We start from the raw sequence: 52,674 nt of genomic DNA, 5'->3' as shown, positions 1-52,674 counted from the left end.
TTCCCGCTGGCACCGGCGAGGAGGACGAACGGGTCGTCGAGTGTCATACTCGACAGGAGGTGCGAGACGGGGATGGCGCTTGCGCACTCACGACTCTCGGAGGGACGCCGCGACCGCCTCCACCGCGTCGACCGGCACGTCGTGTTCGGTCGCGATCTCCTCCGCTCGCGCGGCCGAGAGTCGCCGGTCGGCACCACCCGTTCGCTCGCCGTGACCGTGACGGTGGACCGGGTCGAACGTCGCGTCGTTCACCTCCAGATTCACCGCGTCCCAGCGGGTGTAGTGGCCCATCGCGTCGAAGTACGCCTTCGTCGCGCGTCGCTCGTCGCGGTCGAACTCGGCGGTCAACAGCGCCTCCTCGTTCAGGACCGGGCCGGCCTTCACGACGCCCGCCGGGTTGACGAGCATGCTCCCGCCCGCCGCGAGGTCGTAGCCCAACTCCCCCGGTTCGAACCCCTCCGGTTCGAGGTCACCGAGGTACATCGAGCAGGAGGCGACGAACGACTGCGTCTCGAAGGCGTACTCCCGGACCGCGGGGTAGATGTCGCAGGTGTCGCTCGCCTCGCTCGAGTCGGCACGCGACTTGTCGCCGGGGTGGCCGTTCTGTGTCCAGAACCCCGGCCACGTCGCCGCGTGGACCTCCTCGCCCATCGCACAGAGTGCGGCCTTCGACAGCGTCATGTGGTTCTCGTAGCAGACGAGTCCGCCGAGTGTCCCGATGTCGGTGTCGTGGACCGCGAGACTCGACGGGTCACCGCGCCCCCAGATGGTCCGCTCGCCGTGGGTCGGCATCAGCTTCCGGTGCCGTCGGACAAGTTCGCCCGACCGGTCGAAGAAGAACAGGGCGTTGTAGAGCGTCTCGCTCCCGCGACGGTCGCTCAGTTCGTTGGCCCCGAGGACGACGTGACAGTCCGCCTCCGCGATGGCGTCACCCAGCACCGACACGGCCTCGTCGTCGGCGTGCAGGCTGTTCTTCTGGAGGTCGACCATCAACTCGGTCCACCGTGGAATCGAGACCGACCCGCGCCAGTAGGGGTAGCCGGGGAAGTACGTCTCGGGGAACACGACGAGGTCGGCGTCCGCGTCACCGGCGCGTTCTATCCACGCACACGTCCTGTCGAGCGTCGCCTCCTTGTCGTGGTAGACCGGTTCGACCTGTGCCGCTGCGAGCGTGAACGACTCCTTCGGCGTCGCGTCGTCCCGCGGGTCGGGGGTAGCCATGGCTGTGGTGTGTGGGCACGTCGCAAAAGCGTTCGTCCGGCGTCGTCCGCTGAACGGACGGTGCTCCGTTCGTCGCGCTCCGTCCGTGGCGTCCCGTTGTCCGGTCGATACGATTTGATTTTCTTTCGCCGAAACTCCGCTGATTCAGCAGTTAGACCCGTGCCGCGAGTGTAACAGCCGTTTTAAATGACAAGTGGGGAAATATACACCGACTGAGACACTTCGTTTCATCATGGTCCCCTCACGTTCACGGCGTCAGTTCCTCGCACTCTGCGCGACAGGGAGTGTTGCCTCCCTCGCTGGCTGTCCAGCGACTGATTCGTCGAACGACACACGGAGTACAGCGACACCAGAACTGATTCAGTCTGCGAGCGGACTCGTGTGGCGAAAACACGTAAACGTCGAACTCACCCGAACGGAGGCTCCCGTCTGGACCGATATTCTCAAACTGCAATTCGACCCTGAGGACAGCGAGGTGTTCGGAGCGTTCGACCCAGCGTACCTCAGTGGGGCCGTTGATGGCGCGTCGGTTACCATCTCGTCGGAAATGCACGATGCCCTGACGACCGAGTTTGGTGGGGTGAATTACGAAGTTACGCTCGGACCGATAAACGAAGCTGGAGACCATCTCCACGCACAGGCTCACCGTAATGCGTTCAACAACCTCCCACTCGCTGGAGACGCATCTGTCGAGAACTTCTGGGTGCAGGTGGACGATGACCTCCGAGTCGGCTATATTCGGCCAACGGAAGCCGCATCACCGACGCAGCCGCCAACAACCACTGATATCGGACAATTCGACCTCGGCACAAGCTTCGAGGGGTACTGAGCGGCCATTCGTGATGTAACCAAGACGTTAGACCCACGCTCTCTGCCTGTCGACACCGGCGAACGTCACACTCAGGCGTCCCTGAGGTCGTCGAGGACTCGCAGGCGAATCGCGCTGGCGGCCACCTCGTCCGCTCGACGGACGACCTCCGCCTCCAGCGTGGCCGGGTCGACGCTCGTCCGCGAGGTGTGTGAGAGGACGACGTGCTGGAGTTCGACGGGGAGTCCAGCGGCGGCGACGACGTGGACCCCGAAGTGCGGGTGACCGAGCAGGTCGCCGACGGCCGTCTCCTCGTCGCCGTGGTACTCGTAGAGTTTGGAGACGTCGTGGACCAGCGCTCCCGCGACGACGAGGTCGAGCGAGAGGTCGGGGGAGCGTCGCTCCGTGAGCGTCTCGGCGAGCGCGATGGCTCCCGCGGTCACGTCGCGGACGTGGTCGACCAGGTACTCGTCGTCGATACCCAGTTCGCGCTGGACCGGTGGGAACCAGGGCACAGTGGCGAGGTCCACGACGTCGTTGTCGGCCATCGCAGTCGCCCACGCCCGGACGACGCCGGCACGCAGGTCGTCGTCCGCGATACGGTCGAGTTCGGGGAACGCGTCGCGGACGGAGCGTTCGTGGTCGTCGTCGGTGTCGCTCATGGGTACGACTCGACGGGTGAGAGTATGAAACGTCCCGGTCGGCGCGCACCCCGTGACCGAGGAGTGACTGGTTCATCTCCTCGCGGCGCGTAGAGACGCTATCGTGGCAACTTCGACTCCCACTCCCCCGGCCGGCGGCGTCCGAACGCGGCTCGATTCGGGGACCCTCGTCCGTCGCGGCCTCGTCGCGGCGCTCCTCGCGCTGGTACTGACCGTCGTCGCCCGGTTCGTCGCCGTCGCGCTCGACTCCACACTCGCCGGCGTCGAACAGTTCGGCTGGGTGCCCATCGTCGCCGTCACGCTCGTCGCCAGCGTCGGGGCGACGCTGGTCTACGCCACGCTCGACCGACTCACCGAGCGACCCGCGCGGTGGTTCCTCGTCGCCGCGGCGCTCGTGTTCCTGTTCATGCTCGCTCCGCTGACGCTCGGCGCAGGGGACCTCGGCCTGCCGACGAACGCGCAACTCGGCCTCGGAGCACTCCACCTGACGGCCGCCGTCGGCATCGTCGTCGGTCTGCTCGGTGTCGGGTCGGCCGACTGAACGCTCGGTTCGTCGGTCCTCGCGCTACTCGCCGCCCCACTGCCGGGTGACTTTCGGGCGCTCGTCGACGGGCAACACGTCGAGCGGGTCGCCCGTCGCCGCCAGCGCCGCCAGCGTCGCGTGGGCGCTCGCTTCGGTCGACACGTAGGGAACCTCTTCCTCGACGGCCAGCGTCAGCGCGTCCCGGTCGTCGGTGACCAGCAGGTCGACGTCCCCCCGACGAATCGCCTCGGCCATCGCCTCGTCGTCCGCGAACGACGCGAGGTCGTAGTAGTCCGCGAACGCGTCCTGCACCGACTCGTCGAACCCGACGACGGCCGTCCCGCCCTCGGGAATCGGCGCGCCCGTCGAGTCCTGCGCCTTGTCGTACGCCTTCCCGAACGACCGGGCCGTGCCCATCACCTCGCCCGTCGACTTCATCTCCGGGCCGAGACGCGGGTCCGAACCGGGCAGACGGTCGAACGGCAACACGACTTCCTTGACGCTGACGTGTTCGGGAACCTGCTCGTCGACGTCGAGGTCCGCGAGCGAGCGCCCCGCCATCGCCTTCGCCGCGAGTTTGGCGATGGGGACGCCCGTCGCCTTCGAGACGAACGGGACCGTCCGCGAGGAGCGTGGGTTGGCCTCCAGAACGTAGACCTCGCTCGCGGTTTCACCGCTCGCATCCGAGGCGCTCCACGCCTCGCTTTCCCCGTCTCTGACTGCCAACTGTACGTTCAGCAGGCCGACCGTCGAGAGCGCCTCGGCGATGTCCTCCGTGACCGCACGGACCCGTCCGAGCGTCTCCGCGTCGAGCGAGCGCGGTGGAATCGAACACGCCGAGTCACCCGAGTGGACGCCCGCCGTCTCGACGTGCTCCATGATGCCCCCGACGAGGACGTCCTCGCCGTCGCTGACGGCGTCGACGTCGAGTTCGACCGCGCCGTCGAGGAACTGGTCGACGAGGATGGGCTTGTCCGGCGACACGCGCACGGCCTCCTCGATGTAGCGCTCCAGTTCCGTGTCGGAGTGGACGACGCGCATCGCCCGCCCACCGAGGACGTACGACGGCCGGACGAGCACCGGGTAGCCCAGGTCGTGTGCCAGGTCCAGCGCCTCGTCCCGACTCGTCGCCGAACCGCCTTCCGGCTGGGCGATACCCAGGTCGTCCATCAGCGCGTTGAACCGGTCTCTGTCCTCCGCGAGGTCCATCGCGTCGACGCTCGTCCCGAGAATCTCACAGTCCAGTCCACGGCGGGCGAGTTCCGCTTCGAGCGGTGCGCCGACGTTGACGGAGGTCTGCCCGCCGAACTGGACCATCACGCCGTCCGCACCGGTCGCCTCGACGACGTCCGCCACCTCCTCGGCCGTGATGGGTTCGAAGAACAGGCCGTCGGAGGTGTCGTAGTCCGTCGACACCGTCTCGGGGTTGTTGTTGACGACGTGGGCGTCGATGCCGAGTTCGCGCAGCGCCCGGACCGCGTGGACCGAGCAGTAGTCGAACTCGACGCCCTGCCCGATGCGGATGGGGCCGCCGCCGACCACGACGACGCTCTCGACGTCCGTGTCGACCTGCACCTCGTCGCGCCCGAACCCGCTGACCGGGTCGCGGGCGGAGTAGTAGTACGGCGTCGACGCCTCGAACTCGCCCGCGCAGGTGTCGACCTGCTTGAACCGGCGGTCCGTGGTCGCCGCGGCCACCTCGTCGAGCGACGACGGGGTGAACGCGTCGCCGCCAGCGGCCACCTCCGCGGTGGACGCACCGTCGGCCAGTGCGGCGACCTGGCGGTCGGTGAACCCGACGCCGGCGACCAGTTCGAACTCGCCGGCGGGAGCGTCCTTCGCTGCCTCGGCGATACGGGCGTACCGCTCGACGTACCACGACTCGATACCCGTCAGGTCCGCGACCCGTTCGACGTCGTACCCCCGGTCGAACGCCTCGAAGATGGCGAACGAACGGTCGGGCGACGGGCGTTCGAGGTACTGTTCGTCGAGTTCGTCGTCGTCGACCTCGGTCCAGTCGACGGCCGGTTCGTACTCCGCCGAGCGCAGCGCCTTCAGGAGGGACTCCTCGAACGTCCGCCCGATGGACATCGCCTCCCCCGTGGACTTCATCGCCGTCCCGAGCGTGAAGTCGACGTCCTCGAACTTGTCCTGCGGCCAGCGTGGCACCTTCGTCACGACGTAGTCGATGGCCGGTTCGAACGCGGCGGTGGTCTGACCCGTAATCTCGTTTTCTATCTCGTGGAGGCGCTTGCCGAGTGCCACCTTCGCCGTGACGCGGGCGATGGGGTAGCCCGTCGCCTTCGAGGCGAGCGCCGACGACCGGGAGACACGCGGGTTGACCTCGACCACTCTGTATTCGCCACCCGGCGTCCCGTCGTCGCGCCACGCGAACTGGATGTTACAGCCACCCTGGATGCCGAGTTCGCGGATGACGTCGAGTGCCGCGGTGCGCATCTCCTGGTGGCCGTCGTCGGGGATGACCTGCGAGGGCGTGACGACGGTGGACTCGCCCGTGTGGATGCCCATCGGGTCGAGGTTCTCCATGTTGCAGATGATGATACAGGAGTCGTCGGCGTCGCGCATCACCTCGTACTCCAGTTCGACCCACCCCGAGATGGACTCGGTAACGAGCACCTCGGAGTTCCGCGAGAGACGCAGGCCCTTCCGCACGCGCTCGTACAGTTCGTCGATGTCGTCGACGACGCCCGACCCCGACCCGCCGAGCGTGTACGTCGTCCGGGAGATGACCGGCAGGCCACCCACCTCCTCGACGGCGGCGTCCACGCGGTCACGGAGCGCCTCGGCCGTCATCTCGGCGACCGTCTCGCCCTCGTCGAGCGTGATGGTCGTGGAGGCGGGCACCGGTTGGCCGATGTTCTCCATACGCTGGCGGAACAGGTCGCGGTCCTCCGTCGCGTAGATGGTGGAAAGCGGCGTCCCCATGACGTCGACGTCGTACGCCTCCAAGACGCCCTCCTCGGCGAGTTCGGCGGTGACGTTCAGCCCCGTCTGCCCACCGAGACCGGCGATGACGCCGTCCGGACGCTCGCGGTCGATGACCTCGGTGATGGCCTCGACGGTGATGGGTTCGATGTACACCGCGTCGGCCATCTCCGGGTCGGTCATGATGGTCGCGGGGTTGGAGTTGACGAGGACGACTCGTGCTCCCTCCTCCTGCAGCGCTCGGCACGCCTGCGCACCGGAGTAGTCGAACTCGGCGGCCTGCCCGATCTGAATCGGGCCGCTGCCGATGAGCAGAATCGTCGAGTCGGTCGAGACCTCTGACTGAGGCTCCTCGTCGCTCATTACCCACACCGAACCAGCACATCGTAATAAGCCCGACGAAAATCTGCGAAACCCGAAGTCGAACTGCGAATATCGAAACGGCGTCGGAACGGTCGGGACTCGTCGACCGGAACGACGGCGGGAATCCGTCGTCGTCCCCCGCTCGACGCTCGGAGACGCGAGCGAGGCGAGCGGCTCCCTACTCCTCACGGGTCGCGACGCTCGCCGTTCGGAACTTCGAGGTCTCCCTTCGGTCGACCTCCCTACTCCTCTAACTTCGCCTCCCGAACCTCCTCGGGGAAGAACGGCTCCGGGCGGTCGAGCGAGAACTCGACGCGGCCGTCCTCACGGAGTCGCCGGACGCTCACGCCGAGCGAGTCGCCGTCGAGGCCGTAGTAGAGCTTCTTCCCGTGACCGAAGTCGTAGTAGCCGGGGACGAACACCGCACGCCTTCGTTCCTCGTCACGCATGACGAGCAGGAAGAACACCATCGACACCTCCGCACGGAAGACGTCGTAGTCGTCCACGTCGCCCCCGTCGACGAACTCGACGAGCGCCTCGTACTCGCTGTCGGGGAGCAACACGTCGAACGCGCCGGTGTCGAACTGCGGCCAGACCTGTCCGGGGTGGAGTTCCAGCGTCTCCCAGTCCCGCTCGCGGTACTCCTCGGCCGTGGTCTCCATGTCGGCGACGATGTCGTCCCAGTAGTCGGCGACCCCACCGAGTCCCTTCACGGGCGTCGGTTCGTCCATCGGCGGCACGTCCTCGGCAGCGTCGTCCGGCGAGTCCTCGTTCATGATAGACGAGTGCTCCGCCGTCGTTGAATAGCTGTCGTGACGACGGGCGCACGCCGGGAGTCACCGGCTACCGTTATCTCCGACGGTGTCGTCCCGTGTCCATGGACCCGCGTCTCAGTCTCGTCACGCTCGGCGTCACCGACCTCGACCGCTCGATTCGGTTCTACAGGGACGGACTGGCGCTCCCGATGCGCGAGCGTGACCCCGATTCGGACGTCGCCTTCTTCGAACTCGCGGGGGCGTGGCTCTCGCTGTACCCCCGTACCCTGCTCGCCGAGGACGCGACGGTTCCGGAGGACGGCTCCGGGTTCGAGGGCGTCACGCTCGCGCACAACGTCGCCTCCCCGGAGACGGTGGACGACGTGCTGGCCGAGGCAGAGGCCGCCGGCGGTGACGTCGTGAAACCCGGCCAAGAGGTGTTCTGGGGTGGCTACTCGGGGTACTTCGCCGACCCCGACGGTCACCTCTGGGAGGTGGCGTGGAACCCGGCGTTCGACCTCGACTGAACGCGACGAACCGTCGCGTTCAGTCGGCCTCGCTCGTCGACTCCGGCGCGTGCTCGGAGGTGTCCTCCCCCGTCGCGTTCTGTGCGATGGGGTCGCTCTCCCAGTAGGCGTGGTCGTCGTCGAGTCGGAAACACGCCGCCTCGTGTCCCTCGCTCACGTCGTAGGCCGGCGGTTCCGCACGGCAGGCCTCGCGTGCGTGCGGACAGCGCGTGTGGAAGTGACAGCCCTGCGGTGGGTTCCGCGGCGAGGGGACGTCGCCGGCGAGCGCGTCGACCCGACGGCCGTGTTCGGAGGTCGCCGCTCGTGGAACGCTGTCGAGCAACGCCTGCGTGTAGGGGTGTTGTGGGTCGTCGAAGATGTCGTCGGTCGTCCCGATTTCGACGATCTCCCCGAGATACATGACGGCGACGCGGTCACAGATGTGCCGGACGACCGAGAGGTCGTGGGCGATGAACAGGTAGGTCAACCCGAACTCCTCCTGGAGGTCCTCCAGCAGGTTGAGCACCTGCGCCTGGACGCTCACGTCGAGTGCGGAGACGGGTTCGTCAAGCACGACGAACTCCGGTTCGAGCGCCAGTGCGCGGGCGATGCCGACGCGCTGGCGCTGGCCCCCCGAGAACTCGTGTGGGTACCGGTCGACCTGTCCGGCCGAGAGGCCGACACGCTCTAAGAGTTCCTTCGCGCGTTCACGTCGTCCCGCGCTGTCCGACTGGCCGTGGATGAGGAGCGGTTCGCCGATGATGTCGCCGACGGTGAGTCGCGGGTCGAGACTGGAGAAGGGGTCCTGGAAGACGACCTGTGCGCGACGACGGAAGCTCTTCAGCTCCGCACGGCCCATCCCGAAGACGTCCGTCCCGTCGAACCCGACGCTCCCACCGGTCGCCTCCCGGAGGGCGAGCAGCGTCTCGCCGGTCGTCGACTTCCCACAGCCGGACTCGCCGACCAGTCCGAGCGTCTCGCCGCGGTGGATGTCGAAACTGACGCCGTCGACGGCCTTCACGCTCTGTTGCTCGCGGCCGAGCATCCGGTCGACGAGGGTGTCCTGCTCGAAGTAGTACTTCCGGAGGTCCTCGACGCGGACGAGCGGGTCAGTCATCCTGGCTCACCTCGCTCGTCGCACCGTCTTCGGCCTGTTGGTCCGTGCTCGTCACGCCCGTCTCGGCGGGACTGCCACCCCCGAAGAAGTCCTCGGGGAGCGCCTCGCTCGGGTCGTAGTCGTGGTCGGCCAGCACACAGCGTGCACGGTGTTCCTCGCTTCCCGCCGCGTCGAACTCCGGGGGGTGAGTCAGACACTCTGACATCGCCTTCGGACACCGGTCGGCGAAGTAACACCGGTCGCCCATCTCCGAGTCGAGCAGCGAGGGGACGTTCCCCTCGATAGGCTGAAGGCGTGGTGCGGGGTCGTCGAGGTCCGGAATCGACCCCAACAGCCCCTCGGTGTAGGGGTGGACCGGTCGGTCGAACACGTCGGCGAGCGTCCCGCGTTCGACCACCTCGCCCGCGTACATCACGCAGACCCGGTCGCACATCCGGGCGATGACACCCAGGTCGTGGGTGATCATCACGATGCTCATGTTGCGCTCGTCCTGGAGGTCCCGCAGCAGGTTGAGGATCTGTGCCTGGATGGTCACGTCGAGTGCCGTCGTCGGTTCGTCGGCGATGAGTACGTCCGGTTCACCCGCGAGCGCCTGCGCGATCATCGCCCGCTGGAGCATCCCGCCGGAGAACTGGTGGGGGTACTCGTCGGCGCGTTGCTCGGGGTCGGGGATGCCGACCTGTTCGAGCAACTCCACCGCCCGCCGACTGCTCTCGGGGTCCGTGTAGTCACGGTTCGGCACGACTCCGTCGAGGATGAACCGCCCGAGACCGTACCCCTGCGTCCGCGAGCGTGTCGAGCGCGGGTTCGCGTTCGCCCGGCGCTGGACCTCGACCGCTTCGGCGATCTGCTCGCCGACGGTGATGGAGGGGTTGAAACTGCTCATCGGGTCCTGAAAGATCATGCTGAACGACGGCCCGCGGAGCGTCCGTCGGACCCGCGTCGGCAACTCCCGCAGGTCGACGAACTCCCCGTCGGCGGCGTCGGGGAACTCCTCGGCGAGGTCCGGGTTACGGTACCAGACCTGCCCGCTCGTGACCCGACCCGGCGACTCCACGAGGTCGATGAGCGAGAGCGCGGTCACGGACTTCCCGGACCCGCTCTCGCCGACGATGCCGAGTATCTCGCCGTCGCGCACGTCGAACGACACCGACTCGACGGCGTTGACCTGTCCCTCTTCGGTGAAAAAGCGCGTCGAGAGGTCCCGGACGCGCAGCAGGTCCGACCGGGAGTCGGTCCGACCGTCGGTGGTGGCACTGGCGCTGTCGGCCGTCTCCTCGACCGAGTTCCGTTCGCTCATGCGCCGGACCCCCCTTCGCCGCCCAGTCCTGGATCGAGTGCGTCTCTGAGCCAGTCCCCGACGAGGTTGATACCGATGACGGTCAGCACGATGGCGAGGCCGGGGATGGTGGCGACCCACCACGCCGTCGCCAGGTCGTCACGCCCCTGTGCGATGTCGAAGCCCCACGACAGCGTCGTCCCCGAGAATCCGAGGAACGACAGCGCGCTCTCCAGCAGGATGATGGCCGCGATCTGGATGGTCCCGAGTACGAGGATGGGCGTGAGGCTGTTCGGCAGGACGTGCTTCCAGACGACGAACCGGTCGCTCGCGCCGAGACTGCGAGCGGCCTTGACGTACTCCTCTTCGCGGACCGACAGCGCCTCCCCACGCGCGACGCGGGCGAACCACACCCACGTCACCAGTGCGACGACGGCGATGACCGTCCCGGGGATGACGACGCTTCCGGGCATCCCCGGCGCGAGTCCGAGCGCGACGAACGGGTCCGGTATCCTGAACGTCGCCCGCCCCCACAGACCGACGAGGGCGACGGCGAGCACGAGCGACGGGAACGCCAGCATCACGTCCGCAAAGCGCATCAGCGCGTCGTCGACCCGGCCACGGGAGTAGCCCGCGACGAGACCGATGGGCACGCCGATGAGCATGGCGAACAGGGTGCCGAAGAACCCGACCAGCAGCGAGGTCCGAGCCCCGTAGATGACCCGCGAGAGCATGTCCTGTCCGAGCTGGTTCGTCCCGAGCGGGTGGTCCCACGTCGCGTTGATGGTCACTTCCTCGGAGACGACCTGTGCCTCACCGTCGACGAACTCCGAACTCGTCTGGTTCTCGGTCTTGCTGAACCCCATCGGCGGCAGTCGGTTGTCGTCGAGGCTCTGTGACCGGGGGTTGTACGGCGCGATGAACGGTGCGAACACCGCGACCAGCACCATGGCGACGACGAGGACGACACCGACCTTCGCCAGCCAGTTGTCGCGCCACTCGCGTTTGAGGTTCCGGACGGTGCGTGGCGAGACCATCAGTCGACCACCCGTGGGTCGAGATACGCGTACAGCGCGTCCACGACGATGTTCACCAGCACGAACCCGATGCCGATGACGATGAGACTCCCCTGGAGGATGGGCCAGTCACGGGCGTTGACCGCGCCGATGACCTCCAGTCCCAGCCCCGGCCAGTTGAACACCTGCTCGGTGATGACCGCCCCGCCGATGAGCGTCCCCAACTGGAGTCCCACGACGGTGATGACCGGGATGAGCGTGTTCCTGAGCGCGTGGCGGTACCGCACCAGCGTCTCCGGGATACCCTTCGCGCGTGCCGCACGCACGTAGGACTTCCCGAGTTCGTCGAGCATCCCGCTTCGCGTCAGCCGTGTGATGAGCGCCGTGAAGTACGTCCCCAGCGTGATGGCCGGGAGCGCGATGTGTGAGAGCCACAGCTGCATCCCGGAGACGTTCCCCTGGAGCAGCAGCGTGAACGCGTCCACGAACGGGATGCCCCGTCGCCCGACCGGGAAGACGTCGAACTGCACCGAGAGCACCAACAGCAGCATGATGCCCAGCCAGAAGTTGGGCGTGCTGATGCCGAGCAGCGAGAACGTCGTCGCGCCGTAGTCCGCCGGCTGGTGGCGACGTGTCGCGCTGATGACGCCCAGCGGGATGGAGAGGACGACGGCGACGATAGTCGCCGCGACCGCGAGTTCGACCGTCGCCGGGAGGCGGTTGAACACGATGACGCTCGCCTCCTGCCCGGAGAGATACGAGTAGCCCATGTCGCCCTGGAGCAGGCCGAACAGGTACTCGAAGTACTGGATGTACAGGGGCTGATCGAGTCCCAGTTCCGCCGCTATCTGCTGGCGTAGCTCCTGACTCGCGTCGAGCGGCGCGACGAAGTCCACCGGGTTCCCCGGCGTGATGAACCGGAGCAGGAACACGGCCGTGATGACACCCCAGACGACGAGTACACCCTGCAGTACACGCTTCAGCAGGAAGCGCCCGAACGACATTCAGCGGTCCCCCGTTCGTGCCATCACTCGCTGGAGTTACCCGAACTGTTAGAGTCGCCGCCACTGCCACCGTCGCTCCCGCCCATCGACTGCGCGCTCTCGATGAGTCCGTCGACCTCCTCGTTGCTGTAGGAGGTGAGCGCCCCGTCGGTCGTCAACAGCGGGATGATGGTCTGACTGGCGTCGAACGTCGCGTTGCCCCACCCGATGAGGTAGAACGACGGGCCGGTCGAGATGTCGCCGTCGAGCAGTTCCTCGGCCAACTGCCCGAACTCACGCTGTTCGACCGACGCCGAGACGTTCTCCAGTTCGTCGATCTGACCGGCGACCGCCTGTGCGATTTCGAGGTCGCGCAGGTACCGGCCGACCGGCGTGTGGAGCGTAATCTCCGCCCCCGAGTAGCCGCTCTCCTCGACGAGCTGCTGGGCCTGCTCGACGTTCTGCTCGTACGGGCCGACGTCGGAGTTGTAGCCGACGAACCCCTCCAGGGTGGGCTGACCGGTCGGGTCGGCGAACCCCGAGAGGATGTTCTCGATGATGCTCGGCAGGTCGATGGCGTAGTTCATCGCCTGGCGGAACTGCACCGAGTCGAACGGTTCGGCGTTGTACACCATCGCGTTGTAGATGACGCGGGTGCTCGGCACCGCACTCAGCGAGGTGTCGCCGCTGTTCTGGACCCGGCCGGCGTCCTGTGGCGGGACGTTGACGATGATGTCCGTCTCGCCGCCGAGCAGCTGGTTGACTCGCGTGCTGGATTCGGCCGCGTTGGTGATTTCGAGCGTCTCGGCGGGGGCCGGCTCGCGCCAGTAGTCCTCGTAGCGCGTGTAGCTGACGCTCACGCCCTGGTCGTAGCTGTCGAGCTGGAACGGGCCGGTCCCGTTCATGTCGGAGTTGATGGTCGCCGAGTCGTTGTCCTCGATCCACTGTTGCTGGACGATGTCACAGTAGGTGGCGAACAGCGAGAACACGATGGGGTTGATACCGCCCTCGGAGACGACGTCCACGGCCCGCTCGCCGTCGACGACCTCCGCGCTCGTGACGCCCGCGAGCTGGTCGCTCTGCGGGCTGACCAGCCCACCGATGTTCTCCTGGACGATGCGGTTGACGGAGAACGCGACGTCCGCCGGCGTCAGCTCCTCGCCGCTGTGGAACGTGACCCCTTCGCGGATCATGAACCGCACGCGGCCGTCCTCGACTCGCTCGTAGCCGTTCGACAGCGCCTCGGTGACGTTCCCCTCGGCGTCACGGCTCAGCAGGCCCTCGTAGGACTGGAGAACGATGTTGTCCGTCGGCGTCTCGCGGTGGTCGTGTGGGTCCAGCCCCGAGTCCAACTGGCTCTGGGTGATGCGGACGTCCGACCCCTCCGTCGGGGTGATCTCGTAGGCGTCGATGCGCTCGTCGCGCCGCGCCTCCCACTCGATGCGGTTGGACTTCCCGTAGACGCTGTACTGCCGGTTGAGGAATATCCACGGCGCTTCGTCGTGGAGTACCTGGTTCGCCCGCTGGAGGTACTCCTCGCGGGTCTCCGGTTCCGCCTGTTCGGTCTGGGTCTCGGTCTCGTCGCCGCCCTCGGTCATCGTCGAACCGCCGCCGCCGTCGGTGCCGGTTCCGGTCCCGTCGTCGGTCCCCTCACCGCCACCGTCGCCGGCACAACCTGCCAAGGACGCCGTCGCCGCTGCGCCGCCCGCCAACTTCAGAAACGACCGTCTGTCGACGTTATCGCCTGTCATGGACTGATATCACCTACCATAGCTATAAAACTGATGCACCGAATCCGACTCTGGCGGGTGGTTCTCGTCAGTCAGCGAGCGAGTACCGGAGTGGTTCAGACCGGCCGGTCGTGTTCGGTCTCGAACTCCCGCCGGGCGCGGTACTGGTCGACGAACTCGCTCACGTCGAACTCCAGCATCTGTCGCTCGAAGTCGGTCATCGCGTCGTCGTCGGAGGCGTGGCTGACCGCGTGTTCCATCAGTTCGACGAGCAACTCGACGACCACCTCGTGGAGTCGCCGCGAGTCGAAGTCCGTCATCCAGAGGATGGCGTAGCCGACGCTCCCGTCCTCGCTGGTGTCGGCGCTGACGACCTGCTCGGGGAACTCCTCGAGGACGATACCCATCGTGTGCGTCGTGCCGAACGGTTCGCCCGTCGTCGTGTCGATGGCCTCGTCGAGCACCGCGACGAGGTCCTCGGGGACGAAGCGACTCAGCGGGTGCATATCCATCACGACGGCGTGCGTGCCGCCGCAGGCACACTCGTACTCGCGCATCCCCATGTCGAGGTCGTGTACGTCGACGGTCTCACCGCAGGGGAGCGAGACGGTGCGCGTCCGCCCACCGGGTACGCGCGGTTCGGTCATACCACGAGTAGGAACGTCGAGCGGTTAAGAACGGCGCTATTCTTCCTCGTCGGCGTCGACGTCCTCGGGGTGCTCGCTCTGTGCCCCCGGTCCGGCGGCCTCGGCGGGTTCGGCGGCCGCCTCCGCGTCGTCTTCGGGCGGTTCATCGGTCATCGACCCGGTCGAGGCGGCGGCGTCGGTCGCCGCGGCCGCCGACTCCTCGGCCGCGTCGTCCCCACCGTCGGCCGCGTCGCCCTCCACTTCGATTTCGACGTCGACCGCTATCTCCAACCCGTCCATCTCCAGTTCGGCCTCGGCCTCGCGGGTCTCACCGACCTCGATTTCGAGTTCGTTGCTGTCGACCGCTACCTCGACTTCCACCTCGACGTTGGTCTCTGGCATCACTCGTCAGTACACGCGAGGACGGAAAAACGGTTGCTGAGGAAGTCGCCCTTACCGCCACTCCTCGTCGATGTCGCCGTAGCGGTCGGCGTTCACCGAATCGAGAGCGAACTGCGCGTCCGGACGCTTCATCCCGAGGAGCTGACGGTACGCCCCCGCCGTCGCCGCACTCGAGAACATCCCGACGAACGCGCCCAGCAGGATGGAGACGACCGACCCGGCGATGGGACCGGCGATGAGGATGAAGACGAAGTTCGCCGCGGTGACCAGCAGCGAGACGACGACGAGGACGACGGCGAACCCGAACAGCGACCAGCGGTGGCCCTTGGCGAGCGACCAACTGTCGGCGAGGGCGTCGACCGGCCCCTTGTCGAACACCGCGATCTCCTGTCGGAAGAAGAACAGGCCCAGACCGATGTAGATGCCGGGGACGACGAGCAGTATCGTCCCGATGAACACCGCGACGGCGGCGATGATGCCCGCGACGATGCCGAACAGCGTCGCCATGACGATGTTCCGCGACGGTTCGTACAGCTGCTCCGTCGCCTCGCTGACGAACGTTCGGTCGGCGACGATACGGAGTGCCTCGCCCGCGACGGCCCCGACGAGCGTCAACGCGAGCCCGAGACCGAGCGCAGCACCGGCGTCGAGCGGCAGCGCCAGCGGCGTCTCCTCGGCCCCCATCAGCCCAGGGATGCCGGTCATGCCGCCAGTCCCACCGGTCGGTTGTGTACCGAACCCGGCCGAACCGACGGTCAGCGTCTGGGAGGCGACCGTTCCGAGCAGTCCGACGACGACGAACACGCCGACCAGGAGGAGCCCGTTTCGCTCGAACAGCCTGTCGAACCCGTACCGCACCGCGGAGCCGATGTTCAGGGACATACCACAGACTGTGTAGAAAGCTGATAAAACAGTTTGGATGCGAGCTACGGCCAGTCGTCGCGCTCCTCGCCGCTCGCCGTCGTCGCGGGGTCGTTCTCGCCGAGTTCCCACTCGGCGGCCTCGGCGGCGGCCTCGACGTGGAGGAACTCCCACTCCACCTCACCGGCGAGCGCCTCGTCGTCCTCGTCGACGCCGACGAAGACGTGTCGGTCGGTCTCGAACTGCCGCTTGACGTTCTCCAGGCTCTCGCGTTTCCCGCGTGGCCCGGAGAAGAAGTCCTGCCGGATGCGGTTCTTGCGCGTGAAGTTCGTCACGACGTACGTGGGTTTCTCGCTGACGACGCCGAGGTACTTCGTCCACGTCCGGGCGTCGTCGAACACCACGTCCGGGTGTCGTAACTGCTTGAGCGCCTCCAACTCGAAAGCTAGCGTCATGTCGCTGGACCCGCTGCCGTTCATACCCGTCCCTGACGCTCCTCGCACAAAACTGCTCCACCTTCCGTCTGCGGACGTGGAGCCGACGTCCGGACGACGGGGTGCTCAGGCGACGTGGACGGTACGCGGACGAGCGGACACACGACGACCGGGTGACGCTCCGGAGACGCCGACTCCGGTCGGACCCTCCGGAACACTATTGATTCGGGTCGTCGACGGTCGAAGTATGGCAACGCCCTCCACACGCTCCGGCATCGGCGTGCCGGACGTCGCGTTCGGTCTCCTGTGTGTCGTCTCGGTCGCTGCGACACTGCTCGGACAGTTCGTCTCGCTGGTGGTGTTCGACTCCACCGGTCTCGACCAGTACGTCCCCAGCGTGGTCATCTACTCGCTGGCACCCGCGCTCCTGATGACCGTCCTCCCGGCGGCCGTGGCCGCACGCCGGTACGACCGACGGCGGGCACTGGCGGCCACGGTCGGCGTGTTCGTCGCCGCCCTCGCCGTGTCGTTCGTCACGATGGGCTTCTTCCTCATCGGCTGACGACGGGAGCGTGGCCGTCGCTCCTACGCCAGTGCGAACGCGTAGACGTAGCTCAGTCCCATCACGACGAGGACGATGAGCGCCACCACCTTCAGGTGGTAGACGAACAGGTCGTCGATCTCCTCGTCTTCGGTCTCCTCGAACGTCGCCCGCTCCTCGGGCGTCAGACGGTCGGCGTGGCGTTCTCCGAGGTGGAGCGCCCGGAGTCGGTCGGTCGGGAACGGCCGCTCGCAGTACGGACACGCCTCCACCGTCGCCCCGTCGGGGACGCTGGTCGGCGGCCGGTCGGAGGCGGTGTCGTCGGAGACGGTCGGCGTCGGTTCGACGGTAGGTGTCGGTTCGGTGGTCATGGTCAGAGGAACGGCGGTGCGGTGTAGGGCTGCATCAACAGCCACATGCTGGTCATCGTGTACGCCGCCATCACGACGACGTAGGGGTACTGACTCCGGAGCGGCTGGAGGCGGCCGGTGAACGTCTCGAACGCGACGGAGTGGGCGACCCACACCCCGAGCAGGTGGCCGAGGACGACGAACGAGAGCTGAATCGCCCCGAACCAGTCCGGGAGGACGACGAGCAGCGGGTTCGCAGGCGGCGAGAGCGGCGCGGCGAGGACGGCCGCCAGCGCGGGCGAGAACGTGAGGAAGTAGCCGGCGAAGTGCGCGAGGTGGTAGCCGGCGGCGATAGGGAGCAGGGCGACGGCGAACCGCCGTTCCAGTTCGACGCTCGTGACGTAGCTCCCCGCCGACCGCCGGGCGAGAGCGGACGCCAGTCGGTAGCCACCGAAGAACAGCCCGAAACCACCGACGAGCGCCGCGAGATACACCGCCAGCGGCGGAGCCCCCCACTCGACGGCGGGACCGGCGAGGTCGGCCCACACCTGCGTCGAGACGAAGCCGTCGAACGTCGTGGTCCAGAGCAGGGCGACGACGAACGCCACGTCGTCGCCACCGCTCACCAGCGAGCGGCCACGGTGTGCGGCGGTGCTCGCCACGCCGCCGTCGGCCCGGACCGGCCCGTCCGGGGAACGTCGACGGCCGACGACACCCTCCGTACCCCCGTGGGTGAGGAGGCCCGCACCGGGGAGACCGACGACGAACCCCTCTCGAACCCGCTGGACGGGGGCGAGTGCGCCGTAGAACCTGAACACCCGTGAGACGGGGTCGACCCGCTCGAACCACGTCCGCGAGCCGAACACGACCGCACCCGCCAGCGTCAGCAGGGTGTACCCCACCGCCACGCCGGCGAGCAGGCGTGGCGCGTCGGCCAGCGGGCTGACGACCTCCAGCCAGACGAGTGCGAGCAGGCCGACGACGCTCGGCCACGTGGCGAGGCGGGCCGGGAGCGGTCGGTCGAGCGTGGGGAGGCTCCCGGCGAGCGTCCGGAACGGGTTCAGCGCCGGCCAGGTGTTACCGACGAGGTAGACCGTGGTGGTGTAGCCCGCCCACCACGCGACCCAGACGAGCAACACGGCGAGGTTGGCGACGGGGGGTGCGGGGACGAACAGGCCAACGACGACGACGGCGAGCAACCCGACCACGCCGACGGCGGCGAGGAGTCGTCGCCCGAGAGCGAGCGCCCGCGGTGCCTGAACCGTCGGGCCACGCTCGTTGACCGCCCGAATGAGGTCGCGGTCGGTGAGGAGGCTGGTGAACAGGAACGAGGCGACGACCACCGCGCCGCCGGTCAGCGCGAACAGCCACGACGGGACGGACACCGGCGTGACGCTCCCGAGCGACCCGGCGTGGGCCGAGGCGACGCCGACGAGCAGCGTCGTCCCGAGGGCGGCGACGAGTCCGCGTCGCGTCAACGCCGGGAGGAGCGACCGGTCGGGGGCGGTCATCCTCGACCACCCGGTCGCCGGGGGAGACCGGGCGACCAGTAGAGGACCGCCAGCGCGAGGACGAACGCGGCCGTCGAGAGGTCGAACGCGAACGAGGAGGCGGCGAGGGCGGCCGAGGAGGGGCCGAGCGCCCCCGCGGCGAACGAGGCGACGACCGGGAACGCACACGAGAGACACGCCCCGAGACCGACGACACCCGAGAGCACGCTGGCGCTGGCGTCGAGCGTCCGCGCGAACACGAGGTACGCGAGGGCGACGTAGCCGACGACCCGGTACGGGACGAAGTAGACGTGGCCGGCCCCCGTGACGTACCCGATTCGTGGCCCCCACCCCGGAGCCGAGAGCGTGACCTGCCAGCCGCCGAGGGTAGCGTGCGTGTGGGTCACGGCGGCCGTCTCGACGTAGAGGAGGCCGGAGAGCCACGCGAGGACGACGAAGTAGCCGACGGCGACGGCCCCCGCGAGCAGTCGGAGTCGCCGCGAAGCGGGGCGTGGCCGCGTCCCGACGACGGCGACGAGGCCGAGGTTGATCCAGACGAACGGGTAGACGACGTATCGGAGCGCGGTCGGTCGCGCGCCGGTGATACCGAAGTAGCCGACGACGAGCAGCGTCTCGGCGAAGACGACGGGGACGAGCCACCAGAGTTCGGTCGGGAGCGTGAGTCGTCGCTCGACGTGTTCTACTCCCATCGGTCGGTCCTCCGACGGTGTCGACTCATCCGGTCACGCGAGCAGGAGGTTCAGGGTGATGGCCACCAGCAGGAGCGACCCGAGGGTCCACGCGGCGACGGCGGCCGCGCCCGCGCTGGTCCGGCCCCGGAACCGCACCGTCCGGTACGTCCCGAGACCTACGAAGGCGACGAGCACGACGGCGGCGACGCCGACGACGGTCATCCCCGCCGTCGCGCTCATCGGCCCACCCTCCAGGAACAGGACGATGGCACCACCGACGACGAACGTCAGTCCCAGAAACCCGAGGACCCAGACGACCTGACTGCGCATCCCGCGACCGACCGAGCGGTAGAGGCTCGACCCCAGCGACCCCGGTCGGTCGTCGGTGAGGACCTCGTCGTGTCGCCAGTCACGGAACACGAGCACCGCGGCGACGACGCCGACCAGTAACACACCCATCAGCCCCGCGGAGACGAGTTGCGTGCTCACCTGCATGGTATCTGCTACCACATATCTGTCAGGGGTAATAAATTCGCCCGATAGTCGCGTTCGCGGTAAGTCAGTCGAACCGGAACGACGGTGAGTGAGGCGACGTCCCGGCGGTGTGGTGGCTCAGTCGGCGTCCGACGTGTCGTCGCTCCGGGACACCGCGGAGGGGACATCGTCCGACGAGTCGGCAGCGGCCCCCCCTCTCTCGCCCGGCGACGGCGAGGGGGCGTCGCTCCCGAGAGCGACCGGCGAGCCACGGATCAGGTCCGGGACCAGGTCCTGGGACACGCGCAGGGTGACGACGAGGACGAGCGGACCGAGGAACAGGCCGTACCACCCGAAGACGAGCGTCCCGCCGACGTAGGCGAATATCATCAGCCCGCTGTGGAGCGTCCGACCCGCCATCACCGGCAGGAGGAACGTCAGCGGGATGAAATCGAGGAACAGGAACGCACAGACGGTGAACGCGATGGGGTAGACCAGCAGGTCGTTGGGGTTCTGGAGCGCTGCCCCGAACAGGTAGACCGCGATGGGGACGTAGACGAGTTTCCCGACGACCAGCGGGACGATGCTGGCGACGCCGGTCAGCACCCCGAGGACGATGGGGAGCGGAATCCGCATCGACGCGGGAGCGACGAGGTTGAACACCGAGTAGCCGAGCGCCGAGAGGACGGCGATGGAACTCATGAAGAGGATGTTCGAGAAGTAGACGCTGGAGATGTCCCGGTCGACGTGCTGACCGAGGACGTGGGCCGGGGAGCCATCTCCGACCGCGTCCCGGTACCAGGCCGCGAGTCGCCTGTCGTCGCGCAGGAGGTAGAACACCACCGCGGTCATCAGGAAGACGTGGACGACGGCGTTGGCCAGCAGGCCGACCGCGCCGAATATCCAGTCGATGACGCCCTGTAACCCCGACTGCCGGAGCCTGTCGAGCAGTTCCTCCGGGTCGCTGGCGATGTCCGAGAGGCTCCGAATCTCGCCGACGTCGACGTAGGGCGCGACGAGGTTGCGGACGCTCTGGTTGAGCAGTGCGTCGAGACTCTGGACGCCGAGAAACGCGACGTAGCCGACGAGCGCGAGCAACGGCAGGACGACGAGAACCAGGGTGACGATGGCCGCCCAGCCGTCGCTCCCGATGACCGACCGAATCCGGCGATTGGCGGGGCGAACCGCGTAGTAGAGGAACAGTCCCGTGACGAGCGTGCCGACGAACAGGTAGACCGCACCGGCGAGGACGGCGAGCGCGACCAGTGCCAGTAGCCAGTAGCCGAGCCGTGCCTTGCTCTGTGGGAGCAGCGAGCTAGTCGACGCCATCGTGCCCTCGTGTGCCCCCCGGCGTTCGGTCACGGGACTCCGTCGACGGCGTCACGAGCGTGCGACCCGGTAGTACGTCCGCGCGTCCCCACCGACGACCACGTCGGCTCGTTCGACGGTTCCCTCCGCGACCAGCGAGGTGAGCGCGTCGTCGACGTCACCGAGGACCAGCGTCGTCGCGGTCAGGTCGCCCGCGAGGTCCACCACCTCGTTGGCGGCGTCGCCCAGCGCCTCCCCGTAGCCCGTCTCGTACGACTCGCGGACGGTCGAGGGGTCGTCGGACTCGTCGAAGTCGACGCCGAGCAGCACCTCCCGTTCGGTGAACGCCGCCTCCGGGTTCTCGTCCAGGAACGCGAGGACGAGGTTGCGCTCCGAGTCGTACTCGCCGACGGGCGTCGTGTCCGGCACGTCGACCGTCGTCTCCACCTGGCCGGACTCGAACTCCTCGCCAGTGATTGGCATACCCCTCGTTCGCCGTCCCCGGACTTAAACGGCCACCCAGCCCGAGGGCCCGACCAGTCCATTGACGTGCCTCCACGACGCGGTACGACCAGACGCGATGATGGACCACCAGTTGGAGACGACGTGCGAGCGCTGTGGGACGCGCCACCGCGTCCTCGAATCGATGCCGAACCGACCGTTCGCCCCCGAGGACGTCGAGCGACTCGACCGCTCGTGTGCGTTCGTCGGTGCGGTCGGAGCGACGCGGCCGGCCGACGTGACCGCGTCCGAAGAGGCGGCGACGACGACGAACACGCTCGTCGTCTCGACGACGCGGGCGACTCGCCTCCTGCGACGGGCGGAGGACTTCGGCTGGGTGGTCGACAGAGAGCGAGAACACGACGACGGCGAGCAGCCAGCGACGGTCGGACTGCACGTGTTCGTCGAAGCGACTCCGGAGAGTCGGCTCACGTCGGCCACCGCCCGGACGGTTCTGGGTCTGGGGGGCCAGTAGGGAGCGCTGCCGGCGGGCGAGTGAGAAGAAGGGACCGGCGGTCCGGTCGGCCGGTCTCAGTCGGTGGTCGCGCCGGTGTGCCCCGACGAACGATTCGACTCTTTGAGCTTCCCGATGCGCCAGCGCAGGACGGCCACGACGACGAGGCCGACGACGAGAGCGGCGTTGATGACGTACAGCGCACTCGTGTAGTTGCCGGTCGTATCGAGGACGAACGACGCGAGTTGCGGACCGGCGATACCGGCGGCACTCCACGCGGTCAGCGCGTAGCCGTGGATGGCGCTGACCTCCTTCGTCCCGAAGAGGTCACTGAGGTACGCCGGCAGGCAGGCGAACCCGCCCCCGTAACAGGTGATGACGAGGAAGAGCAGACCGGCGAGCATCCAGACGCCCGCGACTTCCGGCATCACGGCGAACGCCAGTATCTGGATGACCATGAACGCGCCGTAGGTCGTCGTCCGGCCGATGTAGTCGGAGACGGTCGACCAGAAGATACGCCCGCCGCCGTTGAAGATGCCGATGTAGCCGACGATGAACGCGGCCGTCGTCGCGTCGGCACCGGCGATTCGCTGGAGCATCGGCGAGGCGAACGCGAGCAGCATGATGCCCGCCGAGACGTTGATGAAGATGATGAGCCAGACGAGGTAGAACCGCGGCGAGGTCCGTGCCTGTGCCGCGGTCATGACGTCGAGTCCCGACAGCGCACCGCTGGCCTTCTCCTGGGCGTTCTCCTCGTCCTGCATCCCCTCGGGGAGCCAGTCTTTCCCCGGCTTCTGGAGGTAGCTGGCACCGAGCGTCATCAGGACGAAGTAGAGCGCCCCGAGCGCGTAGAACGTCGTCGCGACGCCGTACCCCTGGATGAGATAGTTCCCGAGCGGCCCGGTGAGGAGCGCTCCCGCACCGAAGCCCATCACCGCCAGTCCCGTCGCCATCCCCCGACGGTCGGGGAACCACTCGACGAGCGTCCCGATGGGCGAGATGTAGCCCAGGCCGATGCCCATCCCGCCGACGACGCCGAACGTGGCGAGGAACATCGGGAGACTGCCGAGTTGGACGCTCAGACCGGAGCCGACCATCCCGAGGCCGTACAGTACGGCGGCGGCGAGCCCCGCCTTCCGGGGGCCGTACTCCTCGACGTACTTCCCGAGGAACGCGGCGGTGATGCCGAGGACGAACACCGCGATGGAGAACCCGAGCGTCACCGTCGAGGTGCTCCAGCCGACGCTCTCGTTCAGCGGGTTCTGGTAGATGCTGTACGCGTAGATACTCCCGATGGAGAGGTGGATCGCGACGGCACCCAGTGCGATGAGCCACCGGTTCTTACTCGAGTCTCGATGTGACATTGAGTGTCAGCCACAACCCGTGCCAGCGGTTAGCGGCTTTTGGTATCAGCAACCTGTGGTGGAATCAGTACAGTGCTGCCCCAATCACAACGTACAAACCGAGCCGCGAGTCGACCGTCGAACGGGGTGGACGATTCGCGGCGCTCGCTGCCCCAATCCCTGTTCCGTCGAGCCCCGTCGCTCGCGGACTCGCTCGCGACAGAAGTATGGGACCGCTGAGGTAAGCGAAACCCCTCTGGCGCAAGCCGTTCGACGCCGTCGCTCGGTCATGCGACATCACCCGAGAGCCGCGAGACGTGGTCGCGACGCTTCTGCATCCGGCGCAGGAGGTCGGGCTTGTCGTAATGGTCGCGGATGACCTGCGGCGTTGCGTTGACCCGCTCGGAGAGGTCCTCAATGGGCCAGCCGACGTCGAGGTGATGGGTGATCCCGCCCGTGCGGATGGGGTGTGGACTTCGCGAGGAGGGACAGCGCGATTCGTAGCCGTGTTCACGTGCCTCGCAGGTGTCGAGATCGCGCCCGTGTGGGCAGTCGAGGCCGAACCGGCAGGGCTGGGTGACGATGTTCAGGCGCGCACGCATGGCTCCTTTCGACATCCGTCCCCGGCCCTTCTCCGTCGAGAACAGGGCTTCACGGCCCTGTTCGTCCTGAACGCGGGCGCGCTTCACGCGCTGGTACGTTGCGATGAGGTCACCCATCTCCTCGGAGAGTGCGACCGGCCGCTCGCCCTCGAGGCCATTCTTCAGCGGCGTCGTCTCGCGGTGCCGGAAGTAGATGAACGGGAGGTCGACCTCGTCGAGAACGGCTTCGTCGATGTCATCCAGATGGCGCAACCGAACGATGTCACTCTCGTCGAGGAAGCAGTCCTGGACGTCCAGCGAGTGGAGGCCACCGACTCGGGCACAGGTGTGCCAGGCGAGCCCAAACAGGACGTGGTCACGGGAGGCGTAATCGAAGCGGTCGAGCGCCTCGCCGATGACTTCCGCTCGTTCGCTGGTGAGCTTGGTGTCGCTGGTCCGGTCGGTCTTCGTCAGCTGCGGGACGTCGAGTTTCGGGGGCAGCGTCTCCGCGACCGCCTCGACATCCGCACAGAACGCGAGGAACCGCCGGAGGGTCCCGAGCATGTTGTTCAGCGCCGAGACGCTCCGGTCGCCCGACCGCAGGTGTGCGTCGTAGCGATAGAGGTCGCGACCGTCGAGGTCGTTGAGGTCGCCGACGCCTTCCGCTTCACACCACTCGACGAACTGCTTCACGCGGTAGTAGTAGCTCTGGACGGTGGCCTCGGCGCGTTCGGAGCGCTGGCGGTCGAGCCACATCTCCATCGCCTCACGTGGCGCGAGAGACGCTAGCTGCTCACTCGCCATCTTCACCCTCCAAGACGAGGCCGTGTCGTTCGAGCGCAGCCGTCCAGCGCCAGTAGAGGCAGTTGACTGCGACGAGCGCCGCGAGCGCGGAGAGGGCGAACCCAGCCACGCCAGCGAGCAGCGTGCTCATCACCCGAAACTCCGGGATGGGATTCGTCAGCCAGACAACCGCGCCGAGCATGACGGCGTCAGCAGCAAGGACCCAGACCCAGGCCAGGTCTTCGGGGAGGGTGTCGGGCTCGACGAGGCGTGCGACCAGTGGGAGGTTTGAGCTCTCGGGGTCGGTGATGAGCGTCGAGTTCTCGATGCTGGCTTTCTCGGGGTCGCTCATCATGTCGTCCCTCCGTTCGTCAGTTCTTCTCTGAACTGTGCCATCTCGGCTTTCTTCTGGTGGTTCTCGACGATTCGCTCCAGGCCGTCGACGTTGAGCTGGTAGGTCTTCTTCCGACCGTCGCGACCCGTCGTGACCACGTCCTTCTCCGCGAGTTTGTTCAGCACCTTCCCGATGTTGTCGCGATGGATGTCGACAATGCTCGTGAGGTCGTCACGACTCGCTGAGTCGACGTCGTCGTCAGCGAGGTAGAACAGCACGTCCCAGGCGTGGTCGATGTCGGTGCTGGTCTGTGCGTTCGCCCGCTGGACGGCCTCCTGAACGGCGTCGTGCCGGAGGAAATCAAGTCGTGACTCGAACTCCTCGGAAGGCGTGACGCCCTCCGCTCGCGCCTGCTGGACGTCCGCACGAAGGTCCTCGACGGTCGCTTCGAGTTCGCGGTTTCGTTCGCGAGCCTCGCTGAGCTCCTCCTGGATGTCCTCGACCTCGGGGTCGGCCTCTCCCATCTGGCGGAGGATGGTCCGCGCAGCGCTTGTCACCTCCTCGCGTACGACATCGAGTTCGCGGTACTCCGCGAGTTCGGTTTCGAGCTCCTCGATGCGCTCGTCGCGCTCACGGATCTCGACCTCGGCGTCTTCGAGGTCACCGCGCACGCTGGCGAGTTCTGTTTCGAGACGGTCGTTCCGGTCTCGGAGCTCCTCGACCTCGCCGACGAGTTCGACCTCGGCAGCGTCGGTTGCGACGCCGCCCTCCTGGATGGTCTCGAACGCGCGGGCGATGCGCTCGTTGACGTCGGCCTGTTCGCGGAGGTCCTCCCGTTCCTCTTCCAGTCGTTCGACCTGCTGTTCGAGTTCTTCGATGCGGTCACGCCGCTGCTCCTGTTGCTCTTCACGAGCATCGATTTCATCGCGGAGGTCAGCGAGCGCAGCGGTGAGTTCCGCCGGTGGGTCGGGAACTTCGAACGACTCCTCGCGCGGGTCCGGTGAGGCTCGTCGACGAACCGTCGTCGGACCGACGACACGCTGGCGCGTGAAGTCACCGTAGACCAGCACCTCGCCGATGTCGAGCGCCTCGATCTCCTCGGCGTCGACGCCGATTTCGCGAGCGACGTCCTTCCGGTCGGTCGCGTGGAGTCGGTGAACGACGAAGTTGTCCGTCTGGCTGACGACGGCCTTCGAGACGTACGCTCGGCGCTGGTACGCGCTGATGAGCGTGAGACCCTTGTTCCCGCCTTCGGTGGCGAGCTTCACGATCTGGGCGCGGGCTCGGCGGACGTCGTCATCTAAATCGATGTGTGGCGCATTGTTCTCGGGAGCCAAGACGTGGGCCTCGTCGATGATGACGAGGGCCTTCCGTCGATTGCCGGCGCGAAGTCGCGCCTGGGCCTGGTCGTTCAGCGCCTTCATCGCCGTTGCGACCGCCGCGTGCTCGGTGTGACGGTCCGGGTCATCGTCGAGGTCCGAGTAGGTGGAGACGTCGACGAGGACCTTCCATCCACGTTCGAGAACGAGGTCGGCGACGAGGTCGATTTGTTCGAGCGGAAGTGCGAGGTCGATACCGGGTTCGTCGCGAGCGCCGACGACCACGATGTCGTCGTCGACCTGGCGGACAGGCGTAAGAATGCCGAGGCGCTCGAAGACGATCGTCGGAATGGTGACGTCGGCGAGGTCTTCGAGGATGACTGCGAGCGTGTTGCTCTTGCCCGTCTTCGACGCTCCCTCGACCGCGAGTCTGAAATCGGTGGTGGCGAGTGGGTCGAACGTATGTTCGCCGAGGACGACCTGGCTAGCAGAGTCGGTCATCGCTGGACGTCCACCTCCACGTCGACGACGTCTTCGATGCGCTCTCGAAGTGCCTTCACGCGCTCGCGATAGCAAAACGAGCAGTGGCGGCCCTCCTCGACGGAGCGCTCCATCCGCTCACGGAGCTGGTGGTAGTTCGGGTGCGTGGTGAATCCGGACCACTGTCCGTCCTTCTTCGCAAGGTAGTGGCCGTCACAGACCGGATAGACCTCCGCCTGGTCGACCCACAGGAGGCACGTCGCCTGGCCGACGTCGTCCTCGTCAACGTAGGAACTGGCGAGGTCGTTCAGTGCGCTGGAGGTCTGAATCTCTGCCTCCCAGTTGACGAACTTCTCGACGAACTCGTCGTCGTGGTCCTCGGGGTCGTCACCGCAGAGCGCCTCGTCCATGGAGACGTCGACGGTGATCGACTCGGGGAGGTCTTCGGGAAGTTCGTGAGGAGTGCTGGTGGAGAGCTTATCAGGCCGAGACATCGGTAGCCACCTCCTCAGTGTAGATTACCTGCGGTTCGCCGTAGGTGTCTCGCACGGCGTACTTCGCCTGATGCTTGGCGTTATTGAGTGTGTACGCCATGAACACGTCTCGCGTCCACTTCCCCGAGTCGGAGTCTCGAACAGTGATTATCCAAACGTTCTGGCCGTCGCCGTCCTGCTGAACTTCCTGCGACGGTTTGGCGTCGCTCACGCCTGTTCACCTCCATCCTCGTCGAGTGAGCGATTCGCCCAGTCCCGGAGGAACATGAGGTCCTCGTCGCGGAGTCGCAGCGAGAAGCGACCCTCGTTGCTGTACCCGGTGAGGATGTGTGACCCGTCGGGAGCCGACGCCCCTTCCCACTGCCAGCTCGGTGGGTCGGGCTCGTCGCTCTCGGTGTCGACGGCTTCCCCGCCGTCGGTCCGAATCTCGGGACTGTCACCGGGTTGCACTGACTCGACAGAGTGAGGCGGTGAATAAAAACACTCTCTGAGTGATTTTTCTGACATGTTGGCTCTATCGGTCGATTTCCAGCCGGTAACGGCCTCGGCGACCGCGCGCGAGAACTCGGCATCGCAGTCGTCGTTCCGACAGGAGAAGCCACCGTCACGGAGGTTGCGCAGCGGCTCGTGGCCACACGGCATCATCTGCTCTTCGGAGAAGTGCTCCGAGATGTACTTGTAGGCCTCGCGGTCGGTACTCCAGCGGTAGACCAGCCCCTGGGTCTTTCGGTTGTCGGGATAGACGCGGTCGACTTGCTCGACCGCCCCGATCTGGTGGAACTCCCGGAGCGCCGTGAGGTTCAGGCCGTCGATGTCTCGAAGCAACCACGGGTCGGCATCGGGCTCTGGCAGGCACAACGCGGCTGCGCGGTAGGCCCGGAGCGTGATGGTGACCTTCGTAGAGGAGGTCCGCTTCATCGCTGAGCCTCCGTCTCTGCGGGCTGGTCGTGGTCGGTACTCTGGGGCTGGGTTCTCGGGTTCATGTTCTGGGTTGCGTCGGTCGCGTCGGACCCGTCATGGGTCCGGTCGTCAGTTCGGCCACCGTCATCGGGCCGGTCAGTTCGTTCGGCAAGGGCGCGCTCACGAGCGCTGTCGACGCCTCTCTGGGAGACCGTCTTCGTCCAGTCGCACGCCGGGTTTGAGCACGGCACTTCGACCGTGTCGACCAGTGGCGAGCGGTCGTTATCGGCGGTGACGAGGAAGGCGCCACCACAGGCGCAGTCGCCGGCGGTCACGATTGGGACCGGTCCGTCGACGGCCATCTACCGTGTCACCTCCTGGTCGCGTTCATCGTCGATTGCGAGGTCGACGGAGTGGCTCGTTCGTCGGGCGTGGTTCTCAGCGCTCTTCGTGACGAACTCGCGGCCGGCGTCGTCACCGGGTGCGAACGCGTGGGCGCTCCAGCGCGCTTCACACTCTCGGCACGCCGCCAGCGCCTGCGGGTCGTCTGTCTGGCCGTCCTCGAGGAGACCGCCGTCGGTGGCGACGCGCCCTTGGTCGGTCTCGGTCTGGGGCAGGCTCTGGTGGCCGACGACGCCGCGGGTCTGAATCCCCGAGACGCGACAGCCACACGGCGAGGCGCGGTGGTCGCCGGGGCCGCGCGAGGCGATGGCGAGCATCGGCTCGCGGCAGCTGGGACAGTGACGCATCAGAGCATCACCCCGGTGGTGAGCGCGCTGGTGAGTGCGGCGAGTGCCAGGAGCGTGAGGACGAACAGCTTCCCGATCGTCTCGTGACGGTCGGCGAGGAAGAGCCGCTGGACAGTCGGTTCTGAAGGACAGTGCGTCGGTCGTGCGGAACGGTTTTGTTCCGGATTCGCGTTTGTTCTCATCGGGCTTCTGCAACCCAGCGCGGCGGTGTTCATGCACCGTCGCGTTTCGCAGCAACACGCTCCACAGCGGAGCGGCCGCGCTGGGCTGATACGCGACTAGTTCTGCCCAACTGACTTAAGCATTTGCAGATTGCACATGGAGTATCAAAGTACTATATCCAGTAGGAAATGGCAAGTGCAAAGCACACATATCAGAAAAATTAAGAGTTAACACCTGTGACCAACCAACGAGAAGTAGTGAAACTCGTCGTTCCGACCGATTTCGAGATACTCGAAGAAATGAAAGACGGTAAGCGCTTTACCGCAACATTTCTCGCCGAGATACTCGACAAAAAATCGAAGTATATGAACAACCGGTTGGCCGCGTTAGCAGGTGCTGGATACGTCGAGAAGGTCGGTGAGACCGGCAATTCCGGCATGTACGTCGTCACTCCTGTCGGCATAGCGGCTCTCGAACACAAAGACGAGTACAGCCACGACGAAGCACGAGAGTTCCTGAAAAGTGCAGAAACATGGGCTGAGAGTACAGATTCGGACAGCGATTGCTTGCACGACCGCTCCGGTAGCAGTCCCGCGTAACGGTCTGATTTTGATGGCATGGATTCCGGGAGGCGCGTGAGGGGATGGGCGAGGAACAGACCGTCGAGCGTGAGGGGGTGGACGCCGATGGTGCCGCACCCGAGAACCACGAAGACAACGAAATCACGCTTCAAGAACGCCTCGTCGGGTATCGGTACTCGAACTCGATTTGGAAGCGGTCGGCGGCGATGGGCGCAAAGCTGGCTATCGAGGGTTGCTTTTCTCTTGTCGCTGGACTTGTCCTCGCGGCCTTCGCGTGGATGGCTCCAGTAGGGGAGTTGCCGTTTGTCGGGCCAACGCTAGGTTTCTGGGTGGTTTGTCTCGCCGGAACGACGACATCACTCCGTCTGGTCTGGTGTTATCTTTCGGACGAACGGTAACTGTACTGACCGGCACGTGCCGCCGACGAGCGAACGATCGACCGGCGAAGAAACTCGTTCGAATCGTCGATGAGTCCCAGCGAATACAACGGCGAGAACACCGCGTAGCGCGCGAGAACCGATGGTGAGAGGAACGGGTGAATCTGCCCCAACTCGTCATCGATGAGCGGAAAGACGACCGCGCCGACGATAGCGAGATACGGGAGGCCGGCCCGGTAGGCGAGGAGATAGCCGATAGTCCCGCCGACCACGACCATCGTCGCCCAGAGCACGAGCATCATGACGATCATCCCGAACAGCAACCCCCTGATCGATTCAGGTTCCGAGGTTGGCGCGGTCTCACTGTCCGACGGTGATTCGGAGTTCGTACGTATCTGGTTGAGCATCGACAGCAATCCGAGATTAACAGCACTTAACAGGCCGTATGGGGCGGCTTCAGGAAATATGTGGGCAAAGAGAATCACCACTACTGCGGCGAAGGGAGCCCCCGCGATGAGCATCTGAATGCCTGCCAGCAAAAATGACCGATAGAAGCGTGTGATGGCGGTGGGCAGTCCAGGGTACTCGGTCACATCCTCTCGTTGCGACTGTCTCCTAGTAACCCTTTCCACCGCGTGCTGAGTCCCCAACTGATTAGTTTATCCAGCAGTCACCACGCGACCATGAGCGAGGAGCCCCATCTCGCCGAACGCGTCATCGTCGAGGAGCTCCGGACCATCGCCGCCGAAGTCGAACGTGTCCCTCGAACCGAGGACATCAAAGCACACGCTTCGTTTCCCTCGAATCACGTCCACCAGGTGTTCGGCTCGCTGGCGAGCGCCCAACTCGCGGCGGGGATGGAGCCGACGACCGTCCGGGGCCTCCCCGACGAGCTTCTGCTGAACGAACTGGAGGCAGTCGCCGCCGAGCTGGGCCGAACACCGACGCGCCGTGCGTTCGACGAACGCTCGCTGCTCCCTGCCTCCGGTTTCAAGTCACGGTGGGGAAGCTGGACGGATGCGCTCAAAGAGATCGGACTGGAGCCGAACGTCGAGCCCGAACCCGACGTGACCCGAGAAGACGTCGTCGAGCGGATTCGGCAGGTCGGCGAGGAACTCGGTCGGAACCCGACCATCGACGAGGTGATCGAGCACTCGGAAGCGACACGGTGGCAACTGACCGTTCGCTTCGGGAAATTCTCGGTGATGGCCGAGGAGGCGGGCTTCGAGTCGACGCTCACGCCAGTTCGGAACCGAGACTGAACCACCAGAGCCGCCATTCTGTGCGGAACACTTACTTTCAGAGAGTCATCCATTCTGATATGCCGTCCCCGTCGACACGAATCGTCGAGACCGTCGCCCGGCGTGAAGGCGTCGCACCGCACGAACTGGTTCCTGAACTCTATCAGGCGACCGACCCTGACGCCCTCGACCAGCTCTTTCGCGGGCGAGACCACGGGATAGTGACGATTCGGTTCCACGGCTACCGGGTGACGCTCACGGCCGACGAGAAGGTGACCGTCGAGGAGATCGAGAACGAGGACGGGAGCGAACCGGCGGTCGCCTGAACGCCGGAACTCTTATTTCCGATAACCAACCAGTCAGAACATGGCACAGTCCAGAGGCGGCCCACGCTTCCATCTGTGGGATCGACTCGAACTCTACGCGTTTCTCGCGCTGATGGCTTTCTGCTTCGGGTTCGGGATACTGAAAGCGGTAGACCCAGTTGCTGCGGCGAAAGTCGAACTGGCACTCGACCTCTCCTTCGAGTGGCTCAAAGCTTCTGTCTGAAGCTCAGTTCTCCCAGAAGTCCTGTTCCAACACGTCGTCGCCGCTGGCGATGCCAGTGTCGAACACCTCATCGACAGCGCTCTCGTCGGTGAACCAGTCGTCGCCGAACTCGTCTTCTGGTGGCACGTCGGTGAGTTCCCGGCCGCCTCGGCGGGGCGCGGGGTCGGCCGGCGTCCGGAAGCGCTGGCGAGTTCGGCGGTCGAGGTCGAAGCGCATCTCGGTCTCGAACTCCGAGCCCGTTGGCTGGTCGAACCGCGTCGGCGTCTCGAAGGCCGTCCCCTCCCACGTGTCCAGGTCAGTGTCGCCGAACTGGTCGGTCGACGTGTCGAGGCCCACATCGAGGTCGTCGGCCAGCTCTGCCTCGAACATCGCCATCTCGCGTTCGACACTCGTCGGCGGTGCGTCCTCGAACGTCTCGAACCCGTCGTCGACGGCTGGTTCCGTGGCCCGAGGAACGCTCGTCTCGACGCGCCGGAAGCTGTCACGCTGGGCCTGTTCGACGAGGTCGTCCTGTCGCCGGAGCTCCTCTAACTCCGCACGCGACTCCGTCTCGGACTCGAAGCGCGTGACGGTCTGCTGTCTGCCCCCATCGTTGAGGTTCTGGCCAGCCTGGAGTTGCGTCGGTCGGCCCGTGCTCCCGTCGGTGCTCTCGTCGAGCGCCATCCGGAGGAACTCCCGGTCGCGGTCGTCGTAGATGTCCAGTTCGAGGTCATCGGCGTCGGCATCGAGCGTCGGCTCCTCGACCCGATCGGGGCGACGCGGGCCGATGCGAATCGTCGCGTCGTCTGGGAGGTCGCGCAGCGCTCGGACGGCATCATCAGCATCCAGCAGCCCACTTCGAACGGCTCGGTCCGCCCGACCCTCGACGAGCGCTCGCTGGATGGCGATCGACGAGCGGGCGTCGCTGAGTCGCCGTCGACCGGCGTAGAACGCGGCTTCGGGCAGCGACTCGTCGGCCGGGCGCACCCGTCGACTGTCGGGCGCTCTATCGGGCAGCAGGTCTCGGAGCTGGTCGACACGGTCCTCGACCCGGCCGCCGGCGAGCGAGCGGCGAATAGCGAACGACGACCGGGCATCGTCGATTCGACGCCGGCCGGCGACATCCAGCGCCTCGGCCAGCGAGTCTTCGACCTCCAGCGTCGCCTGCACGTCTCGAACGCTCTGTGGCACGGCGTTGTCGACGGCCTGTCCGAACGCTACCTCCGCGTCGAGGCGGGCGGTGTCAGCAGCGAACAGGGCTGACTCGGGGGCATCTCTGAGCGCCTCACGCGTCCGCCGTCGCGCCTGAGTGGTCGCGAGTTCCGTGTCGAGGCGCGCAGTGTCCAGGGCGAGCCCCACGTCGCGGACGCCCTGTCGGGCCGCTTGCGGAACTCGACGGCCGGCGACCTCGGCGTCCAGGCGGGCGGTCTGGAGGTCGAACCTAGCCTGGACCGCGGAGTCGCGCAGCGCCGGCCCGACCTGTCCGGCGGCCACCTCCGCGTCGAGGCGGCCGGTCTGGGCACGGAACGCCGCCTCCGTGGCGGCCTGCTCGCCTGCGTCGGCGGCACTGTCGACGCTCTCGCGAAGCTGTTGCTGGGCTCCTCCGGCGGCGAGTTCGGCGTCAGCGCGTCGCCTGAGCGCTTCTGCGCCGGCGCGTGCAGTTCCTTCTCGGACGCTGTCGACGACCGAGCGAGTGACCGTCGCGGAGTCGGCCCCCGAGCGGAGCGTGCCCGTCCCGATCTCGGAGGCGGCGTCACTGATGGTGCTGGGCACGCCCGCGACTCGTGCCCGGAGGTCGCGAGCAGCCAGGTCAGCGTCGGCGAGGCGTTCGAGCGCCTGGCGTCGGACCTGCGGGTCGATCTCGACGAGCCCGGCGTCGGCATCCCGCTCAAAGGAGACCTCGAACTCACTCTCGCCGTCGCCGCGGAAGCGCTCGCGAACACTCCCCGCGCGTCCTCGAGCCGACGGTGTCTGGAAGGAGACGCCCCGAGCGCTGGCGGCCGCTCCCCGAAGCGTGGTCGGGAGGCCCGCAGCGCCGGCCCCGAGTCGTGCGCCCTCCTCGATGGGCTGGAGTGCGACCGAGGTCGCGCGGCCAGCTGTCCCGGAGACTCGCGAGGCGGCCCCGACCGTGCCTGCCACACCGACGAAAGACCCGGCGATTCGGCTCCCTGTCTCCCACGGTCGGGATGTCAGTCGGGTCTTGAACGAGTCACCTGCCATCACGCCCGCACTGACCGTCTCGCCGACCGTCTCTCTCCCTCGGCCGTCGTTGAACCCCTCGACGTTGTACGCAATCAACTCGCCACCTTCGTCCAACCCACGAACAATCTGCGGGACGTCGAGCACGTCACCGACGCCCTGAACGAACGACTCGACGGAGCGCTCGGTCACGTTCGTTCCCGTCACTCGGTCCTCGACGAGCGCCACGGGCGAGTAACGCGCACTCACCCCGGCTGCACCGGCGACGGGGTCGACTATCTCGGACCTGAACCCTCGACTCAACCCATCGAGGAACTCCTCGCCACCCTGGATGCCCAGCACTCGGCCACCGTCGTCTCCGAAGCGCTCGGGTTCGCGCGACTGAATCTCCCGTGCGGCCTCGGCGGAGAAGTCGGCCTCCCAGCCGCCCTGGGCGTTCCGGTCCAACTCGATCTCGCTCTCGTCGATGCCGAACTCCCGAGCCAGCTGCTCACGGGTGGCGTCCTCGGTGAGGCCGAACGAGGAGTCGTCACGCGCCGCCAACTCCCCCGACGAATTTCTGACCAACACGGTGTCTCGACGCACTTCCAGGTCCTCGACGTCGATGTCGGCGTTCGCCTCGGCGATGCGCATCCGCGCGCGGAACTCGTCGCTGGCGACGTCCATTCGCTCACTGGCCGCCACGGCCCGCTTCGCGCCCTCAGGAGCCTGGCGGACTAACTCGAAGCGGTAGGCATCCCGCCCGCTCTGGGTCAGCTCGGCAACCGCCCGGCCGTCGTCGTCGATGTCGACGCTGATCTGGTCTTCGTTCGCCCCCACACCGGGCACCTCCGCGGCCACGCTCTCGCGCGCTCGGCGAATCTTCGCGGCGTTGGTGAGCCGCGGGTCGAGGTCGCCGTCGCCATCCTGGTCGTTGATGACGAGGTCGGTCGGGTCGAGGTCGGGGTTCTCGGCGAGGATCTCCTGGCGCATCCGCTCGGCACGTGCCCGGCCGGTGAGCGCGACCGACACCGCCTGTTCGTCGACGGTACCCGAGCGAGTGACCTCGATGTCCTCGGCGTCGAGGCCGGCCTCCTGGCCGGCGACGTCGCGGGCGATCTCCTCGTCGGTGGGGTTCACCCCCAAACGCTCGCGAGCAGCGGCGACGAGTTCGGGCTGGGGCTGGCCGTTCGGCCCCTCGACGATAGCGACGTCATCACGCGAGAGTTGGACGCCCTGCTGAGCTTCGATGCTGTCGATGAACCCGCGTTCGACCTGCCGGGCACGCCGCCCGCGAGCGGAGCGCTCGGTCTCGATGCCCTGCGCATCCTGAAGGGCGCGGTCCTCGAGACCCTGGACGGCTGCGTCGATATTCTGGTTCTGCGCCTGCGTGAGGCCGTCACCGTCGCTGTCGCGGTCCTGTCGAGAGACCGTGACCGGCTCGGGATTCGTCGGCGCTTCGTCCTCGACGTTCTCGGTTGTCGTGCCGTAGTCGCTCGACCCGTCGCCGTCGACGTCGGTCAGCGGGTTCGTCCCGCGCGTCTGGTTGTCGCGAACGCTCGGGCGACTGGACGAGTCGGAAGACGAACCACCACTCCCACCACCGTCGCCGCTGTTCGGCTCCGACCCGTCGGCCGGTCGGACGGCGGGGTTCGACCCACCGGTCGGTGACTGCGTGTCGGTAGTCGAGTCCGAGCCCTGGGAGGGACCGGGTTCGTAGACGCCGGTCGACCCGGAATCGGAGGTCGACCCGCCGCCGGAGCCCGAGGAGCCACTGCTGGACCCACCGTCCGAGTCACTGACGGGTCGAATCGCCGGCCGAGGACCGCTGGTGTAGTCGTTCGACGTCGACGATGTCGAGTTCGACTCCGTCGATGAAGATGTCGAGGACGAGGAGCTATCTGTCGTGTCGCTACTGTCGGTCGAGGAACTGGAACTGGACCCACCCGACCCGGCGGCAGCGCCGAAGCGCGAAGTATCTGCCATGTCACAGAATCGGGAATCAACCTGCTAAGGCGTTCTGTGGGTATATTGTGGCTATCGGATTGATACAAGGAGTCTGCTGGTCACGAATCGACGCTCGAAACGGGGGCCGTGTTAGCCACGTGGGGCCGGCCCAGAGACCATCTTCCGTCCTCTGATACATGCGGTTGGAGAACCGCACTCAAACGGTCCTGTTCGGGGTGAATTAAACTATGGACACGTCAGTCCGCGGGTTCGGACTCCGGTTCCGGTGTTGAGGACTGGACCTTGAGCCGAGCAGGTGCTCGGTTGACCGCTCGAAGGGCGAGACCACGCCCCCAGAATATCGTCCCGGCGATGCGAGCGAAGACGAGCGACGGTTGATAGAGGAGCAAGAACACCGGGAGCGCAAAGACGTGGTCCAACGAGCGCTCGTGACGCGTGACGGCAAGTGCGGTCGCCATCAGGATCATACCGAAGCCGGCGAGGAGGAACGGCGTCACGAGCGTCCGAACCGGAATCGACCCGGCGAGGCCGTGCGTCACGAGGGCGTATCCCGCCGTTGCGACCGACGCGACGAGCAGGACCGACGAGACGACCCGGAAGGGGAGAGCGAACGACCCCAGCACGCCAAACTTCCGGTTGAACAGCGTATGCTTGTGGCGGACGATTGTGTTCAGGCCATTGCGCTGCCAGATGACCCGCTGACGGAACAGGCCCCGAACCGTGGGCGGAGCCTCCGTGAGTGCGACCGCTCCGGGAGCGTACGCGACGTGGCCGAACTCGTGCATCGAGACGGTGATGCCCATATCCTCGGCACAGTAGTTCGGCGCAATCCACCCTCCGGCCTCCTCAAGCCGCTCACGGCGAAACGCCCCGAATGCCCCGGAGATGCACATCAAGTGGCGGAACTTGCACTGGAACATCCGGGCCATATCCATCGCCAAGAGGTATTCGAGGCTTTGGAATCGGGTCAGGAGTGATGCATCGTCATTGAGGACTTGGACGTTGCCCGCGACCGCTGATACGTCAGGGTCCGCGAGCGGTGCGACGATTGCCTCAAGCGCCCCCGGCGTCAGTTCAGTGTCCGCGTCGACGCCGACGACGACCTCGTGACGGGCGCGGCTCAACCCGTTGTTCTTGGCTACGCCCTGTCCAGTGTTCTCCGCTTGGTGAATCGGGCGCAAGCCGGCGAACTCCTGGGCGAGCTCATCGAGGATGGCTTTCGTCGAATCCGTCGAGCAGTCGTTAACGACGAGCACTTCGAGGTCGCCGGGGTAGTGCTGGTCGAAGATTGAACGGACCACGCCCTCAATGATGTCCTCCTCGTTCCACGCCGGGATGACGACGCTCACACTCGGTGCGTCATCAGGGTCGAGAGCGATGTCCGTCGAGTGATGCCCCCAGAACGCCGTTATGGCGCGTCCTCCTGTCCAGAGGGCGATAATTGCGAGGAACACAGGGGACCTGAGCAGGACAGCCCCGACAGTGCCGTCAAGGCCTGGAACAGGAAGGTACCAGAGGCAAATGGCCGTCCCGAGCAGTGCGACAACGACAGCTGCCCGCCGTCTACTGAGCTCCAGAACTGACCCTAAACCGCTCACGATCGGTCCTCTGGGGGCATTGAGATGTATCCAGAGAGGCCCTTGAACTCGATTCCCTGCCACACAATTCGATCACCTGAGTGAACTCCCTCCCTCTGACGAATTACTGTTGAAATAATATCACCCGACGAATCGGTTGATTGAACAGAGGGCTGTTCCGCAGAATATGTCAAATTGCTCACCATAAACGTTCTGGCAGCAAGTTCTGTTCGACTCAAAAGAGGTTTTCTATTTGTGTATGCGTTTGTGTGACATATTCACAATCTAATTCCTCACTGAAGCGCGTCTCGAGCGGTCCGTGTGTCACTCCCGGACGGGCAGGCGTAGATTCCCCACCACGTGGCCACAATCGACAGGAGAAGCCACTCACGAGCGGTCGCGGGGACGTAGCCTACGGCGAATACCCACAGAAAGGCGACGATACCGACTGCGATGCCGACGAGCATCGGCGCGAGTGCAGCGAACACAACGGCCCAGGCGGGCGTGTCGTCGGCCCACCAGACCTGCCACGACACCTGGACCGACAACGGGTTCGCCAGCCGCGAGCGTCGCGCCCACGGTTTCGAGACGAGCGCGTGGGTGGCTTCGTGAGCCATCGCCGGTGGGAGCGTCACCAACACCGAAAACAGCCTGAGAAACGCGACAGCGACCATCAGCGAGCCCCCGGGTCCAGCACGTAGCGTCGGGCCAACTCCAGCAGCATCGACGCCCCGCCGAGGACGATGATCGCTCGTGCGAGGCCGACGTAGCTCCCCGGCAGCAGCGGAAACGCCATCGCGCCCACCAGAATCGTGAACACCGCGGGCACGGCGAGGTCTCGACCGCCGGCGACCCACCAGACGAGGTTGACCGCGCCGAGGAACAGCAGGCCGAACAGCGCCTCGCCGCCCAACGCGACGACGACGTCGTCGAGCGCGGTTTCGAGCATGTTCGAGCTTCCGTCGAACCCGTCGAGTGGTGCCGTGTAGGGCGTCTCAGGGGTGACGGGCGTGATGGGACCGAACGGGTTCTCGGGTGTCGGCGTCTCCTGGAGTGTCGCCAGCAGGGAGGACGTCCAGGAGACGAGCGTCGCGAGGAGCGTCACTGGAGGACCCTCCCGAGGACGAACTGCGTCCCGCCAATAAACGCCAAAATCTGAGCTGGCCAGCCCAGCGGGAACGCCGCCCAGCTGGGCATGCCGAGCCACATCAACGTGTTCGGAAAGAGGTTGATGATGCTGAAGATGCTGAACGTGTTCGACCCACCCGAGAGGATGAGCCCGACGATGTTCCCGTCGTCTTGGGCAGCGGCCTCGCCTTCGAGGCCCTGGTTCGGGTTGTACTTGTCCGCCGAGTCGTTAACGGCCGACGAGACGCCAGGCTGGTCGTCGACGAGGCCGACGGCACCCCAGAATCCCGAAGCCGAGACGATGGCGGCGACGATACCGACGCAGATGATGAGCGCGACTGGATAGGTTGTTCTCATGGTTGAATCACCGAGTAGCGTTCGCGATGACGGCGACGACGCCCGCGAGGGCGACGGCGATGCCAGGGGGATGGATCATACCGAGGACGCTCGCGAAGCCGGTCGCGGCCACCATCACGAGCGCGGCCGCTCGCGGGTCGACGATGACGACCAGGCCGGTGATGCAACAGATTCCGACCCACGTCAGCAACGAGAGGACCATCGGGTCCATCCCGAAGCGATGGGCGATTTCGCCGGCCTCACCAGCGTACTTCGTCGCCTCGTAGGCTTGGGTGTCTCCGCGGTCGGCGCTCACCTCGACGACGTAGCTGACGTCCTCGGGCGCGTCGGCGGGGATGCTGTGGGTGGCGACGAAGTACCCGAACGGTCCGCTCACCGTTGACTCCGGCACGAGGACGTTCGACTCGTTGCCCCGTTCGTGGACGGAATAGGTGAGTGAGTCTGTGGCGTCGGCTCCGTCCCAGTAGAGGACGCGCACCACGCGTGCCTCCTCGCCGTTGGTCATCGTGACGGTCTCGATGCGAGTCTGGGTCACCGCCGCAGAGTCGTTGTACGCGTCGGCGTCACCGCGGAGGGTGACTCGCCCGATCGGGAGCGGCGCGGCGGCCGGCCCGTTCGGGACGTACGTACCCAAGACGCGGACCTCGCCCTGCTCGTTGCGCACGCGGAGTCGGTAGACCTGGTCGTTCTGAAGCGTGGTCTGGAAGCTGGCCGTCGCCCCGAGGTTCCCGCCAGCGATGGTCTTGAACTCGGTTGTGCCGGACTGGTTGATCGCCCGATCGACGTAGAGTGTGGTCTCGGCGCTGGGGAACCGTCCCGTCGAGTCGTCGAGGCCGAACGTGATGGGCGAGGCGTCGACACTCGTGTTCAGCAAATAGAGGCTCTCTTGGTCGTAAATGGACTCGATGACCGCTCGCCGGAAGTAGTAGTCCTCGCTCTGCGCGGTGACGACGAACTCTTGGCCGACGGGGAGCCCAACGAGGTCGATGGTCCCGTCGCTCACGTTTCGCTCGTAGACGCGCTCCTCGCCGTCCTGGTAGAACTTCAGGCCGACGTTGACGCCCGTGAGCACCTGATCACCATCGGTCGCCGACCGAATCGTCAGTTCGGAGGGGACGGCAAACGACGCGGTCGCCGATGTCGTGATGTGACCCTGTTCGTCAGTGACGCGGACGAACCAGGTGTGCTCGCCCGCGCTAATGGACTGTGGCTGGTAGGTTGCCGGTGGGCCTTCGTACGACGCGGATGTCTCCCCGACTTTCTCGCCGTCGACGAACCATTCGAGCGTCAGCTGTTCGTCGATGCCGGGGTTCGAGAAGTCCTCGTCGGAGACGCTCGCGGAGAGCACTGGCGACTCTGACAGTGCCGTCTCTGTCGAGTTCGGCGAGAGACTCTCCGACGATACGCTCGGATCATAGCTCTGTGCGCGGACACCCTCGCCCTGGATTCTACTGAGCGCCGATGGGCCGGTCGCCTCGACCTCGACGTCCAACGTCACCGTTGAGGAATCGGACTCCGCCCAGGTGAGCGAGTAGTTGCCCGATGACGAGTACGTCGCCTGATTGAGAACCGTCCCGGCCCCGTCGCGCCACGTGACAGTCGCCTCGGCGTTTTCGAGATTCAAGTCGACGTACCCGCCGATACTGTTCTGGACAGAGTGCTCTGCCGAGTAGCTGGACGTCTCGGGCAGTTGCTCGGTTGGGTGGTCAGATAGATACGCAACCTCCGTATCAGTGAGTCCCTCCGAGTAAACACGGAGGTCGTAGAGGGTCGCGTCGAGTTGATACCCGACGGAGAGTGACTCAGTGCCGGCGTCTCCGACGTACTCCATCGCCGTTGAGGAGATGAGCGTCCCGTCCTGGTATATCCGAACAGTCGATCCGTCGTACGTAATCGCGATCTGTGTCTTCTGGTCGAAGCCGAACCCGTTCAACGAGGCCGTCTTGAACTGCCCTGAGTCATCTTCGAACCGGATTTTGATGTCGTCATCGGTGACGGTATAGACCCTGATGAAGCCGTTGGGTGTGTTCTCCTGAAAAATCGAGCCGGTGTCTCCGGTCCCTGAGGAGTCGCTTCGAGCATCGATTTCGAAGACGTAGGAAAAGGTCTGACTCGTCCGGTCGTGGTCGGGAATCGAGACCTCGTCTCCCTCGACACTGAAGTCCAGACCGCTGTCACCTGCTGTCTCTGTCCACGACGCCCCTTCGACCGACCCGTCGACGCCGGCATCACCATAGGCAGTCGTACCGTCGCCGGCTTCGAACGCCCAGCGGTTCATCGCTCGTGGCGTGAGCCTGGCCTCTCGGAAGTCCGAGAGACGCGCGACGAGGCCAGGAGAGAGTACCTCTGAGTAGAGCCGGACCTCGTCTATTTCACCAACGAACGGGCGTTCGAACCCGTCTGGCCCCTGTCCGATGACCAGTTGGCCGGCGAGGTCGTTCGACGTAGAAATGACGGTACGCTCTCCATCGAGATAGACGGTCGTGTGGGTCCCGTTCGCCGCGATAGAGACACTATGCACCGTATTCTCGGACACCGGTCCGATTTCGTACCAGGTGTCACTCGGACGGACCCAGAACGAGTCCTGATAGACGCGTGTTTCGAAGCCGCCGTCTTTGTCTGCGACGGTCTTGCCCAGCGACGACGTATCGCTGGTCTGGAAGCGGAACGAGAGAGTGTAGCTTGAGAAACTTCCGAAGGTGGGCGTGACGACACGGTCATCACCATCGAACGAGAGGCGAGTACTACCGCCTTCTCGCTCCCACGTCGCAGTCGAGACCGACGTGTCGTAGTCGTTGGCGTGGTCGTAGACGGTGCTACCTCCGCCTGCGCTGAATCCGTAGCGGAAGATGATCGAGTCTCGATACTCGTCGTGTCCAACGAAGCCAGCCTCGTTGTCTCGGGCAACCTGAGCGTTAGTGAGAGATCCGTCGGAAAGTTCACTGGCACTGGTGTTCGCACTCGCAAGCACGCCGTGGCTCGCCTCCACCGGAGCGACAGAAACCACCAGAAGTGACGCTACGAGCGCGAATGCGATGATGAGTCGCCTACTCCGCGTCATCGTTCTCGCCCTCCAGCGCTGCGCGAACCTCCTTGTCGAGGACGTCGCGGACGGTCAGCTCGTCGGGCGCGACGTCAAGCCACTTAGCGCCCGAGCGCTGCTCGTCGGCGCTCATCGGCGTCCCCGTGAGACGATGGCCCGCTGCTTCCGTTCGCTCTGTGTCCCGCCGTAGATTAGCCAGATGGTCGTCCCGAGTTCCAGGATGAGCATCGCGACCGGCGGCAGTGTCTCGGCCGGTCCGAGCACGGGCGAGAACGGCCCCTGATACTGCGGCTGGCTCGCCCAGTCGATGAACGGGAGACCCACTCTGAAATAGACGAACGCGCCGACGGTGAGCGCCAGCGTGACGACGAACCAGACCTGGAGGCGCTTCGCGAACGTCATGCGCTCACCCGTGATTCGACGACTGCCGAGTGGATGAGCCCGACCGCGACCGCCAGGATGGCGACGACGAGCCAGTTCGCCGTGACCGCTTCGAGGCCCATCCGGAGCGGGTGGCCGACCGATCGCGGGCCCATGAGGTCGAAGAACGGGCCGGTCGCCACCTTCAGAATCGCCCCCAGAAGCGCCGCAAGGAGGATGTTCGGTCCTGCACGGAGGAACGCGGCGAACATCAGTCGCCGGCCTCCGTCTCCGTGGGCTGGTGCGGCCGAAGCCACCTGATTAATCGGCTCGCGAACTGCTCGACGTCGTCGCCGAACCCAGCCAGCAGCGCGAGAACAGCGAAGGAACCAGTCAGATACCGGTAGACCACACGTGCCTGCTCGGTCTCGAAGCCAGTTCGGAGGATGTTCTCGACGAGGAAGGCCGCAATGAGGAGGCCGAACACTCGCCGCGTCCATCGAGTGAGGACGGGCATGTCCTCGTTGAGCCGCTCGATAGCTCGGACCGCGATGTAACTCGCAACGAAGACGCCGAACATCGGGAGTGTCGACGCGAGTGCCGCCATCTGCTCGTAGGCTTCGAGCCCGATGTAGCCCTCTTCGTAGAGCAACGACGGGAAGACGCCGACAACCAGGACGACGATGGTGAACCCACACATCCCCGAAAGGAGCAGGGCGTTGCGCATCATGCTCCTCCACCACGAGCTCCCGCCGTCCTCGTCGAGGTCCGCTTCGTCGCGGACGTGAGCACGGTCGTCGACGGCCGACTCTGGGATGGGAGGACTGACCATCAGAACCACCCGCCGAAGCCGAGCATCCCTGGCACGACGCCGCCGACGGCGTCGGCCGCACCACCGCCGCCACCGCCGAGCAGCGCACCCAGCAGGACGTCTCCGACCGACGCGACCGCACCGAGGGCCGCCACGATGAGCAGCACCTTGATGATGAACGCCTTCATCTGCTCGGGGTTCATGCCGACGAGCTTCCCGCGCTCCTCGGCCATCTTCAGCTTCTCCTGGCTCGTCGAGTCGCGGTCGGTGTCCTTGTAATGACGGAAGGACATCGCCGCGCCGTTGAAGCCCTCGTTCGACCCGAGGTCGATGAGCGTGTCCTCGAAGATCGGGCTCGACGTCGGGTTGAAGTCCGTCCAGACGTCGGCGTTCGTCCCGCCATCGGTGACGGCCGCGCCCGCACCTGCACCGCCCGCTTGCGGGTAGGTGATTTCGGCGGTGAACTCACCGTGGTCGACGCGGTAGAGGTCGCGCATGTTGCCCTTGTCGATCGCGTCGGTCACGCGAGCGTCGAGCCACGTCCCGATGGAGTCGGCGTCGTCGTCGAGCATCACGACCGGCGTCCGGCCGATGAACGTGACGGCGTTCCCCTGCGCGGAAGCCTCCCACGCACGGTCACCGCCCTTCTCCTTCCAACCCGGCTCCTCGCCGATTTCACCGAGCTTCTGGCAGTGACGAACCGGGACGAGTTCGACGTTCCCGCTAGGCAGGTGGTTCAGCCCGATGGCGTCACTCCCCGACTGCTTGTGGAGTTGCCAGAGCCCGCCGACGACGAGTCGCTTCCAGATCTTCTTGCCCCACGACCGCCGGAACAGCACCTTCGCGAACGCGCCGACCGTCGCCGCGAGCGCTCGTCCCGTCCAGATGACCGGCTGGGCGGCCAGCTCGCCCCACGCCTCACCGCGCTCTTCGGGCGCCGGGGCCGCCTGATCGGGGCCTCGCGTGTGTCGTTCGTAGAGGTAGCTCCCACCGATGACGAGGACGCCGACCGCCAGCACCAGCCCAGCGAGGGCGGTCGTGGAGAGTCCCAGTATCATCAGTTGAACACCCCCGCGACCCGCTCACGGTAACTCTTCGAGGAGTCCTCACGCCGCCCGACGGTCCGGTTCTCGGTCGTCGCGGTACCGACGACGTCCGTCCCCTTGCCCTCCGCCGAGAGCGACTGGAGCAAGGTTCTGATGTCGTAGGCGTCGCGCAGGACGCGCTTCTTCGCGGGTGTGATCGGGGCACGGTAGTCGGGGTTGTCCGTCGGGTCGGGGTACTCGGCGGTGCCGGTGATGCCCTGGGCGAGCGCGTTCAGCTTCGGGTGCTGACGGAGGCATCGGCCGGGCGTTCGCTCGGCGATGGCTCGGTCGACGGCGTTCGGGTTCAGAAGCTCCTGACGCCGAGGGTAATCGGCGTCCATGTTGCCCTTGATGAGCGCTTTCGAGAACGCTGGGCCGTACTCGTCGGTGACCCAGTCGTGGACATCGCTCTCGTCGACGTTCGGGTCGCCGAGTTTATCGAGGAACTCGGGATTCTGGAGGATCTCCTGAAGTTGGTCTTGCTGGACGCGAGCGGCCGCCTGTGCGGTGGCCGCGGAGGCGGAGTTCGCGCGCTGGTCGGCGATACGCTGGTCGTACGATGGTTCTTGCTGTGACATATGAATCGTGAATCTGTTATCGTGGGGTGTCGGTCAGGTGCGGTTCGACGGTGTCGTCCTGCGGTGGATAGTGGCCGAAGTAGTGGAGGAACGCCGCGAGGACGCTCAGCGCGGTCATGCCGAACATGACCCACTGGAGCGACGGAATCTCGATGGGAGCGGTCGTCCCGGCCTCGAGCGAGCGGACCTCCAGGTCGCCGGCGGTCGTGCCGAGCCACGCCCAGAGAATCGTCGAGAGCAGCGTCGTCAGGAACAGACGTTTCTCGACGAACAGCCAGCAGAGCGTGAACAGCAGAGCGACGGCCGCGACGGCTAGCCAGACGCGCCAGAGCATCTACCAGCCACCTCCGCCGCCGTATGCGAGGAGTGCGACGAAGCCGACACAGACCAGTAGGAGGAGGACGGCGACGAAGCCGCCGAGATTCCCGACGAGGCCGACGATGGACGTCGTGTTCTCGTCGTGGAATTGGTAGGCGAACGCGACCTGTGCGTCCGCACCGGCGTCGGCTTGGGTCTGGCTCGACGAGAGCCAGGTGACCGTGCCGTTCTGGGCGTCGAAGCGGTAGTCCGTGCCCTCCTGGTAGGTGGTCCCGTTGACGGTGACCGTCTCGTTGTTCTCGAACGCGTACGCCGACGGTGAGGGGCTGAGCGTCTCACTGTCGCCGGCGTCGACGGTCAACGTCTGGGTCGCGGTGGTCGTCTCTGCGGCGTTCGCCGTCCCGAGGTTCAGCGCTGGCGCTCCGACGACCAGCAGGATGGCGACGACTCCGATAATCCAAGGGTTGCCCTTCATGTATGGGGTGGGGTGGAATAATGAGGTCCGGCGTTACGGCCCCGGACGAGCCCGATGGTGGTGAGCGCCTGCTCTACCAGCCACCGCCCATGAAGCCCATGACGCGCGAGGCCGAGACGACGAGCAGCCCGATGACCAGGAGGCTCATCGCGGCGACACCGGTCGTCCCGAGCGAGTCGATGACCGGCGCGAACGGACCCGAGGAGTTGGCGATGGTTCCGATTCCCAGAACCTCGTTGACGACGACGACCGTCACGGCGATGCCGACGACGGACGCGCCGATGAGGCGCACGGTGCCCATGATGCCCATCTCCGCGTCGGGCTCATCGAGCGTGTTCGCACCGACGAGATTGGCGCGCTCGTTGTACGCCCGCACGATGCGCTGAGCACGCTTTTTGAACGCGATTTTCTCGCGCAGCGTCGCGAGCAGTCCGTCGGACTCCTCGTCGGCCTCGGCTTCGAGAACTGCTTCGAGGTCACCGAGGTCGACCGAGCGCTCAGGCTCGTAGTCGTCCTCGACGTCGAGGTCGTCGGCAGTGATCGTCTGTGCTTCCTCAGTCGTCGGCTCCATGCCGACCGTTTTCGTTACCTGCTTGGCTTCCGCCATGTCACTGGAGCGGCACTCCATTGGTAAAGCCGTTCTGTGGATATTTTGTACCTACACGCCTCCTAACGCCTGATTTGTTGATGGGCTGTACCACCAGTGTATCAACATCCGCGCGGTGAGAACCGGATTGTCTTTTTCGTGAACCGTTATTTGACACAACGACCTTACCTGTATCATTCTGCGAGTGTCACATGGCAGTGACTGATTCGGGGACGCCCGACGACGGCGACTCCGGACGTAACAAGACGACACAACAGACCGGGTCGGAGCTGGAAGCTGACCTTCGGACGCCGATTCGAGCCCACGGGAGCGTTCAGTTGGGCAAAAACAACGAGACGGGAACGGTCTCCATGCCGAAAGACATCCTTCGGAGCGAAGACATCCCGCTTGACGACGACGCCAGTGAACGCCCCGAGATTCCCGTGTTCCACCACGCCGGTCGTGGCCTGCTCATCTACGATCTTCGCGGTGACTTCAGCGAGGGGCGATGAGTTCGAGTCCGACTACCACGGCTCAGCTCGCCGACTCGATGCGCGGATGTGGGGCCTGTCGCCTGGCCGAGGAGGACGGAATGGAGGCCATGGTCGAGTTGGTCATCGGGAGGCGCGACCCGCGGGAGTGGTTCTGCGTCCATCACCTAAGACAGTGGGACGACTGGCTCAAAACAGAGGTGCGCTCGCTCCGATGAGTTCTCAGCACGAGGAATCCTCGGACCCGCGTCCCAAGCGCATCATCTACGAGGCCAGAGAAGAAGTCCAGCGCGTCCGTAACCAGTTCTGGCGAGAGTCCGTCCATCTAGGCCGGCCTCGCCCGTCGACGAAGCGCGAGCTCGCCACGGTCGCGATTCAGTTCTACGATGTGTTGTCCGAACACTCCGATGAGAAGGCGGTCACCGACGAGTGGACCGAGGCCATCGACGTGCTGCGCGAATCCCTCGACTCGACGACGACCGTCGCCGTGGAAGCGCCCGGCGACACTACGGCGATGCGCCACGTCGAGCGCCCGGCCATCACCCAACTCTCGGCGAACACTATCGTCTCGGTCACGAAGCAACTCGACCGCTGTGCGAAGGCGCTTGGGTTCGGCGCGCAGATTCGTGACCCCACCCACCACGACGAGGCGACCCTCGAACACCTCGAACAGTTCACGATGCAACGCGGCCAGGCGACCGCGATGGACCACGCGGGCGTCAGGGTCCAGGAGGAAGCCGAAGAGGAGACCGAGTCGGGCGGACCGACGGTGATGGACGAATGAGCCTCGCCGCAGACATGGACTACCCAATTGGCTCGTCCGCTATCGTCCTGGCGGGCTTCATGTTTGGGTCGGTCTTCGTGACCGACGCCGTCCAGTCTCTTGGTGGCAGCATGCTCCACGCGGCGGCTGGCGGATTCGTAATCGGGTTCGCAACAATGGCCATCATCATCGTACTCTGGGCACGACAGGGTGCTCTTGGCACAGGAGGGTCGCGATGACCTCGTTCGGGAGAGGCCGAGGGCGACTGCTCGCCGGTCTCGCCTTCGGCTTCATCGCGTTCGGGTCGGTTCTTCTGGCAACTGCTCTCGTCGAGACAATCGGGGGCGGCACGTTCCTCGCGGTCGTTCTCGGACTCTGGGTCGCGGAACTACTCAACCATGTCTTGGAACGGCTGAAGCGCAGCACTGAGCCAGTTTCACCGGCGGCCACTGGAGGCCCCAGATGAGTGCAGCGGACGCCGGCCAGCCGTGGACGACCGACCGTCACACGCAGAGCAACGACGGCCGGTGGGAACTGACCGGCCCGTTCTGGCAGAAGGTAGCGAAACGGAAAGCGCAGGACCGCGACGCGAAGATCATCGTCACGGCCGACCACGGCCAGACTGGCGTCGGGAAGTCCTCGCTCGCCGTCTTTCTCGCGGTCGCGCTCGACACCTCACCGGAGGGATTCGACGCACGCGAGAAGGCGACGCTGGACGTCCCGCACTTCCTCAGCCTCTACGACACCGCGTCGAAAGGTTCCTCGTTGATTCTCGACGAGGCCGAGCAGATCGACGCTCGCCGGTCGAACTCACACGAGAACGTCGACGCCGCATTCGTCTGGCAAACCCGGCGCGTCAACCAGATGGTCGGCATCCTCACGCTGCCCGACCCGAGCGTCATCGACACGCGGATGGAGAAGCTCGCGGACTTCTGGATCAACGTTGAGGCCCGCGGTGTGGCGCGCATCTACGAGAAGCGCATCCACCGCATCAAGCAGACGGTCTACTACAAGACGCTCCAGACGCTGAAGTGGCCGAACATGGACAACCACCCCGACTACCGCACGCTCGCGGCGAAGAAGGAGGGGATGATCGACGACAAAGAGTCCGACGACAACTGGATGCGGAAGTCTAAGCACGACGAACTCATCGAGCAGGCGCGCAAGGAGGCCACCCGGAAGCAGCGCGATGAGCTCATCAAGAAGTTCGCCGCACTGAAAATCACCGACCTCAGCAACCAGCGTCCTGGTGGCCTGAAGTACAGCGACATCGGGAAGCCGTTCGGCCTATCCGGCCAGCGCATTGGCCAAATCGCCCGTTCCTGACCGATTTTCATCCATGCTCACAAAATCGCAACACTGCGGCGGTGCTCGGCCACGAAAACAATCGCTGAGGCTCTCATAATATATCTATATGTCTCTGTCTGGACCTGGAGAGTTGGATTTCCATCTTGACACGGGGGCACAGTGTGCTCGGTGGACCGTCGAGACCCTGGTTGGAGTTGGCCTCCTGGCGAGAGCGATTGCCCACTTCTTCGCAGTCGAGTTCATCGCTGACGTCCCACCGGATGAGTACGAGTGGGCGGTCGGGATCGAGTCCGACCTCGCGGTCCGTGATGCGGGACTCTCCCCTGACCAGGAGCTGTTCGTCCGACTATTCACGCTCTACGTCGGAGCACTCGCACTGTTCCTCCACGGGAGTGCGTTCGTCGACGTCGCGGGTGGGTCACCACTGCTCCTCACGTGGGCGTGCGCGAACTGGCTGGTGCTGGTGGTCGACCCCGTGCTCGGACTCCGCCGGTTCTGAACTCGGATTGGTCCAAAATCCAACCATCGTTTGCCGCAGAACGTTTTTATTGACAGTTCCGAGAGAGACTCACGATGACGAAGATGAACCAACTCACCGGGTTCCAGCGGGACCTCCTGTGGACCGTCGCAGACATCCAGCCAGCCATCGGCCAGGAGATCAAACGCGAACTCGAAGAGGAAGGCTACGAGGTCGTCACCCATGGCCGGTTCTACCCGAACATGGACGAACTCGTCTCGGCCGGCCTCGTCGAGAAGCACGTCCAGGTGCCCGACCTGCGCACCAACACCTACACGCTCACCGACGAGGGCCACCGCGTCCTCGAGGAGCGCAAGCGCTGGGAGGCCGACCGCGCGAACCCGCCGGCGCAGGTTACGGCCGACTGAACATGAGCGGCCCCACTGATGGACAGCCCTCCGACCACCTCTCGTTTTCCGACCAGCGTATCGCCGTCTGTCACGGTCACCTGCTGGGCCGCGGCGGGGCCGAGGTGCGCGCCGAAGCGCTCTGCCGAGTGCTCGACGCACCACTGTTCGCCGGGTTCGGCTCTACCGAGTACGTCAGCGACGACGTCGACGTCCATCTGGTGTTCGAGGACTCCCCACTGGCCTCCGCGCTGCGCGGCTCGAAGATCGTCCGTGACATCACGGAGGTCCTGAACTGGCCCGGCGTCGCCGAGCTCCGCGAGTTCGACGTGCTGGTGTTCTCCGGCGAGGGAGCGACGTGGTTCCCGCCAGCGGTCGACCAGGCGGTCGTCCGTGTCCAGGGCGGGCTCGACCACGCTGCGTACGGCCGAGCAGACGAGTTCACCGGCCTGAAGTCCCGCGTGATGGGCGCGTTCCGTCGACTCACGCTCCCGACGACGACACCATTCGCCGACGTCTGGATAACGCCGAGTTCCTGGACGGCCGCCGAGTGCCGGCGTTATCTCGGCGAGTCCCCCGAGGTAATCTGCCCGCCGCCGATCGAGGTCGAGCCGTTCGTCGACGACGTCCGACCGCACCACGAACGCGATGACTACCTCCTCACGATGTCCCGACTGGTCGGCCAGAAGCACGTCGACGAAGTCATCGAGGCGTGTGCGGCGACCGATCATCGCCTCGTCGTCGCCGGCGACGGCCCCGACCGTGAGCGCCTGGAGGCGATGGCCGGCGACGACGTCGAGTTCGTCGGCTGGGTCGACGGCGAGGAGAAACACGACCTGCTCCGCAGCGCCGAGGCGTTCGTCTTCGCGGGCGCACACGAGGCGTTCGGGATGGTCACGGCAGAGGCGATGGCCGCCGGCACACCGGTCCTCGCCGTTGAGTCCGGCCACACCCAGCGGCAGATCCCCCGAGAGTGCGGACACCTCGCTCCCCGTGGGGCGCTCGTCGAGGCGCTCGAACGCTTCGATCGCAATGGCGTCGAGGCTGACGCCGAGACCATCCACCACCACGCGAAACAAAGCTTCGGCACCGAGCGCTTCGAGCGACAGGTCCGAAAGGCCGTTCGGTTGGCGGTCAATCGCACCAATGTCGACAGGGAGACGCTGGTCCGACAGACCGGTCGAGAGTCGACCGCTCGGACGTGACGTCGACCCGCACCCACGCGCTGGCGGCGATGTTCGGTGTTTCCTTCTCGATGCTTATCGTCAGTGGAGCAGCGGTCGTCGACGTGCCTCCCGGGGATGCACTCGCGGTTGTGCTCGTCGTGGGTGGTGGGCTGTTCTACGCGGTCCAGTTCGCTGAACTCGCGGTCCACTACTGGGTTCGATGATGCTCCTCGAACTCTACGCGCCGATGCTGCTCGCCTGCCTGAGCGTGTGGGCGCTCCACCTCCGCCGATTCGACTACCAGTTGAACTCGATCGGGACGTTTCGCCGCGTGTTCAACGAGCCAGTTCGTGACGCCGACGAGCGCTGCGCGGACTGCCACGAACGGTTCGACGAGGGTGAGCGCCGAACCTGGGGCCGGGAGGCCGTCCTGTTCGGAATGATTGTCGGGCGGGACCAGGACGGCGAGCGCTACTACTGCCGACGCCACGCCGACGTCGACGTTCAGCTCGCACTGGAAGACGAACCAGAACCATCGCGATGGACGGAGCTCCGAGCCGACGTTCTCGCGTTCATCGCCATCGTCGTCGAGGCAATCGACGATTCACTCGCAGAGGTGGAGTCCGACGACCCGTTCTCCGACGTCGCATCCGGGGTTCAGAGGACGATTTCCGCGTCCTTCTGCCTCCTGTTCGTCGCGTGCCTGGTTATCGTCGCCTCGGCGGCCACTCGGAGCCTCCAGCATTCGATGCCTGGAAGCGCCGATACCCGAACGCTGGAGCTGATAGAGGAGTGACCGACACCCCTCGCACCGAGTGAACCCAGTCGGTCGATATGTATAACTGGAAACCACTTGTCACGACCGTCGAACACCCAGATAGCACGAGATGGCACTCGAACGTACTGCCCTGCGACAGGCCCTGGTCGGATTAATCGACTCGGCGTGACCACTTTATGAGTCCACCTGCTCCCATCGGTCCCCGCTGATTTTTCGGCCCTCTCCCCGCCGGTCGCCACCCGCGACCGGCGACTGTCTGTCACGACGCTCGACCTCGACCGACGAGCGTCCGTCACCCCATGCACGACTTTTGGGTGAAGTCGTGTGCGAATCCGGGCTTCGACCCCCGAACCGACCCCTCCGTTCGGGGTGACCGCATCACTTTTGCCGGTGTTGTCCTGTGAAGACACGCATGGTCCGCGTCGACGATTCCGAGACCCGACCGAAGTGCTGGCTCACCCAGCGAGAGCTCGACCAACTCGAACGAGCGGCCGGTCGCGATGGCTGGGAGCGCGAGGTCGCTATCCAGTTGATGGCCCGCTCGGGACTGCGAGCCAGTGAGGTGAACTACCCCGGCGACGACGAGTTGTGGTGGTCCGACGACGGCGACTGCTGGCGCGTCGAGGTCAGGGGAAAGAACACGAAGGGTGGCGAGAAGACGATGCGCGACGCGTGGCTCCCTGACGACGTCGCCGACGACCTCCGGAAGTTCTCGCGCGAGCGCGACCTCGCGACGACCGACCCGTGGATCGACGCGTCGACGGACTCGATCCGCCGCTGGGTCCGGGAGGCGCGGGAAGTCCTCGTCGAGGAGACCGGCGACGAGCGCTGGACGCTGGTGTCGGCGCACGACCTCCGGCGCAGCTGGGCGACGTACCACCTGGTCGAACGCGACGTCGGCGTCCGAACGATGATGTCCATCGGCG

Annotated in this window: 67 protein-coding genes (1 of these 67 only partly in view); 21 read left to right on the top strand and 46 right to left on the bottom strand. The window is 65.9% G+C overall.

Annotation, left to right across the window (positions count from 1 at the left end):
* Together GQS65_RS15870 and GQS65_RS15865 are read right to left on the bottom strand one after the other, a co-directional pair.
* Window positions 1–47, bottom strand: the 5' portion of a protein-coding gene (locus GQS65_RS15870) for an SDR family oxidoreductase (protein WP_158205611.1). 697 nt of this gene lie to the left of the window's left edge; only the first 47 of its 744 coding nucleotides appear in the window; its start codon is at window positions 45–47; its stop codon lies off the left edge, out of view.
* A gap of 40 nt (window positions 48–87) precedes the next feature.
* The gene (locus tag GQS65_RS15865; RefSeq protein ID WP_158205610.1) at window positions 88–1,221 is read right to left on the bottom strand and encodes a carbon-nitrogen hydrolase family protein; all 1,134 of its coding nucleotides are present in this window, start codon (window positions 1,219–1,221) and stop codon (window positions 88–90) included.
* A gap of 379 nt (window positions 1,222–1,600) precedes the next feature.
* On the opposite strand from GQS65_RS15865, the gene GQS65_RS15860 reads away from it, so the two are divergent.
* Window positions 1,601–2,050: a hypothetical protein gene (locus tag GQS65_RS15860; protein WP_158205609.1), complete on the top strand. Its 450-nt coding sequence runs from the start codon at window positions 1,601–1,603 to the stop codon at window positions 2,048–2,050.
* A gap of 71 nt (window positions 2,051–2,121) precedes the next feature.
* Here GQS65_RS15860 and GQS65_RS15855 read toward each other — a convergent pair whose 3' ends face one another.
* The gene (locus GQS65_RS15855; RefSeq protein ID WP_158205608.1) at window positions 2,122–2,691 is read right to left on the bottom strand and encodes an HD domain-containing protein; all 570 of its coding nucleotides are present in this window, start codon (window positions 2,689–2,691) and stop codon (window positions 2,122–2,124) included.
* Window positions 2,692–2,794: 103 nt separating this feature from the next.
* Here GQS65_RS15855 and GQS65_RS15850 point away from each other — a divergent pair, with 103 nt between their 5' ends.
* The gene (locus tag GQS65_RS15850) at window positions 2,795–3,232 is read left to right on the top strand and encodes a DUF6069 family protein (RefSeq protein ID WP_158205607.1); all 438 of its coding nucleotides are present in this window, start codon (window positions 2,795–2,797) and stop codon (window positions 3,230–3,232) included.
* A 24-nt stretch (window positions 3,233–3,256) separates the two neighbouring features.
* On the opposite strand, the gene carB is transcribed toward GQS65_RS15850, so the two are convergent.
* The gene (gene carB / locus GQS65_RS15845) at window positions 3,257–6,523 is read right to left on the bottom strand and encodes a carbamoyl-phosphate synthase large subunit (protein WP_158205606.1); all 3,267 of its coding nucleotides are present in this window, start codon (window positions 6,521–6,523) and stop codon (window positions 3,257–3,259) included.
* Window positions 6,524–6,765: 242 nt separating this feature from the next.
* Window positions 6,766–7,299, bottom strand: coding sequence for a DUF7529 family protein (locus tag GQS65_RS15840; RefSeq protein ID WP_158205605.1), 534 nt, complete (start codon window positions 7,297–7,299; stop codon window positions 6,766–6,768).
* Between the two features lie 101 nt (window positions 7,300–7,400).
* Between GQS65_RS15840 and GQS65_RS15835 the strand changes: the two genes are divergently transcribed.
* Window positions 7,401–7,805 carry a VOC family protein gene (locus GQS65_RS15835; protein WP_158205604.1) on the top strand — a complete coding sequence of 135 codons (405 nt, stop codon included), beginning with the start codon at window positions 7,401–7,403 and terminating at the stop codon, window positions 7,803–7,805.
* A 19-nt stretch (window positions 7,806–7,824) separates the two neighbouring features.
* On the opposite strand, the gene GQS65_RS15830 is transcribed toward GQS65_RS15835, so the two are convergent.
* From GQS65_RS15830 to GQS65_RS15790, 9 genes are all read right to left on the bottom strand, one after another.
* Window positions 7,825–8,901 (bottom strand): ABC transporter ATP-binding protein, encoded by a 1,077-nt coding sequence (locus GQS65_RS15830; protein WP_158205603.1) that lies wholly within the window; start codon window positions 8,899–8,901, stop codon window positions 7,825–7,827.
* Window positions 8,894–10,201: an ABC transporter ATP-binding protein gene (locus GQS65_RS15825; protein WP_158205602.1), complete on the bottom strand. Its 1,308-nt coding sequence runs from the start codon at window positions 10,199–10,201 to the stop codon at window positions 8,894–8,896. The genes GQS65_RS15830 and GQS65_RS15825 overlap by 8 nt, the downstream gene beginning before the upstream one ends.
* The gene (locus GQS65_RS15820; RefSeq protein WP_158205601.1) at window positions 10,198–11,217 is read right to left on the bottom strand and encodes an ABC transporter permease; all 1,020 of its coding nucleotides are present in this window, start codon (window positions 11,215–11,217) and stop codon (window positions 10,198–10,200) included. Before GQS65_RS15820 ends, GQS65_RS15825 begins: the two co-directional genes overlap by 4 nt.
* Window positions 11,217–12,200 (bottom strand): ABC transporter permease, encoded by a 984-nt coding sequence (locus tag GQS65_RS15815; RefSeq protein WP_158205600.1) that lies wholly within the window; start codon window positions 12,198–12,200, stop codon window positions 11,217–11,219. Before GQS65_RS15815 ends, GQS65_RS15820 begins: the two co-directional genes overlap by 1 nt.
* A gap of 23 nt (window positions 12,201–12,223) precedes the next feature.
* Entirely contained in the window at window positions 12,224–13,930 is a 1,707-nt protein-coding gene (locus tag GQS65_RS15810; protein WP_158205599.1) for an ABC transporter substrate-binding protein, read from the bottom strand.
* A gap of 95 nt (window positions 13,931–14,025) precedes the next feature.
* Window positions 14,026–14,556: a DUF5815 family protein gene (locus GQS65_RS15805; RefSeq protein ID WP_158205598.1), complete on the bottom strand. Its 531-nt coding sequence runs from the start codon at window positions 14,554–14,556 to the stop codon at window positions 14,026–14,028.
* A gap of 36 nt (window positions 14,557–14,592) precedes the next feature.
* Window positions 14,593–14,937: a hypothetical protein gene (locus GQS65_RS15800; RefSeq protein ID WP_158205597.1), complete on the bottom strand. Its 345-nt coding sequence runs from the start codon at window positions 14,935–14,937 to the stop codon at window positions 14,593–14,595.
* Between the two features lie 51 nt (window positions 14,938–14,988).
* Window positions 14,989–15,819, bottom strand: a complete 831-nt coding sequence (locus tag GQS65_RS15795; RefSeq protein WP_158205596.1) for a hypothetical protein — start codon at window positions 15,817–15,819, stop codon at window positions 14,989–14,991.
* Window positions 15,820–15,863: 44 nt separating this feature from the next.
* Complete coding sequence (locus GQS65_RS15790) at window positions 15,864–16,277, bottom strand: DUF7124 domain-containing protein (RefSeq protein WP_158205595.1); 414 nt, start codon at window positions 16,275–16,277, stop codon at window positions 15,864–15,866.
* 202 nt (window positions 16,278–16,479) lie between these two features.
* Between GQS65_RS15790 and GQS65_RS15785 the strand changes: the two genes are divergently transcribed.
* Window positions 16,480–16,794, top strand: coding sequence for a hypothetical protein (locus tag GQS65_RS15785; protein WP_158205594.1), 315 nt, complete (start codon window positions 16,480–16,482; stop codon window positions 16,792–16,794).
* A gap of 23 nt (window positions 16,795–16,817) precedes the next feature.
* On the opposite strand, the gene GQS65_RS15780 is transcribed toward GQS65_RS15785, so the two are convergent.
* The 6 genes from GQS65_RS15780 to GQS65_RS15755 form a co-directional block, all read right to left on the bottom strand.
* Window positions 16,818–17,144 carry a DUF7410 domain-containing protein gene (locus GQS65_RS15780; RefSeq protein WP_158205593.1) on the bottom strand — a complete coding sequence of 109 codons (327 nt, stop codon included), beginning with the start codon at window positions 17,142–17,144 and terminating at the stop codon, window positions 16,818–16,820.
* 2 nt (window positions 17,145–17,146) lie between these two features.
* Window positions 17,147–18,634, bottom strand: coding sequence for a hypothetical protein (locus GQS65_RS15775; protein ID WP_233265156.1), 1,488 nt, complete (start codon window positions 18,632–18,634; stop codon window positions 17,147–17,149).
* Window positions 18,631–19,323 (bottom strand): DUF7546 family protein, encoded by a 693-nt coding sequence (locus tag GQS65_RS15770; RefSeq protein ID WP_158205592.1) that lies wholly within the window; start codon window positions 19,321–19,323, stop codon window positions 18,631–18,633. Before GQS65_RS15770 ends, GQS65_RS15775 begins: the two co-directional genes overlap by 4 nt.
* A 33-nt stretch (window positions 19,324–19,356) precedes the next feature.
* Window positions 19,357–19,800, bottom strand: coding sequence for a hypothetical protein (locus GQS65_RS15765; protein WP_158205591.1), 444 nt, complete (start codon window positions 19,798–19,800; stop codon window positions 19,357–19,359).
* Between the two features lie 117 nt (window positions 19,801–19,917).
* Window positions 19,918–21,108, bottom strand: a complete 1,191-nt coding sequence (locus tag GQS65_RS15760; RefSeq protein WP_158205590.1) for an AI-2E family transporter — start codon at window positions 21,106–21,108, stop codon at window positions 19,918–19,920.
* A gap of 51 nt (window positions 21,109–21,159) precedes the next feature.
* Complete coding sequence (locus tag GQS65_RS15755; protein ID WP_158205589.1) at window positions 21,160–21,570, bottom strand: hypothetical protein; 411 nt, start codon at window positions 21,568–21,570, stop codon at window positions 21,160–21,162.
* Window positions 21,571–21,667: 97 nt separating this feature from the next.
* On the opposite strand from GQS65_RS15755, the gene GQS65_RS15750 reads away from it, so the two are divergent.
* A complete protein-coding gene (locus tag GQS65_RS15750; RefSeq protein WP_158205588.1) occupies window positions 21,668–22,063 on the top strand; it encodes a hypothetical protein in 396 nt (131 codons plus the stop codon).
* 56 nt (window positions 22,064–22,119) lie between these two features.
* Here the strand turns inward: GQS65_RS15750 and GQS65_RS15745 are convergent, their stop codons facing one another.
* The 10 genes from GQS65_RS15745 to GQS65_RS15700 form a co-directional block, all read right to left on the bottom strand.
* Complete coding sequence (locus GQS65_RS15745) at window positions 22,120–23,406, bottom strand: L-lactate MFS transporter (protein ID WP_158205587.1); 1,287 nt, start codon at window positions 23,404–23,406, stop codon at window positions 22,120–22,122.
* 266 nt (window positions 23,407–23,672) lie between these two features.
* Window positions 23,673–24,770, bottom strand: coding sequence for a tyrosine-type recombinase/integrase (locus GQS65_RS15740; protein ID WP_199268486.1), 1,098 nt, complete (start codon window positions 24,768–24,770; stop codon window positions 23,673–23,675).
* Window positions 24,760–25,104, bottom strand: a complete 345-nt coding sequence (locus tag GQS65_RS15735; RefSeq protein WP_158205586.1) for a hypothetical protein — start codon at window positions 25,102–25,104, stop codon at window positions 24,760–24,762. The genes GQS65_RS15740 and GQS65_RS15735 overlap by 11 nt, the downstream gene beginning before the upstream one ends.
* Window positions 25,101–26,903 carry a hypothetical protein gene (locus tag GQS65_RS15730; RefSeq protein WP_158205585.1) on the bottom strand — a complete coding sequence of 601 codons (1,803 nt, stop codon included), beginning with the start codon at window positions 26,901–26,903 and terminating at the stop codon, window positions 25,101–25,103. The genes GQS65_RS15735 and GQS65_RS15730 overlap by 4 nt, the downstream gene beginning before the upstream one ends.
* Window positions 26,900–27,376, bottom strand: coding sequence for a hypothetical protein (locus tag GQS65_RS15725; protein WP_158205584.1), 477 nt, complete (start codon window positions 27,374–27,376; stop codon window positions 26,900–26,902). The genes GQS65_RS15730 and GQS65_RS15725 overlap by 4 nt, the downstream gene beginning before the upstream one ends.
* Window positions 27,363–27,587: a hypothetical protein gene (locus GQS65_RS15720; RefSeq protein WP_158205583.1), complete on the bottom strand. Its 225-nt coding sequence runs from the start codon at window positions 27,585–27,587 to the stop codon at window positions 27,363–27,365. The genes GQS65_RS15725 and GQS65_RS15720 overlap by 14 nt, the downstream gene beginning before the upstream one ends.
* Complete coding sequence (locus tag GQS65_RS15715) at window positions 27,584–28,294, bottom strand: hypothetical protein (protein ID WP_158205582.1); 711 nt, start codon at window positions 28,292–28,294, stop codon at window positions 27,584–27,586. Before GQS65_RS15715 ends, GQS65_RS15720 begins: the two co-directional genes overlap by 4 nt.
* Window positions 28,291–28,638, bottom strand: a complete 348-nt coding sequence (locus GQS65_RS15710) for a hypothetical protein (RefSeq protein WP_158205581.1) — start codon at window positions 28,636–28,638, stop codon at window positions 28,291–28,293. Before GQS65_RS15710 ends, GQS65_RS15715 begins: the two co-directional genes overlap by 4 nt.
* Entirely contained in the window at window positions 28,639–29,025 is a 387-nt protein-coding gene (locus GQS65_RS15705) for a hypothetical protein (protein ID WP_158205580.1), read from the bottom strand.
* Window positions 29,025–29,240, bottom strand: coding sequence for a hypothetical protein (locus GQS65_RS15700; protein WP_158205579.1), 216 nt, complete (start codon window positions 29,238–29,240; stop codon window positions 29,025–29,027). The genes GQS65_RS15705 and GQS65_RS15700 overlap by 1 nt, the downstream gene beginning before the upstream one ends.
* A gap of 204 nt (window positions 29,241–29,444) precedes the next feature.
* Between GQS65_RS15700 and GQS65_RS15695 the strand changes: the two genes are divergently transcribed.
* Window positions 29,445–29,786, top strand: coding sequence for an ArsR family transcriptional regulator (locus tag GQS65_RS15695; RefSeq protein WP_158205578.1), 342 nt, complete (start codon window positions 29,445–29,447; stop codon window positions 29,784–29,786).
* A 44-nt stretch (window positions 29,787–29,830) separates the two neighbouring features.
* Window positions 29,831–30,166, top strand: a complete 336-nt coding sequence (locus tag GQS65_RS15690; RefSeq protein ID WP_158205577.1) for a hypothetical protein — start codon at window positions 29,831–29,833, stop codon at window positions 30,164–30,166.
* Here GQS65_RS15690 and GQS65_RS15685 read toward each other — a convergent pair.
* Window positions 30,145–30,738, bottom strand: a complete 594-nt coding sequence (locus GQS65_RS15685; RefSeq protein ID WP_158205576.1) for a hypothetical protein — start codon at window positions 30,736–30,738, stop codon at window positions 30,145–30,147. The genes GQS65_RS15690 and GQS65_RS15685 overlap by 22 nt on opposite strands.
* A 90-nt stretch (window positions 30,739–30,828) precedes the next feature.
* On the opposite strand from GQS65_RS15685, the gene GQS65_RS15680 reads away from it, so the two are divergent.
* The 3 genes from GQS65_RS15680 to GQS65_RS15670 are packed head-to-tail and all read left to right on the top strand — an operon-like array spanning window position 30,829 to window position 31,935.
* Entirely contained in the window at window positions 30,829–31,407 is a 579-nt protein-coding gene (locus GQS65_RS15680) for a homing endonuclease associated repeat-containing protein (RefSeq protein WP_158205575.1), read from the top strand.
* 59 nt (window positions 31,408–31,466) lie between these two features.
* A complete protein-coding gene (locus tag GQS65_RS15675; RefSeq protein WP_158205574.1) occupies window positions 31,467–31,712 on the top strand; it encodes a HalOD1 output domain-containing protein in 246 nt (81 codons plus the stop codon).
* Between the two features lie 40 nt (window positions 31,713–31,752).
* Entirely contained in the window at window positions 31,753–31,935 is a 183-nt protein-coding gene (locus GQS65_RS15670) for a hypothetical protein (RefSeq protein ID WP_158205573.1), read from the top strand.
* 3 nt (window positions 31,936–31,938) lie between these two features.
* Here the strand turns inward: GQS65_RS15670 and GQS65_RS15665 are convergent, their stop codons facing one another.
* The 15 genes from GQS65_RS15665 to GQS65_RS15600 form a co-directional block, all read right to left on the bottom strand.
* The gene (locus GQS65_RS15665) at window positions 31,939–36,078 is read right to left on the bottom strand and encodes a hypothetical protein (protein ID WP_158205572.1); all 4,140 of its coding nucleotides are present in this window, start codon (window positions 36,076–36,078) and stop codon (window positions 31,939–31,941) included.
* A 218-nt stretch (window positions 36,079–36,296) separates the two neighbouring features.
* Window positions 36,297–37,409 (bottom strand): glycosyltransferase, encoded by a 1,113-nt coding sequence (locus GQS65_RS15660; RefSeq protein WP_158205571.1) that lies wholly within the window; start codon window positions 37,407–37,409, stop codon window positions 36,297–36,299.
* Window positions 37,410–37,930: 521 nt separating this feature from the next.
* Entirely contained in the window at window positions 37,931–38,311 is a 381-nt protein-coding gene (locus tag GQS65_RS15655) for a hypothetical protein (RefSeq protein WP_158205570.1), read from the bottom strand.
* Entirely contained in the window at window positions 38,311–38,742 is a 432-nt protein-coding gene (locus tag GQS65_RS15650; protein ID WP_158205569.1) for a hypothetical protein, read from the bottom strand. The genes GQS65_RS15655 and GQS65_RS15650 overlap by 1 nt, the downstream gene beginning before the upstream one ends.
* The gene (locus tag GQS65_RS15645) at window positions 38,739–39,122 is read right to left on the bottom strand and encodes a hypothetical protein (RefSeq protein ID WP_158205568.1); all 384 of its coding nucleotides are present in this window, start codon (window positions 39,120–39,122) and stop codon (window positions 38,739–38,741) included. Before GQS65_RS15645 ends, GQS65_RS15650 begins: the two co-directional genes overlap by 4 nt.
* Window positions 39,123–39,129: 7 nt before the next feature.
* A complete protein-coding gene (locus tag GQS65_RS15640) occupies window positions 39,130–42,183 on the bottom strand; it encodes a LamG domain-containing protein (protein WP_233265155.1) in 3,054 nt (1,017 codons plus the stop codon).
* Window positions 42,170–42,298, bottom strand: a complete 129-nt coding sequence (locus GQS65_RS21965; RefSeq protein WP_267902927.1) for a hypothetical protein — start codon at window positions 42,296–42,298, stop codon at window positions 42,170–42,172. The genes GQS65_RS15640 and GQS65_RS21965 overlap by 14 nt, the downstream gene beginning before the upstream one ends.
* On the bottom strand, window positions 42,295–42,567 hold the full coding sequence (locus tag GQS65_RS15635; RefSeq protein ID WP_158205566.1) for a hypothetical protein: 273 nt from the start codon (window positions 42,565–42,567) through the stop codon (window positions 42,295–42,297). Before GQS65_RS15635 ends, GQS65_RS21965 begins: the two co-directional genes overlap by 4 nt.
* On the bottom strand, window positions 42,564–42,797 hold the full coding sequence (locus tag GQS65_RS15630; RefSeq protein ID WP_158205565.1) for a hypothetical protein: 234 nt from the start codon (window positions 42,795–42,797) through the stop codon (window positions 42,564–42,566). The genes GQS65_RS15635 and GQS65_RS15630 overlap by 4 nt, the downstream gene beginning before the upstream one ends.
* Window positions 42,797–43,357, bottom strand: coding sequence for a hypothetical protein (locus GQS65_RS15625; RefSeq protein ID WP_158205564.1), 561 nt, complete (start codon window positions 43,355–43,357; stop codon window positions 42,797–42,799). The genes GQS65_RS15630 and GQS65_RS15625 overlap by 1 nt, the downstream gene beginning before the upstream one ends.
* Entirely contained in the window at window positions 43,357–44,394 is a 1,038-nt protein-coding gene (locus tag GQS65_RS15620; RefSeq protein WP_158205563.1) for a hypothetical protein, read from the bottom strand. Before GQS65_RS15620 ends, GQS65_RS15625 begins: the two co-directional genes overlap by 1 nt.
* On the bottom strand, window positions 44,394–44,999 hold the full coding sequence (locus GQS65_RS15615) for a hypothetical protein (protein ID WP_158205562.1): 606 nt from the start codon (window positions 44,997–44,999) through the stop codon (window positions 44,394–44,396). The genes GQS65_RS15620 and GQS65_RS15615 overlap by 1 nt, the downstream gene beginning before the upstream one ends.
* 16 nt (window positions 45,000–45,015) lie before the next feature.
* A complete protein-coding gene (locus tag GQS65_RS15610) occupies window positions 45,016–45,333 on the bottom strand; it encodes a hypothetical protein (protein WP_158205561.1) in 318 nt (105 codons plus the stop codon).
* A complete protein-coding gene (locus GQS65_RS15605) occupies window positions 45,334–45,792 on the bottom strand; it encodes a hypothetical protein (protein ID WP_158205560.1) in 459 nt (152 codons plus the stop codon).
* A gap of 73 nt (window positions 45,793–45,865) precedes the next feature.
* Window positions 45,866–46,399: a hypothetical protein gene (locus GQS65_RS15600; protein ID WP_158205559.1), complete on the bottom strand. Its 534-nt coding sequence runs from the start codon at window positions 46,397–46,399 to the stop codon at window positions 45,866–45,868.
* A gap of 191 nt (window positions 46,400–46,590) precedes the next feature.
* Here GQS65_RS15600 and GQS65_RS15595 point away from each other — a divergent pair, with 191 nt between their 5' ends.
* The 11 genes from GQS65_RS15595 to GQS65_RS15545 form a co-directional block, all read left to right on the top strand.
* Window positions 46,591–46,890 carry a hypothetical protein gene (locus tag GQS65_RS15595; protein ID WP_158205558.1) on the top strand — a complete coding sequence of 100 codons (300 nt, stop codon included), beginning with the start codon at window positions 46,591–46,593 and terminating at the stop codon, window positions 46,888–46,890.
* 193 nt (window positions 46,891–47,083) lie between these two features.
* Window positions 47,084–47,653, top strand: coding sequence for a hypothetical protein (locus tag GQS65_RS15590; protein ID WP_158205557.1), 570 nt, complete (start codon window positions 47,084–47,086; stop codon window positions 47,651–47,653).
* Window positions 47,650–47,871, top strand: coding sequence for a hypothetical protein (locus GQS65_RS15585; protein ID WP_158205556.1), 222 nt, complete (start codon window positions 47,650–47,652; stop codon window positions 47,869–47,871). Before GQS65_RS15590 ends, GQS65_RS15585 begins: the two co-directional genes overlap by 4 nt.
* Complete coding sequence (locus tag GQS65_RS15580; RefSeq protein ID WP_158205555.1) at window positions 47,868–48,098, top strand: hypothetical protein; 231 nt, start codon at window positions 47,868–47,870, stop codon at window positions 48,096–48,098. Before GQS65_RS15585 ends, GQS65_RS15580 begins: the two co-directional genes overlap by 4 nt.
* Window positions 48,095–48,958 (top strand): hypothetical protein, encoded by an 864-nt coding sequence (locus tag GQS65_RS15575; RefSeq protein WP_158205554.1) that lies wholly within the window; start codon window positions 48,095–48,097, stop codon window positions 48,956–48,958. The genes GQS65_RS15580 and GQS65_RS15575 overlap by 4 nt, the downstream gene beginning before the upstream one ends.
* A gap of 112 nt (window positions 48,959–49,070) precedes the next feature.
* The gene (locus tag GQS65_RS15570) at window positions 49,071–49,439 is read left to right on the top strand and encodes a hypothetical protein (RefSeq protein WP_158205553.1); all 369 of its coding nucleotides are present in this window, start codon (window positions 49,071–49,073) and stop codon (window positions 49,437–49,439) included.
* Between the two features lie 74 nt (window positions 49,440–49,513).
* Window positions 49,514–49,825 (top strand): helix-turn-helix transcriptional regulator, encoded by a 312-nt coding sequence (locus tag GQS65_RS15565; RefSeq protein ID WP_368280277.1) that lies wholly within the window; start codon window positions 49,514–49,516, stop codon window positions 49,823–49,825.
* A 2-nt stretch (window positions 49,826–49,827) separates the two neighbouring features.
* Window positions 49,828–51,009 carry a glycosyltransferase gene (locus GQS65_RS15560; protein ID WP_158205552.1) on the top strand — a complete coding sequence of 394 codons (1,182 nt, stop codon included), beginning with the start codon at window positions 49,828–49,830 and terminating at the stop codon, window positions 51,007–51,009.
* Entirely contained in the window at window positions 51,006–51,194 is a 189-nt protein-coding gene (locus tag GQS65_RS15555) for a hypothetical protein (protein WP_158205551.1), read from the top strand. Before GQS65_RS15560 ends, GQS65_RS15555 begins: the two co-directional genes overlap by 4 nt.
* Window positions 51,191–51,766, top strand: coding sequence for a hypothetical protein (locus GQS65_RS15550; protein ID WP_158205550.1), 576 nt, complete (start codon window positions 51,191–51,193; stop codon window positions 51,764–51,766). Before GQS65_RS15555 ends, GQS65_RS15550 begins: the two co-directional genes overlap by 4 nt.
* 394 nt (window positions 51,767–52,160) lie before the next feature.
* Window positions 52,161–52,674 (top strand): site-specific integrase (locus GQS65_RS15545; protein WP_158205549.1); only part of this gene is annotated, 514 nt, incomplete at its 3' end.

Source organism: Halomarina oriensis, from assembly GCF_009791395.1.
In the GTDB taxonomy this organism is placed as follows: Archaea; Halobacteriota; Halobacteria; order Halobacteriales; family Haloarculaceae; genus Halomarina; species Halomarina oriensis.
Note: the sequence above shows the minus strand (reverse complement) of the source record. Positions and strands in the feature narration are given on the sequence as shown.

What these genes read in the sequence shown, in the direction of transcription:
- GQS65_RS15865 (WP_158205610.1), bottom strand. Translation starts at nt 1,221, where the DNA reads ATGGCTACCCCCGACCCGCGGGACGACGCGACGCCGAAGGAGTCGTTC.
- GQS65_RS15855 (WP_158205608.1), bottom strand. Translation starts at nt 2,691, where the DNA reads ATGAGCGACACCGACGACGACCACGAACGCTCCGTCCGCGACGCGTTC.
- carB (WP_158205606.1), bottom strand. Translation starts at nt 6,523, where the DNA reads ATGAGCGACGAGGAGCCTCAGTCAGAGGTCTCGACCGACTCGACGATT.
- GQS65_RS15840 (WP_158205605.1), bottom strand. Translation starts at nt 7,299, where the DNA reads ATGAACGAGGACTCGCCGGACGACGCTGCCGAGGACGTGCCGCCGATG.
- GQS65_RS15835 (WP_158205604.1), top strand. Translation starts at nt 7,401, where the DNA reads ATGGACCCGCGTCTCAGTCTCGTCACGCTCGGCGTCACCGACCTCGAC.
- GQS65_RS15830 (WP_158205603.1), bottom strand. Translation starts at nt 8,901, where the DNA reads ATGACTGACCCGCTCGTCCGCGTCGAGGACCTCCGGAAGTACTACTTC.
- GQS65_RS15825 (WP_158205602.1), bottom strand. Translation starts at nt 10,201, where the DNA reads ATGAGCGAACGGAACTCGGTCGAGGAGACGGCCGACAGCGCCAGTGCC.
- GQS65_RS15820 (WP_158205601.1), bottom strand. Translation starts at nt 11,217, where the DNA reads ATGGTCTCGCCACGCACCGTCCGGAACCTCAAACGCGAGTGGCGCGAC.
- GQS65_RS15815 (WP_158205600.1), bottom strand. Translation starts at nt 12,200, where the DNA reads ATGTCGTTCGGGCGCTTCCTGCTGAAGCGTGTACTGCAGGGTGTACTC.
- GQS65_RS15810 (WP_158205599.1), bottom strand. Translation starts at nt 13,930, where the DNA reads ATGACAGGCGATAACGTCGACAGACGGTCGTTTCTGAAGTTGGCGGGC.
- GQS65_RS15805 (WP_158205598.1), bottom strand. Translation starts at nt 14,556, where the DNA reads ATGACCGAACCGCGCGTACCCGGTGGGCGGACGCGCACCGTCTCGCTC.
- GQS65_RS15800 (WP_158205597.1), bottom strand. Translation starts at nt 14,937, where the DNA reads ATGCCAGAGACCAACGTCGAGGTGGAAGTCGAGGTAGCGGTCGACAGC.
- GQS65_RS15795 (WP_158205596.1), bottom strand. Translation starts at nt 15,819, where the DNA reads ATGTCCCTGAACATCGGCTCCGCGGTGCGGTACGGGTTCGACAGGCTG.
- GQS65_RS15790 (WP_158205595.1), bottom strand. Translation starts at nt 16,277, where the DNA reads ATGAACGGCAGCGGGTCCAGCGACATGACGCTAGCTTTCGAGTTGGAG.
- GQS65_RS15785 (WP_158205594.1), top strand. Translation starts at nt 16,480, where the DNA reads ATGGCAACGCCCTCCACACGCTCCGGCATCGGCGTGCCGGACGTCGCG.
- GQS65_RS15780 (WP_158205593.1), bottom strand. Translation starts at nt 17,144, where the DNA reads ATGACCACCGAACCGACACCTACCGTCGAACCGACGCCGACCGTCTCC.
- GQS65_RS15775 (WP_233265156.1), bottom strand. Translation starts at nt 18,634, where the DNA reads ATGACCGCCCCCGACCGGTCGCTCCTCCCGGCGTTGACGCGACGCGGA.
- GQS65_RS15770 (WP_158205592.1), bottom strand. Translation starts at nt 19,323, where the DNA reads ATGGGAGTAGAACACGTCGAGCGACGACTCACGCTCCCGACCGAACTC.
- GQS65_RS15765 (WP_158205591.1), bottom strand. Translation starts at nt 19,800, where the DNA reads ATGCAGGTGAGCACGCAACTCGTCTCCGCGGGGCTGATGGGTGTGTTA.
- GQS65_RS15760 (WP_158205590.1), bottom strand. Translation starts at nt 21,108, where the DNA reads ATGGCGTCGACTAGCTCGCTGCTCCCACAGAGCAAGGCACGGCTCGGC.
- GQS65_RS15755 (WP_158205589.1), bottom strand. Translation starts at nt 21,570, where the DNA reads ATGCCAATCACTGGCGAGGAGTTCGAGTCCGGCCAGGTGGAGACGACG.
- GQS65_RS15750 (WP_158205588.1), top strand. Translation starts at nt 21,668, where the DNA reads ATGATGGACCACCAGTTGGAGACGACGTGCGAGCGCTGTGGGACGCGC.
- GQS65_RS15745 (WP_158205587.1), bottom strand. Translation starts at nt 23,406, where the DNA reads ATGTCACATCGAGACTCGAGTAAGAACCGGTGGCTCATCGCACTGGGT.
- GQS65_RS15740 (WP_199268486.1), bottom strand. Translation starts at nt 24,770, where the DNA reads ATGGCGAGTGAGCAGCTAGCGTCTCTCGCGCCACGTGAGGCGATGGAG.
- GQS65_RS15735 (WP_158205586.1), bottom strand. Translation starts at nt 25,104, where the DNA reads ATGATGAGCGACCCCGAGAAAGCCAGCATCGAGAACTCGACGCTCATC.
- GQS65_RS15730 (WP_158205585.1), bottom strand. Translation starts at nt 26,903, where the DNA reads ATGACCGACTCTGCTAGCCAGGTCGTCCTCGGCGAACATACGTTCGAC.
- GQS65_RS15725 (WP_158205584.1), bottom strand. Translation starts at nt 27,376, where the DNA reads ATGTCTCGGCCTGATAAGCTCTCCACCAGCACTCCTCACGAACTTCCC.
- GQS65_RS15715 (WP_158205582.1), bottom strand. Translation starts at nt 28,294, where the DNA reads ATGAAGCGGACCTCCTCTACGAAGGTCACCATCACGCTCCGGGCCTAC.
- GQS65_RS15710 (WP_158205581.1), bottom strand. Translation starts at nt 28,638, where the DNA reads ATGGCCGTCGACGGACCGGTCCCAATCGTGACCGCCGGCGACTGCGCC.
- GQS65_RS15705 (WP_158205580.1), bottom strand. Translation starts at nt 29,025, where the DNA reads ATGCGTCACTGTCCCAGCTGCCGCGAGCCGATGCTCGCCATCGCCTCG.
- GQS65_RS15700 (WP_158205579.1), bottom strand. Translation starts at nt 29,240, where the DNA reads ATGAACACCGCCGCGCTGGGTTGCAGAAGCCCGATGAGAACAAACGCG.
- GQS65_RS15690 (WP_158205577.1), top strand. Translation starts at nt 29,831, where the DNA reads ATGGGCGAGGAACAGACCGTCGAGCGTGAGGGGGTGGACGCCGATGGT.
- GQS65_RS15680 (WP_158205575.1), top strand. Translation starts at nt 30,829, where the DNA reads ATGAGCGAGGAGCCCCATCTCGCCGAACGCGTCATCGTCGAGGAGCTC.
- GQS65_RS15675 (WP_158205574.1), top strand. Translation starts at nt 31,467, where the DNA reads ATGCCGTCCCCGTCGACACGAATCGTCGAGACCGTCGCCCGGCGTGAA.
- GQS65_RS15670 (WP_158205573.1), top strand. Translation starts at nt 31,753, where the DNA reads ATGGCACAGTCCAGAGGCGGCCCACGCTTCCATCTGTGGGATCGACTC.
- GQS65_RS15665 (WP_158205572.1), bottom strand. Translation starts at nt 36,078, where the DNA reads ATGGCAGATACTTCGCGCTTCGGCGCTGCCGCCGGGTCGGGTGGGTCC.
- GQS65_RS15655 (WP_158205570.1), bottom strand. Translation starts at nt 38,311, where the DNA reads ATGGTCGCTGTCGCGTTTCTCAGGCTGTTTTCGGTGTTGGTGACGCTC.
- GQS65_RS15645 (WP_158205568.1), bottom strand. Translation starts at nt 39,122, where the DNA reads ATGAGAACAACCTATCCAGTCGCGCTCATCATCTGCGTCGGTATCGTC.
- GQS65_RS15640 (WP_233265155.1), bottom strand. Translation starts at nt 42,183, where the DNA reads ATGACGCGGAGTAGGCGACTCATCATCGCATTCGCGCTCGTAGCGTCA.
- GQS65_RS21965 (WP_267902927.1), bottom strand. Translation starts at nt 42,298, where the DNA reads ATGAGCGCCGACGAGCAGCGCTCGGGCGCTAAGTGGCTTGACGTCGCG.
- GQS65_RS15635 (WP_158205566.1), bottom strand. Translation starts at nt 42,567, where the DNA reads ATGACGTTCGCGAAGCGCCTCCAGGTCTGGTTCGTCGTCACGCTGGCG.
- GQS65_RS15630 (WP_158205565.1), bottom strand. Translation starts at nt 42,797, where the DNA reads ATGTTCGCCGCGTTCCTCCGTGCAGGACCGAACATCCTCCTTGCGGCG.
- GQS65_RS15625 (WP_158205564.1), bottom strand. Translation starts at nt 43,357, where the DNA reads ATGGTCAGTCCTCCCATCCCAGAGTCGGCCGTCGACGACCGTGCTCAC.
- GQS65_RS15620 (WP_158205563.1), bottom strand. Translation starts at nt 44,394, where the DNA reads ATGATACTGGGACTCTCCACGACCGCCCTCGCTGGGCTGGTGCTGGCG.
- GQS65_RS15615 (WP_158205562.1), bottom strand. Translation starts at nt 44,999, where the DNA reads ATGTCACAGCAAGAACCATCGTACGACCAGCGTATCGCCGACCAGCGC.
- GQS65_RS15610 (WP_158205561.1), bottom strand. Translation starts at nt 45,333, where the DNA reads ATGCTCTGGCGCGTCTGGCTAGCCGTCGCGGCCGTCGCTCTGCTGTTC.
- GQS65_RS15605 (WP_158205560.1), bottom strand. Translation starts at nt 45,792, where the DNA reads ATGAAGGGCAACCCTTGGATTATCGGAGTCGTCGCCATCCTGCTGGTC.
- GQS65_RS15600 (WP_158205559.1), bottom strand. Translation starts at nt 46,399, where the DNA reads ATGGCGGAAGCCAAGCAGGTAACGAAAACGGTCGGCATGGAGCCGACG.
- GQS65_RS15595 (WP_158205558.1), top strand. Translation starts at nt 46,591, where the DNA reads ATGGCAGTGACTGATTCGGGGACGCCCGACGACGGCGACTCCGGACGT.
- GQS65_RS15590 (WP_158205557.1), top strand. Translation starts at nt 47,084, where the DNA reads ATGAGTTCTCAGCACGAGGAATCCTCGGACCCGCGTCCCAAGCGCATC.
- GQS65_RS15585 (WP_158205556.1), top strand. Translation starts at nt 47,650, where the DNA reads ATGAGCCTCGCCGCAGACATGGACTACCCAATTGGCTCGTCCGCTATC.
- GQS65_RS15580 (WP_158205555.1), top strand. Translation starts at nt 47,868, where the DNA reads ATGACCTCGTTCGGGAGAGGCCGAGGGCGACTGCTCGCCGGTCTCGCC.
- GQS65_RS15575 (WP_158205554.1), top strand. Translation starts at nt 48,095, where the DNA reads ATGAGTGCAGCGGACGCCGGCCAGCCGTGGACGACCGACCGTCACACG.
- GQS65_RS15565 (WP_368280277.1), top strand. Translation starts at nt 49,514, where the DNA reads ATGACGAAGATGAACCAACTCACCGGGTTCCAGCGGGACCTCCTGTGG.
- GQS65_RS15560 (WP_158205552.1), top strand. Translation starts at nt 49,828, where the DNA reads ATGAGCGGCCCCACTGATGGACAGCCCTCCGACCACCTCTCGTTTTCC.
- GQS65_RS15550 (WP_158205550.1), top strand. Translation starts at nt 51,191, where the DNA reads ATGATGCTCCTCGAACTCTACGCGCCGATGCTGCTCGCCTGCCTGAGC.